Annotated in this window: 48 protein-coding genes and 1 pseudogene (2 of these 49 running past the window's edge); 21 read left to right on the top strand and 28 right to left on the bottom strand. The window is 71.9% G+C overall.

The window, feature by feature from the left end; all coding sequences use genetic code 11:
* The 5 genes from ABZ192_RS17680 to pssA form a co-directional block, all read left to right on the top strand.
* Positions 1 to 233, top strand: partial view of a CoA ester lyase gene (locus tag ABZ192_RS17680; protein WP_274820852.1) — the 3' portion only. Its footprint begins 784 nt before the window's first position; only the last 233 of its 1017 coding nucleotides appear in the window; its start codon lies off the left edge, out of view; the stop codon is at positions 231 to 233.
* 5 nt (positions 234 to 238) lie between these two features.
* On the top strand, positions 239 to 751 hold the full coding sequence (locus tag ABZ192_RS17685) for a MaoC family dehydratase (protein ID WP_086845703.1): 513 nt from the start codon (positions 239 to 241) through the stop codon (positions 749 to 751).
* A 2-nt stretch (positions 752 to 753) separates the two neighbouring features.
* Positions 754 to 1959, top strand: coding sequence for an acyl-CoA dehydrogenase family protein (locus tag ABZ192_RS17690; protein WP_356925391.1), 1206 nt, complete (start codon positions 754 to 756; stop codon positions 1957 to 1959).
* A gap of 170 nt (positions 1960 to 2129) precedes the next feature.
* Complete coding sequence (locus ABZ192_RS17695) at positions 2130 to 2786, top strand: phosphatidylserine decarboxylase (RefSeq protein WP_010038789.1); 657 nt, start codon at positions 2130 to 2132, stop codon at positions 2784 to 2786.
* A gap of 58 nt (positions 2787 to 2844) precedes the next feature.
* Entirely contained in the window at positions 2845 to 3627 is a 783-nt protein-coding gene (gene pssA / locus ABZ192_RS17700) for a CDP-diacylglycerol--serine O-phosphatidyltransferase (protein ID WP_356925499.1), read from the top strand.
* Between the two features lie 77 nt (positions 3628 to 3704).
* Here the strand turns inward: pssA and ABZ192_RS17705 are convergent, their stop codons facing one another.
* Positions 3705 to 4823 carry a glycerate kinase gene (locus tag ABZ192_RS17705; protein WP_356925500.1) on the bottom strand — a complete coding sequence of 373 codons (1119 nt, stop codon included), beginning with the start codon at positions 4821 to 4823 and terminating at the stop codon, positions 3705 to 3707.
* Positions 4824 to 5118: 295 nt separating this feature from the next.
* Between ABZ192_RS17705 and ABZ192_RS17710 the strand changes: the two genes are divergently transcribed.
* The 3 genes from ABZ192_RS17710 to ABZ192_RS17720 all read left to right on the top strand — a co-directional run bounded on the left by ABZ192_RS17710 (position 5119) and on the right by ABZ192_RS17720 (position 7580).
* On the top strand, positions 5119 to 6192 hold the full coding sequence (locus ABZ192_RS17710) for an ADP-ribosylglycohydrolase family protein (RefSeq protein ID WP_356925392.1): 1074 nt from the start codon (positions 5119 to 5121) through the stop codon (positions 6190 to 6192).
* 56 nt (positions 6193 to 6248) lie between these two features.
* Entirely contained in the window at positions 6249 to 6743 is a 495-nt protein-coding gene (locus ABZ192_RS17715; RefSeq protein ID WP_356925393.1) for an NUDIX hydrolase, read from the top strand.
* 81 nt (positions 6744 to 6824) lie between these two features.
* Positions 6825 to 7580 (top strand): Sir2 family NAD-dependent protein deacetylase, encoded by a 756-nt coding sequence (locus ABZ192_RS17720; RefSeq protein WP_356925394.1) that lies wholly within the window; start codon positions 6825 to 6827, stop codon positions 7578 to 7580.
* Here the strand turns inward: ABZ192_RS17720 and ABZ192_RS17725 are convergent.
* The 3 genes from ABZ192_RS17725 to ABZ192_RS17735 are packed head-to-tail and all read right to left on the bottom strand — an operon-like array spanning position 7540 to position 10260.
* On the bottom strand, positions 7540 to 8253 hold the full coding sequence (locus ABZ192_RS17725) for a VOC family protein (protein WP_356925395.1): 714 nt from the start codon (positions 8251 to 8253) through the stop codon (positions 7540 to 7542). The two genes, ABZ192_RS17720 and ABZ192_RS17725, sit on opposite strands and share 41 nt — an antisense overlap.
* 46 nt (positions 8254 to 8299) lie before the next feature.
* Positions 8300 to 8782 (bottom strand): methylated-DNA--[protein]-cysteine S-methyltransferase, encoded by a 483-nt coding sequence (locus ABZ192_RS17730; protein WP_356925396.1) that lies wholly within the window; start codon positions 8780 to 8782, stop codon positions 8300 to 8302.
* An 8-nt stretch (positions 8783 to 8790) separates the two neighbouring features.
* Entirely contained in the window at positions 8791 to 10260 is a 1470-nt protein-coding gene (locus ABZ192_RS17735; protein WP_356925501.1) for a DNA-3-methyladenine glycosylase 2 family protein, read from the bottom strand.
* Between the two features lie 155 nt (positions 10261 to 10415).
* On the opposite strand from ABZ192_RS17735, the gene ABZ192_RS17740 reads away from it, so the two are divergent.
* On the top strand, positions 10416 to 10778 hold the full coding sequence (locus tag ABZ192_RS17740; protein ID WP_086560112.1) for a metalloregulator ArsR/SmtB family transcription factor: 363 nt from the start codon (positions 10416 to 10418) through the stop codon (positions 10776 to 10778).
* A 27-nt stretch (positions 10779 to 10805) separates the two neighbouring features.
* Here ABZ192_RS17740 and ABZ192_RS17745 read toward each other — a convergent pair whose 3' ends face one another.
* Together ABZ192_RS17745 and ABZ192_RS17750 are read right to left on the bottom strand one after the other, a co-directional pair.
* The gene (locus ABZ192_RS17745; RefSeq protein WP_356925397.1) at positions 10806 to 14696 is read right to left on the bottom strand and encodes a glycoside hydrolase family 2 TIM barrel-domain containing protein; all 3891 of its coding nucleotides are present in this window, start codon (positions 14694 to 14696) and stop codon (positions 10806 to 10808) included.
* Between the two features lie 217 nt (positions 14697 to 14913).
* A complete protein-coding gene (locus ABZ192_RS17750) occupies positions 14914 to 15744 on the bottom strand; it encodes an alpha/beta hydrolase (protein WP_356925398.1) in 831 nt (276 codons plus the stop codon).
* A gap of 153 nt (positions 15745 to 15897) precedes the next feature.
* Here ABZ192_RS17750 and ABZ192_RS17755 point away from each other — a divergent pair, with 153 nt between their 5' ends.
* From ABZ192_RS17755 to ABZ192_RS17765, 3 genes are all read left to right on the top strand, one after another.
* Complete coding sequence (locus ABZ192_RS17755; protein ID WP_356925399.1) at positions 15898 to 17943, top strand: SpoIIE family protein phosphatase; 2046 nt, start codon at positions 15898 to 15900, stop codon at positions 17941 to 17943.
* A 235-nt stretch (positions 17944 to 18178) separates the two neighbouring features.
* The gene (locus ABZ192_RS17760) at positions 18179 to 19039 is read left to right on the top strand and encodes an ATP-binding cassette domain-containing protein (RefSeq protein ID WP_356925400.1); all 861 of its coding nucleotides are present in this window, start codon (positions 18179 to 18181) and stop codon (positions 19037 to 19039) included.
* Between the two features lie 65 nt (positions 19040 to 19104).
* On the top strand, positions 19105 to 19836 hold the full coding sequence (locus tag ABZ192_RS17765) for an ATP-binding cassette domain-containing protein (protein WP_356925401.1): 732 nt from the start codon (positions 19105 to 19107) through the stop codon (positions 19834 to 19836).
* 92 nt (positions 19837 to 19928) lie between these two features.
* Here ABZ192_RS17765 and ABZ192_RS17770 read toward each other — a convergent pair whose 3' ends face one another.
* The 3 genes from ABZ192_RS17770 to ABZ192_RS17780 form a co-directional block, all read right to left on the bottom strand.
* Positions 19929 to 20342 (bottom strand): hypothetical protein, encoded by a 414-nt coding sequence (locus ABZ192_RS17770; protein ID WP_356925402.1) that lies wholly within the window; start codon positions 20340 to 20342, stop codon positions 19929 to 19931.
* 154 nt (positions 20343 to 20496) lie between these two features.
* Positions 20497 to 20694, bottom strand: coding sequence for a hypothetical protein (locus ABZ192_RS17775; RefSeq protein ID WP_356925403.1), 198 nt, complete (start codon positions 20692 to 20694; stop codon positions 20497 to 20499).
* 114 nt (positions 20695 to 20808) lie between these two features.
* On the bottom strand, positions 20809 to 23481 hold the full coding sequence (locus tag ABZ192_RS17780) for a LuxR C-terminal-related transcriptional regulator (RefSeq protein ID WP_356925404.1): 2673 nt from the start codon (positions 23479 to 23481) through the stop codon (positions 20809 to 20811).
* A gap of 258 nt (positions 23482 to 23739) precedes the next feature.
* On the opposite strand from ABZ192_RS17780, the gene ABZ192_RS17785 reads away from it, so the two are divergent.
* Positions 23740 to 24573, top strand: coding sequence for a class II glutamine amidotransferase (locus tag ABZ192_RS17785; RefSeq protein ID WP_356925502.1), 834 nt, complete (start codon positions 23740 to 23742; stop codon positions 24571 to 24573).
* Positions 24574 to 24598: 25 nt separating this feature from the next.
* On the opposite strand, the gene ABZ192_RS17790 is transcribed toward ABZ192_RS17785, so the two are convergent.
* The 4 genes from ABZ192_RS17790 to ABZ192_RS17805 form a co-directional block, all read right to left on the bottom strand.
* The gene (locus tag ABZ192_RS17790) at positions 24599 to 25108 is read right to left on the bottom strand and encodes an O-acetyl-ADP-ribose deacetylase (RefSeq protein WP_356925405.1); all 510 of its coding nucleotides are present in this window, start codon (positions 25106 to 25108) and stop codon (positions 24599 to 24601) included.
* Entirely contained in the window at positions 25105 to 26514 is a 1410-nt protein-coding gene (locus tag ABZ192_RS17795; protein ID WP_356925406.1) for an NAD(P)/FAD-dependent oxidoreductase, read from the bottom strand. Before ABZ192_RS17795 ends, ABZ192_RS17790 begins: the two co-directional genes overlap by 4 nt.
* Before the next feature lie 150 nt (positions 26515 to 26664).
* The gene (locus ABZ192_RS17800; protein ID WP_356925407.1) at positions 26665 to 27510 is read right to left on the bottom strand and encodes an inositol monophosphatase family protein; all 846 of its coding nucleotides are present in this window, start codon (positions 27508 to 27510) and stop codon (positions 26665 to 26667) included.
* Positions 27511 to 27654: 144 nt separating this feature from the next.
* A complete protein-coding gene (locus tag ABZ192_RS17805; RefSeq protein ID WP_356925408.1) occupies positions 27655 to 29481 on the bottom strand; it encodes a gamma-glutamyltransferase in 1827 nt (608 codons plus the stop codon).
* A gap of 90 nt (positions 29482 to 29571) precedes the next feature.
* On the opposite strand from ABZ192_RS17805, the gene ABZ192_RS17810 reads away from it, so the two are divergent.
* Together ABZ192_RS17810 and ABZ192_RS17815 are read left to right on the top strand one after the other, a co-directional pair.
* The gene (locus tag ABZ192_RS17810) at positions 29572 to 30249 is read left to right on the top strand and encodes a CPBP family intramembrane glutamic endopeptidase (protein WP_356925409.1); all 678 of its coding nucleotides are present in this window, start codon (positions 29572 to 29574) and stop codon (positions 30247 to 30249) included.
* Between the two features lie 165 nt (positions 30250 to 30414).
* Positions 30415 to 31083, top strand: coding sequence for a hypothetical protein (locus tag ABZ192_RS17815; protein ID WP_356925410.1), 669 nt, complete (start codon positions 30415 to 30417; stop codon positions 31081 to 31083).
* Between the two features lie 32 nt (positions 31084 to 31115).
* On the opposite strand, the gene ABZ192_RS17820 is transcribed toward ABZ192_RS17815, so the two are convergent.
* The 8 genes and pseudogenes from ABZ192_RS17820 to ABZ192_RS17855 all read right to left on the bottom strand — a co-directional run.
* Positions 31116 to 32642, bottom strand: coding sequence for an NCS1 family nucleobase:cation symporter-1 (locus tag ABZ192_RS17820; RefSeq protein ID WP_356925411.1), 1527 nt, complete (start codon positions 32640 to 32642; stop codon positions 31116 to 31118).
* A gap of 135 nt (positions 32643 to 32777) precedes the next feature.
* Positions 32778 to 33800 carry a TIGR03842 family LLM class F420-dependent oxidoreductase gene (locus tag ABZ192_RS17825; RefSeq protein ID WP_356925412.1) on the bottom strand — a complete coding sequence of 341 codons (1023 nt, stop codon included), beginning with the start codon at positions 33798 to 33800 and terminating at the stop codon, positions 32778 to 32780.
* A gap of 11 nt (positions 33801 to 33811) precedes the next feature.
* Positions 33812 to 35215, bottom strand: a complete 1404-nt coding sequence (gene hydA, locus ABZ192_RS17830; RefSeq protein WP_356925413.1) for a dihydropyrimidinase — start codon at positions 35213 to 35215, stop codon at positions 33812 to 33814.
* A gap of 94 nt (positions 35216 to 35309) precedes the next feature.
* Positions 35310 to 36152, bottom strand: coding sequence for a nitrilase-related carbon-nitrogen hydrolase (locus ABZ192_RS17835; protein WP_356925414.1), 843 nt, complete (start codon positions 36150 to 36152; stop codon positions 35310 to 35312).
* 155 nt (positions 36153 to 36307) lie between these two features.
* The gene (locus tag ABZ192_RS17840) at positions 36308 to 37873 is read right to left on the bottom strand and encodes a PucR family transcriptional regulator (protein ID WP_356925415.1); all 1566 of its coding nucleotides are present in this window, start codon (positions 37871 to 37873) and stop codon (positions 36308 to 36310) included.
* A gap of 27 nt (positions 37874 to 37900) precedes the next feature.
* The gene (locus ABZ192_RS17845; RefSeq protein ID WP_356925416.1) at positions 37901 to 39187 is read right to left on the bottom strand and encodes an aspartate aminotransferase family protein; all 1287 of its coding nucleotides are present in this window, start codon (positions 39185 to 39187) and stop codon (positions 37901 to 37903) included.
* Entirely contained in the window at positions 39184 to 40026 is an 843-nt protein-coding gene (locus ABZ192_RS17850; RefSeq protein WP_356925417.1) for a nitrilase-related carbon-nitrogen hydrolase, read from the bottom strand. The genes ABZ192_RS17845 and ABZ192_RS17850 overlap by 4 nt, the downstream gene beginning before the upstream one ends.
* 170 nt (positions 40027 to 40196) lie before the next feature.
* Positions 40197 to 40943: pseudogene (locus ABZ192_RS17855) on the bottom strand (hypothetical protein); the annotation flags it as partial.
* A 1284-nt stretch (positions 40944 to 42227) separates the two neighbouring features.
* On the opposite strand from ABZ192_RS17855, the gene ABZ192_RS17860 reads away from it, so the two are divergent.
* Positions 42228 to 42704, top strand: coding sequence for a hypothetical protein (locus ABZ192_RS17860; protein ID WP_356925418.1), 477 nt, complete (start codon positions 42228 to 42230; stop codon positions 42702 to 42704).
* 73 nt (positions 42705 to 42777) lie between these two features.
* On the opposite strand, the gene ABZ192_RS17865 is transcribed toward ABZ192_RS17860, so the two are convergent.
* A complete protein-coding gene (locus ABZ192_RS17865; RefSeq protein WP_356925419.1) occupies positions 42778 to 43038 on the bottom strand; it encodes a helix-turn-helix transcriptional regulator in 261 nt (86 codons plus the stop codon).
* 24 nt (positions 43039 to 43062) lie between these two features.
* Between ABZ192_RS17865 and map the strand changes: the two genes are divergently transcribed.
* Both map and ABZ192_RS17875 read left to right on the top strand, forming a co-directional pair.
* Positions 43063 to 43830, top strand: coding sequence for a type I methionyl aminopeptidase (gene map, locus ABZ192_RS17870; protein WP_356925420.1), 768 nt, complete (start codon positions 43063 to 43065; stop codon positions 43828 to 43830).
* 223 nt (positions 43831 to 44053) lie between these two features.
* Entirely contained in the window at positions 44054 to 46588 is a 2535-nt protein-coding gene (locus ABZ192_RS17875; protein ID WP_356925421.1) for an ATP-dependent Clp protease ATP-binding subunit, read from the top strand.
* Positions 46589 to 46636: 48 nt separating this feature from the next.
* Here the strand turns inward: ABZ192_RS17875 and ggt are convergent, their stop codons facing one another.
* Positions 46637 to 48436, bottom strand: a complete 1800-nt coding sequence (gene ggt, locus ABZ192_RS17880; protein WP_356925422.1) for a gamma-glutamyltransferase — start codon at positions 48434 to 48436, stop codon at positions 46637 to 46639.
* A gap of 104 nt (positions 48437 to 48540) precedes the next feature.
* Between ggt and ABZ192_RS17885 the strand changes: the two genes are divergently transcribed.
* Entirely contained in the window at positions 48541 to 49296 is a 756-nt protein-coding gene (locus tag ABZ192_RS17885; protein ID WP_356925423.1) for a hypothetical protein, read from the top strand.
* A 116-nt stretch (positions 49297 to 49412) separates the two neighbouring features.
* Complete coding sequence (locus ABZ192_RS17890) at positions 49413 to 50981, top strand: CocE/NonD family hydrolase (RefSeq protein WP_356925424.1); 1569 nt, start codon at positions 49413 to 49415, stop codon at positions 50979 to 50981.
* 223 nt (positions 50982 to 51204) lie between these two features.
* On the opposite strand, the gene ABZ192_RS17895 is transcribed toward ABZ192_RS17890, so the two are convergent.
* Both ABZ192_RS17895 and ABZ192_RS17900 read right to left on the bottom strand, forming a co-directional pair.
* The gene (locus ABZ192_RS17895) at positions 51205 to 51948 is read right to left on the bottom strand and encodes an amino acid ABC transporter ATP-binding protein (protein WP_356925425.1); all 744 of its coding nucleotides are present in this window, start codon (positions 51946 to 51948) and stop codon (positions 51205 to 51207) included.
* 139 nt (positions 51949 to 52087) lie between these two features.
* On the bottom strand, positions 52088 to 52495 hold the full coding sequence (locus ABZ192_RS17900; RefSeq protein ID WP_356925426.1) for a DUF6278 family protein: 408 nt from the start codon (positions 52493 to 52495) through the stop codon (positions 52088 to 52090).
* A 274-nt stretch (positions 52496 to 52769) separates the two neighbouring features.
* Between ABZ192_RS17900 and ABZ192_RS17905 the strand changes: the two genes are divergently transcribed.
* Complete coding sequence (locus tag ABZ192_RS17905) at positions 52770 to 54473, top strand: SGNH/GDSL hydrolase family protein (protein ID WP_356925503.1); 1704 nt, start codon at positions 52770 to 52772, stop codon at positions 54471 to 54473.
* A gap of 30 nt (positions 54474 to 54503) precedes the next feature.
* Here ABZ192_RS17905 and ABZ192_RS17910 read toward each other — a convergent pair whose 3' ends face one another.
* The 3 genes in view from ABZ192_RS17910 to pcaC are tightly spaced (at most 52 nt apart) and all read right to left on the bottom strand, a layout consistent with a single transcriptional unit that may run on beyond the window.
* Positions 54504 to 55283 carry an exodeoxyribonuclease III gene (locus ABZ192_RS17910; RefSeq protein WP_356925427.1) on the bottom strand — a complete coding sequence of 260 codons (780 nt, stop codon included), beginning with the start codon at positions 55281 to 55283 and terminating at the stop codon, positions 54504 to 54506.
* A 52-nt stretch (positions 55284 to 55335) separates the two neighbouring features.
* Entirely contained in the window at positions 55336 to 55971 is a 636-nt protein-coding gene (locus ABZ192_RS17915) for an MBL fold metallo-hydrolase (RefSeq protein WP_356925428.1), read from the bottom strand.
* Between the two features lie 33 nt (positions 55972 to 56004).
* A protein-coding gene (gene pcaC / locus ABZ192_RS17920; RefSeq protein ID WP_356925429.1) for a 4-carboxymuconolactone decarboxylase crosses the window boundary here: on the bottom strand, positions 56005 to 56720 show its 3' portion. It continues 589 nt past the right edge of the window; only the last 716 of its 1305 coding nucleotides appear in the window; its start codon lies off the right edge, out of view; the stop codon is at positions 56005 to 56007.

Consider the following 56720-nt stretch of genomic DNA (forward strand, 5'->3'; position numbering starts at 1 on the left):
TCGAGGCGTCCAACGAGATCTTCTCGCCGTCCCAGGAGGACTACGACCACGCCGAGCTGATCCTGGACGCGTACGACTACTACACGTCCGAGGCGGGCGGCAAGAAGGGCTCGGCGATGCTCGGCGACGAGATGATCGACGAGGCCAGCCGCAAGATGGCCCTGGTCATCGCGGGCAAGGGACGCGCCGCCGGCATGCAGCGCACCAGCAAGTTCGAGATCCCGGAGGCGTGAGCGCGATGCAGTTCGGACGCACCTACGAGGAGTTCGAGGTCGGGGCGACGTACAAGCACTGGCCGGGCAAGACGGTCACGGAGTACGACGACCACCTGTTCTGTCTCCTCACCATGAACCACCACCCGCTCCACATGGACACGAACTATGCGGAGAAGACGACGGACTTCGGCAGGAACGTCGTCGTCGGGAACTACATCTATTCGCTCCTGCTCGGCATGTCCGTGCCGGACATCTCCGGCAAGGCGATCGCCAACCTGGAGATCGAGTCGCTCAAGCACGTGGCGCCGACCTTCCACGGCGACACCATCTACGGCCAGACGACCGTGCTCGACAAGTGGCCGTCGAAGTCCAAGAACGACCGCGGCATCGTCCACGTCGAGACCAAGGGCTACAAGCAGGACGGCACGCTGGTCTGCGTGTTCCGCCGCAAGGTCATGGTGCCGACCGAGACGTACATCAAGGAGCGCGGCGGCGAGCAGCCGGGCCGCCCCGAGCTCAAGGAGCAGGAGAAGTAGCCATGGCGCGACTCGCCCAGACCGCCGGTCTGACGGACATCCAGCAGGAGATCCTGTCCACCGTCCGGGACTTCGTGGACAAGGAGATCATCCCGGTCGCGACCGAGCTGGAGCACCGCGACGAGTACCCGCAGCAGATCGTCGACGGGCTGAAGGAGTTGGGCCTGTTCGGCCTGATGATCCCCGAGGAGTACGGGGGTCTGGGCGAGTCGCTCCTGACGTACGCGCTGTGCGTGGAGGAGATCGCCCGTGGGTGGATGTCGGTGTCCGGCATCATCAACACGCACTTCATCGTGGCGTACATGCTCAAGCAGCACGGCACGCAGGAGCAGAAGGACCACTTCCTGCCGAGGATGGCGGCCGGCGACATCCGCGGCGCCTTCTCGATGTCGGAGCCGGGCCTCGGCTCGGACGTGTCGGCGATCACGTCGAAGGCGGTGAAGGACGGCGACGAGTACGTCCTGAACGGCCAGAAGATGTGGCTGACCAACGGCGGAACGTCGTCTCTGGTGGCCGTTCTGGTGCGAAGTGACGAAGGTCACCCCGAGGGCACCGCGCCCCACAAGTCGATGACGACCTTCCTCGTCGAGAAGGAGCCCGGCTTCGGCGAGGTCCGGCCCGGCCTCACCATCCCCGGCAAGATCGACAAGATGGGGTACAAGGGCGTCGACACCACCGAACTCATCATGGATGGCCTGCGGATTCCTGCCGATCGCGTGCTCGGCGGGGTCACCGGCCGTGGTTTCTACCAGATGATGGACGGCGTCGAGGTCGGCCGCGTGAACGTGGCGGCGCGTGGCTGTGGCGTCGCTCAGCGTGCGTTCGAACTCGGCGTCCAGTACGCGCAGCAGCGTCACACCTTCGGGAAGCCGATCGCCCAGCACCAGGCGATCCAGTTCAAGCTGGCGGAGATGGCTACCAAGGTCGAGGCCGCGCATGCGATGATGGTGAACGCAGCTCGCAAAAAGGACTCCGGGGAACGAAACGACCTTGAAGCCGGTATGGCGAAGTATCTCGCTTCCGAATACTGCAAAGAGGTCGTGGAGGACGCCTTCCGGATCCACGGCGGCTACGGCTTCTCCAAGGAGTACGAGATCGAGCGCCTCTATCGTGAGGCACCGATGCTGCTGATCGGTGAAGGTACCGCCGAGATCCAGAAAATGATCATCGGCAGGCGGCTGCTCGAGGAGTATCGATTCCAGGGCTAGATGTCCGGATACGGGGTGTTTTCTTGGAGAAGAAGATCACACCCCGTCAGCACTCTTCGGCGGCCGACTCGGCTGCCTGGCTTACCCAGTTAGGGCCCCGAGCCGCTACGATCGCCGGAAAGCCGCCGTCCCCCGTCAGAGTGCGGCATCATCCGCTACGAAGGTCATCCATGCCCCACAGCCAAACCTCTGCACCTCGCGACAGCCGGGCCGGCGTACGCCTCGCGCGCGGAGCATCGCCGTGGCTCCTTCCGACCGTCGCCACCGCAGCCCTCAGCCTGGCCCGCGCCCGTCGTTCCGGCGCCGCCAAGGCCGTCGCCGTTCCCGCCACCGCGCTCGCGGCGGGGATGCTGTGGTTCTTCCGCGACCCCGAGCGCGAGATCACCCAGGGCCGGGTCATCTCGCCCGCCGACGGTGTGGTGCAGAGCATCATGCCGTGGAAGGACGGCCGCACTCGCGTCGCGATCTTCATGAGCCCGCTCAACGTCCACGTCAACCGCGCGCCGCTGGCCGGCACGGTGACGTCGGTCGAGCACGTGCCCGGTGGCTTCGTTCCCGCCTTCAACAAGGAGAGCGAGAACAACGAGCGTGTCGTCTGGCACTTCGACACCGAGCTCGGCGACATCGAGATGATCCAGATCGCCGGCGCGGTCGCCCGCCGCATCGTTCCCTACGTGCCCCAGGGCACCAAGGTCGAGCAGGGCGAGCGGATCGGCCTGATCCGCTTCGGCTCGCGGGTCGACCTCTACCTGCCCGAGGGTGTGGAGGTCGCGGTCGAGGTGGGGCAGAAGACCGTGGCTGGGGTGACTCGCATTGACCGTGATTGATCCCGACACCAAGGCCGGCTGGGTCCCGGAGGCCGACGAGGTCGACGAAGAAGAGGAGATGCCCCTCTCTCTTCGCCTGTCGATAGCGGACACCCTGACGCTCGGCAACGCCACGTGCGGCTTCATGGCGGTGTACTTCACCACCACCGGCATCCTGATCCCGGACCTCACCGGCAGCCAGGAGACCGGCATGGCGCGCAACAGCGCGGCCACGGCGGTCATCCTGATGCTGTGCGCGGCGGTCTTCGACCTGTTCGACGGCCTGGTGGCGCGCAAGCTGCGCTCCTCGCCCATGGGCGCCGAGCTGGACAACCTCTCCGACCTGATCAGCTTCGGTCTGGCGCCGGCGTACTTCGTCCTCGTGTACGGCATGGTGGCGGACGGCGCGTACCAGCGGGTGGCGGCGGTCGGGGCGATCGTCGTGCTCTTGGCGGTGGTGCTGCGGCTCGCGAGATTCTCGTGCGTCACGGTGAAGGACGGCACGTTCCAGGGCATGCCGTCACCGTTCGGCGCGCTGACGGTCGTGTCGATCGTGCTGCTGGAGCTGCCGTTCGTGGCGACGCTGCTGGCGATCCTGGGTACGGCGTGGCTCATGGTGAGCCGGGTCGAGTACCCGAAGCCGCGGGGGCGGCTCGCCGTGGCGATGCTGTCGTGGATCGTGGTGGGCATGGGCATGATGGCGGCCTGGGCCTTCGACGCGCCGAGCGGACAGCTGCTGCTGCAGACGGGATGCGCGCTGCAGCTGGTCATGGGGGCGGTGATCCCGCTGTTCGCGACGGCCCGACGGGTGAACAACTTCCGTGACAATCGCCGCGAGGCGCGGGCGGCGCAGCTTCCGTAGCGACCGTACGACGAAGAAGGCCCCGAGCTGAGAGCTCGGGGCCTTCTTCGTGCCTGCGGCGACGGGAGCCGTCCGGGTCAGGTCAGGAAGTCCCGCCCGATCCGCTCCGCGACCCGTTCCAGGATCGGGCCCGCCTCGGCGATGCACTTCGCCACGTCCGGTTCGGCGTCCGTCAGGGGGTAGACCCGGCGGAAACCGGCCCGGCCCAGGACCTCCGGGGGCAGGGCGAGGCGGCCGCAGACCGCGACGACCTCCTTGCCCGCCGCACGGGCCGCCGCGGCGACGCCCGCCGGGGCCTTGCCGTGGAGGGTCTGTTCGTCGAGGGAGCCCTCGCCGGTGATCACCAGACCGGCGCGGTCCAGGGCGGGGGCGAAGCCCAGGACGTCGAGCATGACCTCGATGCCGGGGCGGAAGCGGGCGCCGAGCAGCAGGGCGCCGTAGCCGATGCCGCCCGCCGCGCCCGCGCCCGGCGAGGCGGCGTACGCGGCGGCCTTCGGTCCGGCCGACTCCTCCAGCACCTTCGCGAAGTGCGCGAGGGCGGCGTCCAGGGCCGCCACGTCGTCCGGTGAGGCGCCCTTCTGCGGGCCGTAGACCGCGGGCGCGCCCTTCGGGCCCGTCAGCGGGTTGTCCACGTCGCTCGCGAGGACCAGTTCGATCTCGGTGAGGCGGGGGTCGAGGCCGGACAGGTCGGCGGTGGCCAGCTCGGCGAGGCCGCCGCCGCCCGGGGGTACCGGCTCGCCCTGCCCGTCCAGGAAGCGCGCGCCCAGCGCGGACAGCATCCCGGCGCCGCCGTCCGTGGTGGCGCTGCCGCCGACGCCGAAGACGATCGTGCGGGCGCCCGCGTCCAGCGCGGCCCGCAGCAGTTCGCCGGAGCCGTACGTGGAGGCCGTGAGCGGTGCGAAGACCCCGGCGGGCAGCCGCTGGAGTCCGCTCGCCTCGGCCATCTCCACGACCGCGGTGTGCTCGCGCAGCGCGAACGCCGCCGTCACCTCGTCGCCGAGCGGACCGGCGACCCGCACCTCCCGGCGCTCGAACCCGGCCGCGACCGCCGCGGCCACGGTTCCGTCGCCGCCGTCGGCCACGGGCAGCGCCTCGACCTCGACGTCCGGTACGGCCCGGCGCAGCCCGGCCGTCACCCGCTCGGCGACCTCCACGGCCGTCAGCGACCCCTTGAACTTGTCCGCGGCGACGAGCACCCGCCGCGCCTTCCGGGTATCGCTCACTGCAGCGTCCGCCACTTGCACTCCCTTGCTCTCCGGGCCCTCACGCACGTCAAGGCCAGTCGCGCCGCAGCGACCTTAACCGCAGGACGCCCCCGTCGTCAGCCTGTGCCCATCCCGTGGACCAAGAGGTGCCCTGCTCAGGGGCGCGGGGCTGTGCCATACATGCGGCTGCCGCCGCGCGGGCGCGAGCAGCCACAACGCACCGGCAGCCGCGAACACACCGCAGTCCCCCGCCCCTCGGCGCGCCGAAAACGGGTAGACCATAACCATGCCCTCAGCGCACCCCCGGACAGACCTGACCAACCGCATCCTCGGCGGCTGGCAGGGCCGCATCGCGGGCAACATGCTCGGCAAACCGGTCGAGCAGGGCGAGGTCTGGACCCGCGACCGCATCGACCGCTACCTGCGTCAGGCCGCCGCCCTGCCGCTGACCGACTACCTCCCCGAGCCGATCAGCGAACACGACGGCTTCGAGCTGCGCCCCGAATGGCGCCAGTGCGTGCGCGGCCGCATCCACGGCAGTTGCCGTGACGACGACGTCGACTACGCGATCCTCGGCCTGGACCTGCTGGAGACCCACGGCTTCGGCTTCAGCACCGAGCAGGTCGGCGACCTGTGGCTGCTGCGGCTGCCGTACCTCCAGACGTTCACCGCCGAGCGGGCCGCGTACCGCAACCTCGCCAACGGGCTGAAGCCGCCGCTGACGGCGACGTACGACAACCCGTACCAGGAGTGGATCGGGGCGCTGATCAGGGCCGACATCTACGGCTGGACCTGCCCGGGCCTGCCGCGCCGGGCCGCCTCGCTGGCCCGGCGGGACGCGGTGCTGTCGCACACCGGCAACGGGGTGTACGGGGCGATGTGGGCGGCGGCGCTGATCGCGGCGGCGTTCACGGCGCCCACCGTGCGGCACGCGATCGACGAGGCCCTGGCCCTGATCCCGGCGAGCAGCCGCCTGGCCCGCACGGTGCGCCGGGTGGTCTCCCTGCACGACACCCGGATGTCCTGGGAGGACACGCTCACCACGCTCACCGAGGAGACGGCCGGGATGGGCTGGATCCACACGGTCCCGAACGCCGCCGTGCTCACCGCGGGCCTGCTCTACGGCGACGGCGACTTCACCCGCACCATCGCCCTGACCGTCCGCGGCGGCCTGGACACCGACTCCAACGGGGCGACGGCGGGATCGGTGGCGGGTGTGTTCGGCGGGGCCGCGGCCATTCCGGAGCAGTGGACGGTCCCGCTGGAGGACACGGTCCGCAGCGCGGTGTTCGGCTTCGACGGGGTGCGGATCAGCGAGCTGGCGGAGCGGACGCTGCGGCTGGCGGTGCAACGGGCGTGACCGGGTCGGACCGGCCATCCGCGGCCGAGCCCTCATCGGATGGTTACCCTGCCCCAATGACCTCCTCTTCTGACTTCGCCGCCTATATCGCGTCCCTGCCCCGCGTCCTGGCCGGCGCCGCCGCGCTGTTCCGGGACGGGGAGGGCCGGGTGCTGCTCGTCGAGCCCAACTACCGGGAGGGCTGGACGCTGCCCGGCGGCACGATCGAGTCCGACGACGGCGAGACCCCGCGGCAGGGCGCGCGACGCGAGACGGCGGAGGAGATCGGGCTGGACCGTGAGCTCGGCCGGCTGCTGGCGGTGGACTGGGTGGACGGCACGGGGCGTCCACCCCTGGTGGCGTACCTGTACGACGGCGGGGTGCTCGGCGAGGACGAGTTCAAGGCGATCCGGCTCCAGGAGGAGGAACTGCTGTCCTGGCGGCTGGTCCCGCGCGAGGAGCTGCCCGAGTATCTGCCCGGCGCCCTCGGCCGCCGCGTCCTGGCCGCCCTGGACGTCCTGGCGGGCGGCTCGGGCACGGCGGAACTGGAGAACGGGCACCGGGTGTCCTGACCGGATCCGGCCGTTCACCCACCGGCGTCCTGTTCGATAACCGCTCGCCGCTGTCGTACGGCCCGGCCTACCCTCGGTGCCATGGCCAAGCCCCTCGTCGCGCTCCTCACCGGCGCCGGTATCAGCACGGACTCCGGGATCCCGGACTACCGCGGGCCGAACGGGCTCTGGCGGCGGGACCCGGAGGCCGAGAAGCTCGTCACGTACGAGTACTACATGGCCGACCCGGAGATCCGCCGCCGGTCCTGGCAGATGCGGCGTGAGAGCCGGGCCCTGCAGGCGGAGCCCAACGCGGCGCACCGGGCGGTGGCCGAACTGGAGCGGTCCGGGGTGCCCGTCCGGGTGATCACGCAGAACGTGGACGGGCTGCACCAGCGCGCCGGGATGCCCGACCGCAAGGTCCTCGAACTGCACGGCACGGCCCGGAGTGTCGTCTGCACCGGCTGCCACGCCCGCGGCTCGATGGAGGACGCGCTCGCACGGGTCGAGGCCGGTGAGGACGACCCGCCGTGCCTGGAGTGCGGCGGTGTCCTGAAGTCGGCGACGGTGATGTTCGGCGAGCGGCTCGACCCCGTCGTCCTCGGCGAGGCGGCCGCCATCAGCAAGGCCTGCCAGGTGTTCGTCGCCGTCGGTACGAGCCTCCAGGTCCAGCCCGCGGCCGGCCTCGCCGGTGTCGCCGCCGACCACGGCGCCCGCCTCGTCATCGTCAACGCCGAGCCGACGCCGTACGACTACCGCGCCGACGAGATCGTCCGCGAGCCCATCGGCACGGCGCTGCCCGAGCTGTTGCGCGGTCTCACGGCCGAGTCGCGGCCAGCAGGTCCTCCAGGCGCGTGAGCGTGTCGCCGGCCTGGTCGCGTTCGGCTTCGGTGAGGTCGAGCGCGGCGGCCCGGGCGAGGGCGGCCGCCGCCGTCTCCTCGTCGCCGAGCCGCCCCGCCGTGTCCGCGCGCAGGACGAGGAGCTGGAGCAGTTGTACGGGCGTCGGCGCCTCGTCCGGCAGACGCAGGACCCGGTCGACGACCTTGGCGGCGCCCGCCGCGTCCCCCTTGGAGTCCGCCAGGAGGGACGCGTGGTGCAGGGCCCGCGCGAAGGTCTCCTCGGGGGCCGGCCCGTGGTGCCGCTCCCCGCCCGTGCGCTGCCCGACCCGGATGCAGTTGCCGCCCGGGTCGGTCATGAGGAACTGCCGCACGCCGTACGACATGTCCTTGAGCGGTCCGACCCGCGGCAGGCCCCGGGTGGGAATCCTGCCGTACGCCGCCTTGAGCCCGGCCCGGAACGCCTGGTACAGGCCGTCGACGTCGTCGGTCAGGACGTAGCAGGTGCTGATCGAGCCGGTCGGCTCGTAGTGCTTCATCGCGAAGAACTGCAGCTCGATGCCGCCGTGTTCGACGACCGCGTACGGGTTGGGGCTGCGCTGCTGGTACGTCACCTCGAAGCCGAGGGCGGTGTAGAAGTCGAGGAGGGGCGGGAGGGTCTGGCACGGCAGGATCGGGATCGTCTTCTCCGGCATGAACCCACTCTAGTCAAATTTGACCAACTGGGCGCCTGGGTGATGCCTAAAAGAGCGCGGCACCCCTTTCGAAGTCCAGCAGGCGCTGCTTGCGTTCCAGCCCGCCCCCGTATCCCGTGAGGCCGCCGTTCGCGCCGATCACGCGGTGACAGGGGACGATGATGCCGATGGGGTTGCGGCCGTTGGCGAGGCCGACCGCGCGGGAGGCCGTGGGGGTGCCGAGGGCGTCGGCGAGTTGGCCGTAGGTACGGGTCTCGCCATAGGGGATGCGGCGCAGCTGCTCCCAGACGCGGCACTGGAACGGGGTGCCGGTCAGGCGGAGTTCGACCGTGAACTCCTTGAGTTCGCCCGCGAAGTAGGCCTTCAGTTGTTCCTCCGTCTCGGCGAAGAGGGTGTCGTCGCGCGGGCCGAAGGTCTCCTCCGGGGGGCGGTGGCGCTGGTCGGTCATGTAGAGGCCGCACAGGACGCCGTCGTCGGCGACGAGGGTGAGGGGGCCGTAGGGGCTGTCGGTCACGGTGTGGTGCTTCATGAACGTCCTTATACCGGTAGGAAGTTGATGGGGTGACTGTCGGTCGCCCAGAGGTACTGGACGGCGTAGGCCCGCCAGGGGCGCCAGGCCGCCGCGCGGGCGGTGAGCGCGGCGGGCGTGGAGGGCAGGCCGAGTTCCTCGGCGGCACGGCGGATGCCGAGGTCGGTGGGGAGGAAGGCGTCGGGGTCGCCGAGGGCGCGCATGGCGATGACGTCGGCCGTCCAGGGGCCGAACCCGGGCAGGGCCAGGAGCTGGGCACGGGCCTGCGGCCAGTCGCTCTCCACGCCCAGGTGGAGGTCGCCGTCGGCGAGGCGGCGGACGAGGTCGGTGAAGGTCGTGCGGCGGGTGCGGGGCATCGCCAGGGTCTGCGGGTCGAGCGCCGCGAGGGCCTCGGGGGCCGGGAAGAGGTGGGTGAGGCCGCCCTCGGGGTCGTCGACCGGTTCGCCGTGCGCGGTGACCAGGCGGCCCGCGTGGGTGCGGGCGGCGGCGGTGGAGACCTGCTGGCCGAGCACGGCCCGGACCGCGAACTCCGCCTCGTCCACCGTGCGCGGGACGCGCCGGCCGGGCGCCTTGTCGACCAGCGGCGCCAGGACCGGGTCCGTGCGCAGCTGGTCGTCGATCGCGACCGGGTCGGCGTCCAGGTCGAGCAGGCGGCGGCAGCGGCTGATCGCGACGGTCAGATCGCGCAGGTCGCTGAGGGTGAGGCGGCAGGCGATGTGGTCGGGTGTGGGGGTCAACGACACGATGCCGTGGCCGAAGGGCAGGCGGAGCGTGCGCCGGTAGGAGCCGTCGCGCCACTCCTCCACCCCGGGTACGGCCGTGGCGGCGAGGTGGCCGAAGAGGTTGTCGGGGTTGAGCGGGGTACGGAACGGCAGTCGCAGGGACAGCGCGCCGGGAGTGCTCGCGCCCTGCCGCTTCGGGGCGTGGGCGCGCAGCTCGCTCGGGGAGAGGGCGAAGACCTCACGGACGGTGTCGTTGAAGGTGCGGATCGAGGCGAAGCCGGCGGCGAAGGCGATCTGCGCCATCGGCAGGGCCGTCGTCTCGATGAGCAGCCGGGCCGTCTGGGCGCGCTGGGCGCGGGCGAGCGCGAGCGGGCCCGCGCCCAGTTCGGCGAGCAGCTGGCGCTCGACCTGCCGGGTGCTGTAGCCGAGCCGGGCGGCCAGGCCGGGCACGCCCTCGCGGTCCACGACACCGTCGGCGATCAGCCGCATGGCGCGGGCCACGAGGTCGGCGCGCTGGTTCCACTCCGGGGAGCCGGGGCTGGTGTCGGGCCGGCAGCGCTTGCAGGCCCGGAACCCGGCCTGCTGGCAGGCCGCCGCGCTCGGGTGGAAGACCATGTTCTGCGGCTTGGGCGGCACGACCGGGCAACTGGGACGGCAGTAGATGCCGGTCGTCAGGACGGCCGTGAAGAACCATCCGTCGAACCGGGCGTCCTTGGACTGGACGGCGCGCACGCAGCGCTCGGTGTCGGTGTGCATCCCCATCTGCATGCGTCCAGCATCCGGCACCGGACGGGACCAGGCTGGCGAGAATCCGACATCGACGTGCCCGGACGGCGCCCTGCCCGGACCACCGGAGCCAGTAGGGATGAATATCCATTCATGTGTTCGTGGACGACCGGTACGATGACGTCATGGGTCATGGAGCCGTCATCCCCGCGCAGGACGCCGCCGAGCGCGTACGCCTGGACGCGGACAACGTCGCGAAGGTCGCCACCACGCTCCAGGCCCTGTCCACACCCTCCCGGCTGCTGATCCTCGCGCGCCTGCGGGAAGGCCCGCTGCCGGCCACCGAGTTGGCCGCCGAGGTGGGCATGGAGCAGTCGGCCTGCTCGCACCAGCTGCGGCTGCTGCGCAATCTGGGCCTGGTCGTCGGTGAGCGGCAGGGCCGTTCCGTCGTCTACGCGCTGCACGACCACCATGTCGCCGAGCTGCTCGACCAGGCCGTCTACCACGTGGAGCATCTGCGCCTGGGCCTCAGCGACGCCGCCGACTGAGGCGGCGCCGCTGTCGCACCATTCCGGCTATTCGGTGGCCGTCGGCCTCCTCGACACCGCCATCGCCTCGCTCACGCGCGTCAGGGGACGCAGCCGGTAGGTGTAGGCGTAGTCGCGGTTGGCGAGGAGCTTGAACTCGTCGTGGGTGTGGGCGCCCCAGCTGTTGTCGCCGCCCACGCCCATCTGACGGTGGTTGACCCGGAGGACCACCGCGTCCCTGGGGTCGAGCTGGTAGTCGTGGCGGGCGCCGACCGACAGGTCCTCAGGGGTGACGTGCGAGGCGTTGACCTCCACCAGCGGCTCACCGCAGACGAGCAGTCCGCGTCCGCTGCCGTCGGTCAGCGCGGCCCAGCGGACGTCGGTCTTGTTGCCGTTCTCCTGGGGGCGCAGGTAAGAGGTCCACTGGCCGGAGACGGTGCCGGAGTACAGGCCCACGTCGGTGGCGTTGTTGCGGTCCCACATGTTCTCCTCCGGGCCCCGGCCGTAGTAGTGCAGCCGGTCCAGGCGGCGGGGCAGGAACAGCAGGGTGCCGACCTCGGGGATGTACGGCAGGTTCGACGCCCCCGGGTGCAGGGTGTTGTCGACCTTGATCTCGCCGTTGCCGAAGACCGTGTACGTGGTGCTGTACGTGGACTCCGTGCCGGTGGGCAGCGTGCCGGTGAACGTGACCTCGACGGCCCGGTCGTCCAGGGGCCGGACCCGTACGTCCGCCACCTTCCGCCTGGCTCCCGCGTCGCGCCACGTCTGGTTGCGGGTGTGGTGGCCGTTGCCCCGGTCGTTGTCGGTGGGCGCCCGCCAGAAGTTCGGGACGGGGCCGGAGGTGATGAGCCGGGTGCCGCCCGCCTCGTACGAGGTGATGGTGCCGGTGCTCTTGTCGACGGTGACCGAGAAGCCCTTGCCCTTGACGGTGACGGTCTCGTCCCGGTCGGTGTACCGCAGGGCGGGGACGCTGCGCAGCGGCAGGGGCGTCACGGCCGGGCTGTCCGTGTCGAGGGCGAGCTGCTGCTTGGCCACCTCGAAGCCGGACTTCGCCCACTTGGTGGGCTCCTTGGTGGTGAAGGAGAGCTGGAGGAAGTACTCCGTGCCCGGTTCGGGCTTGGCCGGCAGCCGCACCGGCACCTTGATGTCCTTGCTCGTCAGCGGCGCGATGTTCAGCTGGTCGCGGGTCAGCCGGCCGCGCTGGACGACCTTGCCGTCGGCGATGAGGGACCAACGGCCGTCGAACTCACGGACGTTGGTGAAGAGGTACTCGTTGGTGAGGGTGACGGCGCCGGGGCCGCCGGAGGCCGGGGCGGCGTTGATCGCCTGGTAGATCTGCTTGACCTCGGCGGACTTGCCGGTGAGGCCGCGGTCGGCGGTGATGATGCCGTCACCGGCGAAGGCGCCGTCGTTGGGGTTGTCGCCCCAGTCGCCGCCGTAGGCGTAGAAGGTCTTGTCACGCGGGCGCTTCTCGCTGAAGCCGACGGTGGCGGCGTCGAACCAGAAGCGCACGCCCTCGTCGTCCGGGCCGCGGCTGTCCGAGGCCAGCTCGGCGGCGCTCAGCGCGCGGGCGTACACACGGGCCCGCCGGATGGTGCCGCTGAACTCCCGGGTCGGGTTGTCGATGTCGGTGGCGAGGGACAGGGACGCGGTGTTGTCGGAGGGGCGCCGGGTGGTGGTCCGGGTGCCGCGCACCTGGCCGTCGACGTACAGGGTGAGCGTCCCCGCGTCGGCGTCGAAGACACCGGCGACGTGATGCTCCTTGCCCGTCCAGCCGTCGGGCAGCGCCCAGCTCGCGGTGACCCACTGACCGCCGCCGTGGATGAAGAACTCCAGGTTCTTGTCGGTCTGCTTGAGGGCGTACTGGGTGTCGCCCTTGGCGAGGAGGGGCTGGTGCCCGCCGGTCACGTGCGGGGTGACCCAGGCCTCCAGCGTGAGGGAGCCGGTGAGGTCCAGACCGGGGTCGCGGGGGAAGACCGTGCCGCCGGAGACGCCCTTGGCGCGGTCGAAGGTGCCGGCGGGCGCCATGATCTCGCCGCGCAGCGCGCCCGGGCCGGACTCGGTCAGCAGCTTGCGGGTGGGGGTGGGCCAGCTCAGGGCCTGGTCGACGAAGTCCCAGATCCAGCCACCCTGGAGGACGTCGTAGCGGCGGACGATGTCCCAGTACTTCTTGAAGTTGCCGTTGGAGTTCCCCATCCCGTGCGAGTACTCGATCATCACGTACGGGCGGGTGTCGTTCGTGTCCTTGGCGCGCTGTTCGACCCGCTGCGGGCTGTCGTACATCTCGGAGCGGATGTCGCTGATGCCCGGGCGGTCGTCGCCCTCGTACTGGATGACGCGGGTGGGGTCGTAGGAGCGGATCCAGTCGTACATGGCGTTGAACGTCGTGCCGCCGCCCGCCTCGTTGCCGAGGGACCAGATGACCACCGAGGCGTGGTTCTTGTCGCGGTGGACCATGTTCTGGGCGCGGACCACGCACGCCTCGGTCCACTCGGGGTGGCCGCTGCCGGGGAACCTGTCGCGGATGCCGTGGGTTTCGAGGTTGGTCTCGCCCACGAGGTACAGGCCGTACTCGTCGGCGAGTTCCAGCCACAGCGGGTTGTTGGGGTAGTGCGAGGTGCGGACGCTGTTGATGTTGAGCCGCTTGATGATCTCGATGTCCTCGATCATCTGCGCCCGGGTGAGCGCCGAGCCGGTTTCCGGGTGCATCTCGTGCCGGTTGGTGCCGCGGAAGGAGACCGGCTTGCCGTTGATGCGCATCAGACCGTCCTTGAGCGCGAACTCGCGGAAGCCGACCCGGTGCGAGAGGGTCTCGACGACCTTGCCGGACGGGTCGCGCAGTCGCAGCACGGCGGTGTAGAGGTTCGGGTGCTCGGCCGACCAGAGCTTCGGCGAGGGGACGGCTCTCGACGCCTCGGCGGTGGCCTCGTCGCCGTCCGGGACGTCGACGGGCTGGTTCAGGGGCCGCGACCAGACCGCGTGGCCGCGCGCGTCGTACAGCTGCGTCTCGACCGTGTAGCGGCCCGCGCCCTTGCCGCCGTAGTCGCGGACGTGCGCGGTGACCTTGAGTTCGGCGGAGGTGTAGTCGTCGCCGAGCGGGGTGTCCAGTTTGAAGTCGCGCAGGTGGACGTTCGGGGTGGAGTACAGGTGGACCGAGCGGAAGATGCCGCTCAGCCGGATCATGTCCTGGTCCTCCAGCCACTCCGCGTCCGAGTAGCGGTACACCTCGACGGCGATCTGGTTGGTGCCCGGCTTGAGGTGGCGGGTGATGTCGTACTCGGCGGAGGTGTAGGAGTCCTCGTGGTAGCCCACCAGTTCGCCGTTGATCCACACGTAGTGGGCGGACTTGACACCCTCGAAGTGCAGGAAGGTGCGGCGGCCCGACCAGTTCCGGGGGACGGTGAACGTACGGCGGTACTGGCCGACGGGGTTGTAGCGGGTGGGGGCGGCCGGCGGCTGGGCGTCCTCGCCGCCGCCGTTGGGTCCCCACCAGGGGTAGGTGATGTTGACGTAGATGGGGAAGTCGTAACCGTGCAGCTGCCAGGCGGACGGCACGGGGATGGTGTCCCAGCCGGAGTCGTCGACGTCGGTGCGGTAGAAGTCGGTGTCCCGGTCGTCGGGGCGGTCGGTGTAGGCGAACTTCCACTTGCCGTCGAGGCTCAGCCGGTACGGCGAGCGGGTGCGGTCGCCGTCCAGCGCCTGCTCGACGTCCGCGTACGGCATGAGCGTGGTGTGCGGCGGCTCGGTGCCCACGCGGTACACGGCCAGGCCGTCGTTCCACTCCGGCGGGCCGTCCGCCGCCGGGCGCCGGCCGGCCGCGTGCGCGACGGCGGGCGACGCGGACAGGGCGAGCGCGCCGAGCACGGCGGCGCTCCCTTCGAGCAGGCGGCGACGGCTGACGACGGGCCGGTCGGCGGGGGACGGAAGCGGGTGCGGCATGACCGTGGCCTTCCTCGGTTCGACAGGGTGCTGCACGGACTGAGGGCACGTCCGTTGCGGTCCCCAACTCCCTTGCTGGGTGTTTCTGTTGGGACTCGTGCAACTGACGGTGACGGAGCAACTGCTGAGCAGGCACACCCTAGGACTCGAACACAACCGAAGCAATGACCCCGTCGGACTTTGTGCGGTCCTGATGGTTCTCTCTCGTCAGGTGCCCTCAGCCTCCGAGGAAGGTGAGCACTTCGCTCGTCAGCCGGGCGGGGGCGTCCAGCGGGACGAGGTGGCCGGACTCCGGGACGGGCACCAGCCGCGCGCCCGGAATGAGGGCGGCCAGCTCCTGGCCCTTGGCGAAGGGGATCCAGGTGTCCTCGGTCCCCCAGCAGACCGTCACCGGCAGGTCGAGCGTGGGATACAGCGGCTGGATGTCGTCGGTGTAGCGCTGGTCGGCCTGCGCGATCTGGCGGTAGAAGGCGGCCTGGCCCCGCTCCCCCGTCCAGGGCCGCACGAGCGCGTCCAGCGCGGCGGGCCGCAGGCCGAGGTGGCTCGCGGACGTGACGTACTCGCGCACCAGCGCCTCGTGCAGCGCCGGCGGCAAGAGCGTGAAGACGTGGCTGTGCTCCCCGACCAACCGGAAGAAGGGAGAACCCCAGGGTTCCAGGGCCACCGGGTCGACCAGCGCGAGCCGCCGGTAGCGGGCCCCGTGCAGCAGATGGGCGCGCAGGGCCACGCATCCGCCGAAGTCGTGTGCGACGACGGACGGCTCCTGAAGCCCCCAGTGCGCGAGCAGCTCGGTGAAGATCCGGCCCTGGGCCCCCAGGGAGACGACCTGGTCCGGGTGCATGTCGGACGTGCCGTAGCCCGCCATGTCCCACACGTGCACGAGGTGTCCGCCGGCGGCGAGCGCCGGAGCGATCTCGTGCCACACGTAGGAGGAGAAGGGCGTCCCGTGCAGCAGCACGACCGGCTCGCCGCCGGGCTCTCCGAACCGGTCCCAGCGCACGGTCCCCGACGTGGTGGCCAGGCTCTCCCGCAACGTCCAGTCAGCCAAGATCCCGCTCCCTCTTCCTGTGTGCATCGACCGGCGGTTATTTGTCATTTCGGCGCGACAGTGCCGCTCCTGCGACCGTAATGTGACCTCATCGGACAGCCTGCGCAACGGATCTTGGCCGGACCTTTTGCCGCGCCGGAAGGAGCGGCTCGCATGAACGGGTATGCGCCCTCGGACCGGGACGCCGTCACGGCCGCGCCCGGTGGGCTGCTGGACCTGCTGAAGGTCGCGGCCGTGGTCCTGGACGACGGCGGGCACATCGCCCTGTGGAGCCCCGAGATCGAGCAGTTGCTCGGCTACACCGCCGACGAGGCCCTGCGGCAGCGCGCCGACACACTCCTCGTCGCGCCCGAGGACCGCACCCGGGGCAGGGAGCTGTTCGCCCAGGTCAGAGCGGGGGACCGCTGGGCCGGTGTCTTCCCGCTGCGGCACCGCGACGGCACGGAACGCGCCGTGGAGTTCCGCACGATGCGGCTCCTCGACAGCGAGGGCAGGCCCCACCTGCTGGGACTCGCCACGGACGCGACGACCGTACGGAAGGTGGAGCGGGACCTCGCCCTCTCGCACAGCCTGGTCAACCAGACCCCGCTCGGCATCGCCGTCTTCGACAACGACCTGCGCTGGGTCGGGGTCAACCCCGCGCTGGAGCGGATCAACGGGGTGCCCGAGGAGGCCTTGCTGGGCCGGCGGCTCGGCGAGGTGCTGCCGGGCCTGGACGTCGAGGCGATCGAGGGCCGGATGCGGCACGTCCTCAAGACCGGCAGGCCGCTGCTCGACCAGCAGACCATCGGCCGTACGGCGGCGGACGAACACGACCGTGCCTACTCGGAGTCGTACCACCGTATCGAGGACACCCACGGCCGGGTCCTCGGGCTCGCGATGGCCGTGCTGGACGTGACCGAACGGCAGCAGGCCGCGGCCGAGGTCGCGCAGGCACGCCAGCACCTGTCGGTGATCGCCGAGGCCGGGGTGCGGATCGGCACCACGCTCGACCTTCAGCAGACCGCCCGGGAGCTGGCCGACGTGGTGGTGTCGCACCTCGCGGACCTGGCCGCCGTGGACGTCCTGGAGTCCGTCGTGGCCCGCGGCACCATCGTGCCGGTGACGGGCGGCGCGCCCGCGGAGTTCCGGGCGCTGGCCGTCGCGGCGGGCTACCCGACCGACGCCATCCACGCCGCCGACCCGGTCGGCGAGCTGGCGACCTACGCCTCGTCACGGATCATCACGCAGTGCGTCCGCAGGGCCCGCCCGGTCCTGGTCGAGCGCGTGGATCCGAAGATGATGCGGCGCATCGCCCGGGACGCGCGGGCCGCCCGGACGCTGCACGAGGCCGGCGCGCACTCCTACCTGGCGGTGCCGCTGGTGGCCCGGGGCAAGGTGCTCGGCACCCTCACCCTCTACCGCACGATCGACGAACGCCCGTTCGACGACCGGGACCAGGCGCTGGCCTCGGAACTCGCCGCGCGCGCCGCGATCTGCATCGACAACGCCCGCCTCTACGGCCGGGAACGCGGCACGGCCCTGACGCTCCAGCGCAGTCTGCTCCCGGCCACTCCCGCCGAGCAGGAGGGGCTCGACATCGCCGCCCGCTACCGCCCGGCGCTCAGCGAGGTCGGCGGCGACTGGTACGACGTGCTGCCGCTGGGCCCGGGACGCACCGGGCTCGTGGTGGGCGACGTCATGGGCAAGGGCGTCCAGGCCGCGGCGATCATGGGGCAGCTGAGCACGGCGACGCGGGCCCTGGCCCGGCTGGACCTGCCCCCCGCCGAATTGCTGCGGCACCTCGACGACATCGCCGGCTCGCTCGGCGACGCGATCGCCACGTGCGTGTACGCGGTGTGCGACCTGCGGGCGGGCGTCTGCTCGCTGTCCAGCGCCGGTCATCTGCCGCCGGTACTCGCCGGGGCGGACGGCGGCGCGAAGCTCGTCGACGTGCCCGGCGGGGTGCCGCTGGGGGTGGGCGGCGTGGAGTTCGGCACCGTGGAGCTGGAGTTCGCGCCGGGCTCCCTGCTCGCCCTGTACACCGACGGGCTGGTCGAGAACCGCGGGGAGCCGATCGACACCGGCCTCACCCTGCTGACCCGCCTCCTGGAGAACGCGGGGCCCAGCCTCCAACGGGCCAGCGACGGCCTCCTGGGCGCGTTGAGCCCGGAGCCCGACGACGACGTCGCGCTGCTGCTGGTCCGCGCCCGTTCCTGAGCGCGCTCGGCGGCAACTGTTAGCATGTGTGCGGGAGTTACGTTCTCTACCTGTGATCCGGGCCATCGGCTCCGCCCCTCGCATGCCCTGACGACCACGGGCCGAGGCGCCGGGAGCCACGACGTCGCCCACGGCCCGCCCTGTCCCGGGCCGGCCGTCCGTCGGATCCGAAGGCCCGCTCGCATCCCCGCCCCGACCCGGGGGTGAAGTGTGCCTCCTTTACGAGGAAGAGAACGTGACCACCCTTGTTCTGCCTGCCCGCGACCGGGCCCAGCTGACCTGTACCGGCCTCCGTGTCGCCCGCGGTGGCCGCACCGTGCTGCACGACGTCGAGATGAAGGTGTCCCCCGGTGCGCGCTGGGGCGTCGTCGGCGAGAACGGACGCGGCAAGTCGACCCTGTTGCACGTCCTGGCCGGCCTGCTGACCCCGGACGAGGGGACCGTGCACCGCGTGGGCACCCGCGCCCTGGCCGAGCAGGAGAGGCCGGTCCGAGGACGAACGCACGGTCGGCGACTTCATCGACGAGTACCTGGCCGACGCCCGGGCCGCCCTGCGGGATCTGGACGCCGCCGCTCAAGCCCTCGCGGCGGAACGGCCCGGTGCCGAACAGGCCCATGCCGACGCCCTGGAGGCGGCGCGGACGCTGGACGCCTGGGACGCCGACCGCCGGGTGGACGTGGCCCTGGACGGGCTGGGCGCGGTGCGCGACCGTGCCCGTCCCCTGGCCGCGCTGTCGGCCAGCGCTACCGGATCCGGCTGGCCTGCCTGCTGGGCGCCGAGCACGACTTCCTGCTCCTGGACGAACCCACCAACCACCTGGACCTGGACGGGCTGGAGTACCTCACCGCCAGGCTGCGCGCACACGCCGGCGCTGTCGTGGTGGTCAGCCACGACCGGGCGCTGCTCGCGGACGTGGCCACCACGATCCTCGACCTCGACCCGACCCGCGACGGCCGGCCCGGCGTGTACGGCGGCGGATACGCCGGGTACCGGGAGGGCCGCGAGGCCGAACTGGTGCGCTGGGAGGAGGAGTACGAGCAGCAGCGGACCGAGCACGTCTCCAGCAGGCCCTGTCGGAGGCGCAGAACCGGCTGAGCACCGGCTGGCGACCGCCCAAGGGCACCGGCAAGCACCAGCGCGCCACCCGCGCCGGTGCCCTGGTGCGCTCCGTCCACCGGCGCCAGGACGACCTGGACCGGCACCAGGTGACCGCGCCCGTGCCGCCGCAGCGGTTCTCGATGCCTGGCCTGCCCGCCCGGCCGGGCGTCGTCCTGCTGCGTACGGAGGAGGTGACGGTCGACGGGCGGCTGCACCAGGCGACGAGCCTGTCGGTGACGTCCGGCGGCAGGCTGGCCGTCACCGGCCCGAACGGCGCGGGCAAGTCCACGCTCCTGTCCGTCCTGGCCGGCCGGCTCGACCCGGACACTGGCCGGGTGCACCGGGCCCGCGAGGTGCGGCTGCGTCTGCTCGGGCAGGAGTCGCCGCGTGCCACGCACCGGCGGGCGCATGACGTCTACGAGGCGCACACCGCGCGCCTGGTCACGGCCGGCGTCCTGAAGGAAGGCGAGGTCGTGGGGCTCGGCTCGCCGGGTCTGCTCACCGCGCGCGACGCCGGCAAGCCGGTGGCCGAGCTGTCGACGGGACAGCAGCGGCGCCTCGACCTGGCCCTGGCGCTGGCCGCCCGCCCGCACGTCCTGCTGCTGGACGGGCCCACCAACCACCTGTCCATCGCCCTGGTCGACGAGCTCACCGAAGCGCTGCGCGGCACGGAGGCGGCCGTCGTCCTGGCGACGCACGACCGCCGGATGCGGCGCGACACCGCCGACTGGCCGCACCTCGCGCTGGCGCTGCGCCGCCCGGCGGGCCAGGGGGCGGGTGCGACAGCACTCTGACGGGGCGCCGCGCACGACGCGTCCGACCGGTGCGTCCGGGCAGGCTCAGCCGCCCGCTCGGACGCACCGGGCCGCGTGGCGCGGACCGGATCTCAGATCTCGTCCTTCCGCACGGTGCACAGCGCCCAGACGATGAACCCGGACATCGCGATCATCACGACCGACCAGACCGGGTAGGACGGCAGGGAGAGGAAGTTGGCGATGATCACGAGGCTGGCGATGCCCACGCCGGCGACCCGCGCCCACGTCGACGTCTGGAACAGCCCCATGCTCACGATCACGGCGGCCACGCCGAGGATCAGATGGACCCAGCCCCAGCCGGTGAGGTCGAACTCGAACACGTAGTTGGGCGTCGAGAGGAACACGTCGTCCTCGGCGATCGCCGCGATGCCGCGCAGGATGCCCAGGATCCCGGCGACCATGAGCATGACGGCACCGAAGACCATCAGTCCGACGGCGAAGCCGCGTTGCGCGGTGCGCCCGTGCGTGGGGTGTGTCGCGGTCATCCTGCTGCCTCGTTTCTGTCGGGTCCGGCGGGACCAGCCGCTCAAGGAGTCGTTGCCCGGCAGCCGTCCCGTGCCGCCCCCAGCGTGCCCGCGTGCGGCACGGGGCCGCCTCACCCGCGGCGGGTGATCCGTACGGCCACCGGGTGAGCCCGGCTCACTCCGGCAGCTGACGCATCTCCACGACCCTGAGTCCGAGCGCCTGGAAGCGGGTCAGCAGCCCGTACAGATGGGCCTCGTCGACGACGGGGCCGTACAGGACCGTCTGGCCGGACATCAGCACGTGGTCCAGCTCCGGGAAGACCTTGGCCAGCGTCTCCGACATATGTCCGTCGACACGGATCTCGTAGCGCATGAACTGCTCTCCCGCGGACGGCCTGGAGCGGAGGGGGCACGCCCTTCTCCGGCGATGCTCCGCCCCGGCGCGCCGCACGGCGTCACCCGGCGCAGGTGAACCTCACGGCGGCCGTCACAGCAACCGCCGTTCGCGGGCGCGGCGGACCGCGTCGCCGCGGCGGCCGACCGCGAGCTTGCGGTAGATGCTCTTGAGGTGGGTCTTCACCGTGTTCACGGACACGTGCAGGCCGGCGGCGATCTCCTCCGTCGACCTCATCTCGGCGAGGAGCCGCAGCACGTCACGCTCGCGTGCGCTGAGTTCCTCGACGGCGAGTGCCGGCTGCCGGTCCGGCGCGCCGGGCCCGGGGTCGTGGGGGCGGCCGGGGCGGGGAAGGAGCCAGCCGCCGGCCAGTTCCCGGCACCGGCCGGTGCTCAGCAGGGGGCGGAGCCAGGGACCGGCTTCCAGGAAGGGGCGGCGCAGGTGCCCGCGCCGGCCGTCCAGCAGGGCCCGGGCGACGAGGCGGCGGGCGGTGACGGGATCGCCTGTCTCGTGGGAGGCCTGGGCGCGCACCAGTGTGGCCCGGACGGCCACCGCCGGGCCGGGCCGGTCGTCCTCCGGCAGGCTGTCGATCATGTCGAGTGCCCCCTCGACATGCCCCGCCGCGAGCCGGGCGCGCGCCGCCTCTACCGCGCAGGCCGTCCCGTGGTGCGCCACGCGCTCCACGACCGCCCGGGCCGCTTCGGGATGCCCCCGGGCCAGGTGGGCGGCGGACGCGAGCAGGGCCGCGTGATCCTCCACCCAGGGGGAGCTCACCGCTGCCGGGACGGACGCGTCCGCCGCCGCCAGCGCGGCCCGGGCGTCCCCGCGGGCGAGGAGCAGTCGCCCCCGGGTGAGGGTCCGGCCGGCCTGAGTCACCGGGTCGTCGCCGAGCGGCCGGGAGACGGCCGCCGCGTCCAGGAGCGCCTGGGCGTCGTCGAGTTCGTCGCGGTCGATCAGGACGGCGGCCAGGACCAGCGGGGCGAGGCCGGCCCCCGACTGCGGGGGCAGGCTGTAGCGCTCGGCCTGGCCGGCCGCCGCCAGGGCCTTGTGCTCCGCCGGGCCGGGCCGGCCGTTCAGGTGGTCGATCAGCGCGAGGTGGCCCAGCGCCTCCCACCTGGGCAGCGCCATCGTCGCTCCGCCGGGGTGTGCGGCGACCGCCGACAGGGCGTCGCGGGCGTCGTCGAAACGCCCGGCCCACAGGCGGGCGGAGCCGAGGTGGGTGAGCAGGAGGGCGGTGACTTCCGGGTGGTTCTCCAGGAGGTGGGCGGGAACGTCCTGCCGGAGGCCCCTGGCCTCGTCGGCGGCTCGCTCCGCTCGGTCCGGGGCGCCGGTCATCCGTGCCGCCAGGGCTTCCAGCAGGGCGCGGCCCAGCCGGACGGGCGCCCTGTCGCTGCCGTTCCCGGCCAGGTCGCGCCCGGCCCGGTGCAGGTGGGGCAGGCCGTGGTCGAGGTCGTGGTGGGCCAGCTCGCGGGCGGCACGGACGAGGTCGGGCGCCGGGCCCGTGGCCTCAGGGCTCATCCGCGCGAACAGGGCGGACAGGTCCTCGGCGTGCAGGCCGGTGAACAGCTGCCCGATCGCGAGGTCGTCGACCACGGCATCGGCGGTGAACTCCCAGTCGTCCGCCGCGGCGCCCTGGACGAGCGCCTCGTGCAGGGCCCCGGACCGCCGCAGCCACCGCGCGGCACGGCCCCGCAACTGCTGCTCCAGTCCGGGGAAGCGTTCCCGCAGGTGGGCGCGGAGGATCTCGGCGAACAGCGGGTGCAGGCCGTACCACGAGTGGCCGAGGTACTGGACGAAGGCGTTCTCCCGGTGCAGCGCGGCCAGGACCTGCTCGGCGTCGGTGCGCAGCGTCAGCGCGTTCACCAGGTCGGGGCAGCAGCGGTCCAGGACGCTGATGCGCAGCAGCAGGTCCTGGGTGCCGGGCGGCTGCCGGTCGAGCACCTCGGCCAGCAGGAAGTCGGCCACCGCGCTGTGGTCGGCCTCGAACTGCTTCACGTACAGGTGGGGGTCCGCGACCTGCCGGGCGGCCAGGGCGCACAGTCTGAGGCCGGCGGCCCATCCCTGGGTGCGGTCGACCAGGGCTCTCACGGCGCTGGGGTTCAGGTGCAGGCCGTGCCGCGACAGCAGGTCCGCGGCCTCCTCGGCGGTGAACGCCAGCTCCGCGTCGCGGATCTCCGTCATCTCGCCCGCGGCCCGGTAGCGGTGGAGCGGCAGCAGGGGTTCCGTGCGGGTGACGAGGACCAGGCGCAGGCCGTGCCCGGCGTGGTGCAGGACGAACTGCAGCTGCTCCGCGATCTCGGGTGAGGTCACCCGGTCGAACTCGTCGAGCACGACGACGGTGGTGTGGTCGCGGCTCTCGAGGTCGGCGGCGAGGCGGGTGAGCGTCCGCCGGTCCACCCGGCCGGCCTCCGCCGGGCAGCCGACCTGGCCCGCCACGGGTACGCCGGCGGCGCGCAGTGCCTCCAGCACATAGGCCCAGAAGATCCCGGGAGCCTGGTCGCCGGGGTCGGCCGTGAGCCAGACGACCGGTTCGCGCAGACCTGCGGCCCAGTCGGCGACCAGGAGGGTCTTTCCCGCACCGGCCGGCCCGTTGACCATCGTCAGGGGGGTCATGAGGGCCTGGTCGAGGTGTCCGGTCAGGCGGCTCCGGCGCAGGAAGCCGGCGGGCCGCTTCGGCAGGGCGAACCGGGTGCGCAGCAGCGGGTCGCCCGTGGGGTCGACGCCCGTGGACGCCGGCTCCGCACCAGTCTCCGAGGTCGCGGCCATGGGGCTCCCACTGCCTGCCGTGCGCCGGATCATGAGCAGCACTCGTTTCCCCAGGATCTCAGTGTTCACTCCCCCACGCACACCGGCCCGGGCCCTGCCGCTCCCCCGGCAACCACCCGTGGCGGGCGATGCGGCCGTCACCTGTGGCGGGGTTGTCTGGGACCACGCGCCGCGGCCCCCGGCGCGCGGGACGCATCCGCACCGACACCTGCGGAGCCGCACGAGAGGGCCGAGGCGGCTCGGATGGAGGTGGCGACCATGTGCCGCTGGCTGGCCTACTCGGGCACTCCCGTGCTGCTGGACGACGTCCTGTACCGGCCGCAGCACTCGCTGATCGACCAGAGCCTGCACGCGCGGATGGGTGTCGAGACCACCAACGGCGACGGCTTCGGCGTCGGCTGGTACGCGTGGCACCTGCGCACCCCCGCCGTCATCCGCGACACCGGCCCGGCCTGGAGCAACCGCAATCTCCGCGAGATCGCCGACCACGTCCGCTCGCCGCTGTTCTTCGCCCACGTCCGCGCCTCCACCGGGACGGCCGTGCAGCAGACCAACTGTCACCCCTTCCGGCACGGGCACTGGATGTGGATGCACAACGGGGCGATCACCGGGTTCAGCGAATTGCGCCGCGACCTCATGCTCGCCGTGGATCCGGAGCTGTTCCCGTCGCTGGAGGGCACGACGGACTCCGAGGTGATGTTCCACGTGGCCCTCACCCTGGGGCTGGACGGCGATCCGCCGGGCGCGGTGGCCCGCATGGTCGGGCTCGTCGAGCGGCTCGGGCACGAGCACGGGGTGGCCCAGCCGCTCCAGATGACGGTCGCGGTGACCGACGGCGAACGGCTGTGGTTCTTCCGGTACTCCAGCTCGGGAGACTCGCGGTCGCTGTACTACAGCAGCCAGGTCGAGGACGTGCGGGCCCTCCACCCCGACCTCGCGTTCCTGAAGCACATCTCCGAGGGGACCCGGCTGGTCGTCTCGGAGCCGCTCGGTGATCTGCCCGGCGTCTGGAACGCCGTACCGGAGAGCAGCTACGGCGTGGTGCAGCCGGGCCGGGACTTGCTGCAGCACTTCGAGCCCGAGCCGGTCTGAGACGGCCGGGCCCGACCGGGTCGCGTCAGCGGACCCGGCCGGCGAACACTTCGTACGCCTGCTCGTCGAAGAGCACGAACCTGACCTCCTCGACCGCCGTGTCCGCTGCCCGTACGGTCTCCACCGCGATGCGCGCGCCGTCGTCCATCGGCCAGCCGTAGACGCCCGTGGAGATGGCCGGGAACGCGACCGTGCGGGCGCCGAGCTCGTCGGCGACGCGGAGGGACTCGCGGTAGCAGGAGGCGAGGAGGGCGGAGCGGTCCTCGGTGGCGCTGTGGACGGGGCCGACCGTGTGGATCACCCAGCGGGCGTCCAGGTTTCCGGCCGTGGTGGCGACCGCCTGGCCGGTGGGCAGGCCCTTGCCGTAGTGGGAGGCGCGCAGCTTCCGGCATTCCTCCAGGATGGCCGGGCCGCCGCGCCGGTGGATCGCTCCGTCGACCCCTCCCCCGCCCAGCAGCGAGGAGTTGGCCGCGTTGACGATGGCGTCGACGCTCTCGCGGGTGATGTCGCCCTGGACCAGTTCGATGGTGGTCATGTCTGCCTCAGTCGCTTCCAGACGGCCTTCGCCGCGTTGTGCCCCGACATGCCGTGCACGCCGGGGCCCGGCGGGGTCGCCGACGAGCAGATGAAGACGGCCGGGTGCGGCGTGCGGTAAGGGAACAGGGTCGGTTTGGGGCGCAGCAGGATCTGCAGACCGGAGACCGCGCCGGAGGCGATGTCGCCGCCGACGTAGTTGGCGTTGCGGGCGGCGAGTTCGGGCGGGCCCGCCGTCGCGCGGGCCAGGACGCGGTCGCGGAACCCCGGGGCGAACCGCTCCAGTTGGCGTTCGATGGCGTCGGTGAGGTCGCCGGTCCAGCCGTGCGGGACGTGCCCGTAGGCCCAGAAGACGTGCTTGCCCGCCGGGGCCCGGGTGGGGTCGACGACGCTCGGCTGGACCGTGATCAGGAACGGCTTGTCGGGGGCCCGGCCCTCCCGGGACGCCGCGCGCAGGGCCGCGCCGATCTCCGCGCGGTTCGCGCCGATCTGCACCGTGCCGGCGACGCGGGCCTCTTTCGCGGTCCAGGGCACGGGGCCGTCCAGCGCGTAGTCGATCTTGAAGACGCCCGGTCCGTAGCGGAAGTCCGCGTAGTGGTTGCCGAAGCCGGCGATGCGGGCCAGGGCGGTGGGTGAGGTGTCGAAGACGTAGGCGCGGGCCGGCGGCAGGTCGTCGAGGCGCTTGACCTCGTAGTCGGTGTGGACGCTGCCGCCGAGGTCGCGCAGGTAGGCGGCGAGGGCGTCGGAGATGGCCTGGGAGCCGCCGCGGGCGACGGGCCAGCCGCGGGCGTGCGCCGCCAGGGCGAAGACCAGGCCGATGGCGCTGGTGGCGAAGCCGCCGAGCGGCGCCATGACATGCGCGACGAGCCCCGCGAACAGCGTCCTGGCGGGTTCGTCGCGGAAGCGGCGCGTCAGCAGGGTCGACGGGGGCAGGCCGACCAGGCCGAAGCGGGCGAGGGTGACCGGGTCGCGGGGCAGCGCGGTCAGCGGCAGAGACATGAAGTCGCGGGCCAGCACGTCCCACTTGGGCAGGAAGGGCTCGATCAGCCTGCGGTACGTCCCGGCGTCACGCGGCCCGAAAGAGGCGGCCGTCTCGCCCACCGACCGGGCCAGCACGGCCGCCGAACCGTCCGGGAAGGGGTGCGCCATGGGGAACTCGGCGTGCAGCCACTCCAGGCCGTAGCGCTGGAGCGGCAGGGCGCGGAACGCGGGTGAGTTGATGGCGAGCGGGTGCGCCCCGGAGCACGGGTCGTGCCGGAAGCCCGGCAGGGTGAGCTCCTCTGTGCGGGCACCGCCGCCCACGGTGCCCCGGGCCTCGAACACGGCGACGGAGAATCCGCGGCGGGCCAGCTCCACGGCCGCGGTCAGTCCGTTCGGCCCCGCACCCACTACGACGGCATCGAGCATCGACGGCACCTTCGGACCCCTTCGTCAGCCGACGGCCACTGAGGATCAGGATAGGCCCGGGGACTGACAGTCACCGGCCGCGGGGGGAATCGCGCGGAAACGGCACCCGGAGCGCCCCTTGGGCGACGGGGCGCGCACGGTCCGTGACATTCAGTCTCCGCTCGCCAGCAGTGCCGCCACCCGGCGGGCCGTGGCCGCGTCGCGGGCCGCGGTGAAGGGGAGTTCGTTGCCCCCCGTGATGCGGAACGGCTCGCCCGAGCGGGTCAGGTGGGCGCCGCCCGCCTCCTCGACCAGGAGCAGACCGGCCGCGTGATCCCACGCGGCCTCCCAGGAGAAGGCCACCGCGTCGGACTCGCCCCGCGCGATGGCGAGGTACTCCAGTCCGGCCGAGCCGCACGCGCGCGGTGCCACGCCCTCGGTGCGCAGGCCGAGCAGGGCGCGCTTCTGCTCGTCCGTCGTGTAGTCCGGGTGGGAGGTGGCCACGCGGAGGTCCCGGCCGGGCTCGGGCACACCGGCGAACAGCCGGTCTCCCGCGAGGTAGGCGCCCTTGCCCCGCTGGGCGGTGGCGAGCTGGTCGCGGGCGGCGGCGTAGGTCCAGGAGGCGAGCAGGGTGCCGCCGTGGGCCAGCGCGACCAGGGTGCAGAAGGCCGGTTCGCCGCGCACGAACTGCCGGGTCCCGTCGACCGGGTCGACGATCCAGACGGGGGCGTCTCCGCGAATGGCCTCGTAGGACGCCGGGTTGGCGTGGACCGCCTCCTCGCCGACCACGACCGAGCCGGGCAGCAGGGCGCTCAGTGCCTCGGTCAGATACAGCTCGGCCTTGCGGTCGGCGTCCGTGACCAGGTCGTGCGGGCCGGCCTTCTGGTCGACCTCGTGTGCGGCGAGGCGGCGCCAGCGCGGCATGATCTCGGCGGCGGCCGCGCTGCGGATCGCCTCCTCGACGTCGGAAGCGTGCCGGGCGAGAAACTCTTCGATGGTTTCGGTGCTGTCGATCACCCCTCCATCACAACACGCGGCACTGACAATCCCCACCCGCCCGGTGCACTCCGGGTGGCGTCACGATGAACAGCGACGGGGCCGCGCGGGCTCCACGGCCAGGGGACTCAGCGGGTCCCGACGGCGCTCAGCGGGCGGCGACGATCACCGCCCGACCGCGTACCCCTGCATGCCGCGCGGGTTCGCCGCCGCCGACAGGACGCCCGTCTCCGGGTCCCGCGCGACCGCGCAGAGCCGGCCCTCCGACCAGGGGCCGCCCACGGTCACCTGGTGGCCGCGCCGCCGCAGCTCCTCGACGACGGCCGGGTCCGTGCGCGACTCCACGGTGACGCTCCCCGGGCGCATGCCGCGCGGGTAGAAGGAGCCCGGGAAGCTGTCGTTGTGCCAGTTCGGGGCGTCGATCGCGCCCTGGAGGTCCAGGCCGCCGCGCACCTCGGCGCGCAGCGCGACCGCCAGGAAGAAGTGCAGCTGCCACTGGTCCTGCTGGTCCCCGCCCGGTGTGCCGAACGCCATGACGGGCACGCCCTCGCGCAGGGCGATCGAGGGCGTCAGCGTGGTGCGGGGGCGGCGGCCCGGGGTGAGGGAGTTGGGCAGGCCCTCCTCCAGCCACGTCATCTGAAGCCGGGTGCCGAGCGGGAAGCCGAGTTCGGGCACTACGGGGTTGGACTGGAGCCAGCCGCCGCTGGGCGTGGCCGAGACCATGTTGCCCCAGCGGTCGACGACGTCGAGGTGGCAGGTATCGCCGCGGGTGGTGCCGTCGTCGCCGACCTCCGGCTCGCCGGGCACGGGGGACGTGGGGCTCTTGGCGACCGTCGGTTCACCGACGCCCAGGGCGTCGAAGCCCTCCAGGGCGGTGGCCGCCACGCGCGCGTGCGCGCACAGCCGCGGGGTGCGTCCGCCGGGGCTGCCGGGCCGCAGGTCGAGACCGGCCCGCTCGCCGACGAGAGCGCGGCGGTCGGTGTTGTACGCGTCGGACAGCAGGTCGTCGAGCGGCACGTCGGCGGCGTCCCCGTACCAGGCCTCCCGGTCGGCCATGGCGAGTTTGCAGTTCTCCACCAGCAGGTGGACGTAGTCGGCGGAGCCGTGACGGGGCAGCTCCGGCGGGAGCAGGGCGAGCTGCTGGAGGAGGACCGGGCCCTGGCTCCAGGGGCCCGGCTTGTACACCGTCCAGCCGTTCCAGTCGTACGACACCGGTGTCTCGTAGGTCGCGGACCAGCCGGCGAGGTCGGCGGCCGTGAGGGTGCCGGTGTGGCGTTCGCCGCTGGTGTCCATGGTGGGCCGCCCGGCCTGCCGTACCAGGGCCTCGGCTATGAAGCCGCAGCGCCACACCTCCCGCGCGGCCTCGATGCGTGACTCCCGGTCCCCCGCCCCCGCGGTCTCGGCGAGCAGCCGCTTCCAGGTGGCGGCGAGCGCGGGGTTGGTGAAGGGCTCGCCGGGGCGCGGGGCCCTGCCGCCGGGCAGGTAGACGTCCGCCGACGAGGTCCATTCCGTCTCGAACAGCTCGCGTACGGTCTCGACGGTCTCGCCGACGCGTTCCACGGGCGGGTGCCCGTGCTCGGCGTATCCGATGGCGTACTTCAGGACCTCGGCGAGGGACTTGGTGCCGTGGTCGCGCAGCAGCAGCATCCAGGCGTCGAACGCGCCCGGCACGGCGGCGGCGAGCGGCCCGGTGCCGGGGACGAGGTCCAGGCCGAGGCCCCGGTAGTACGCGACCGTCGCCCCGGCCGGTGCGACACCCTGCCCGCACAGCACCCGCACCTCGCCGCCGGCCGGCGCGAGCAGGATCGGCACCTCGCCCGCCGGGCCGTTGAGGTGCGGCTCGACGACATGCAGCACGAACGCGCCCGCCACGGCCGCGTCGTAGGCGTTGCCGCCGTCCTCCAGGACGGCCATGGCCGACTGCGAGGCGAGCCAGTGCGTGGAGGACACCATGCCGAAAGTGCCCTGGAGGGTGGGGCGGGTCGTGAACATAGGGCCTCTCATCTCGTTTCACCTCATTGGCGGTGATCTCCCTTCCCTACCCCGGACTGACGGACCGGATGGCGGGATGCTGGTGACACCATGCGGATGTTCTGTGTCCTCGCCCTCCTGGTGGCCGCGAACCTGCTCAACAATTGGCTCGCTCCCGGCGCCTACGTACCCACCTGCGTGGCCGCGGCCGCCGCGCTGCTGCTGATCGCCCGGTGGGACGGTCTCACCCGCGCCGATCTCGGGCTCGACCCGGCTGCCCTGCACCGGGGACTGCGGTGGTCAGCGGTGCTGGTGGGAGCGGTTCTCGCCGTTTTCCTGGTCGGACTCGCTCTGCCGGCCACCAGGGAGGCGTTCGAGGACCAACGCGCCGCCGGCCTGACCGTGGGGGAACTGCTGTGGCGCGTGCTGATCCGGGTACCGGTCGGCACCGTGCTGCTGGAGGAGATCGCCTTTCGCGGCGTCCTGTGGGCCATGGTGCGGCGTCGGCACGGTACTGCCTGGGCCACTGCGGTGTCGTCAGTACTGTTCGGACTCTGGCATGTGCTTCCCTCGCGCGGGCTGAGCCGGGCCAACGCGGCCGCGGCGGTCCTCGGCACGGGACCGGCGGGCACCGTGCTGTCCGTCGCGGCCGCCGTGGTCGCCACGACCGCGGCCGGGGTCGTCCTGTGCGAGCTGCGGCGCCGGTCCGGAAGTCTGCTGGCCCCCGCGTCGCTGCACTGGGCCCTCAACGGCTTCGGCTACGTGATGGCCTGGGCCGTACCTCGGTGAGGGACACGCGACAAACCGCCCGGTGACCGCCGAACCGCCCGAAACCCCGACCGTCGACAGTGAGTCACCGTCACCGTGCAGGCACGGAGCGAGTTCGCACTTCCGCGTCACAGGCAGTCATGTGAAACTGTCGTCCCGTCCGCCGTCCCCCACGAGAAGGGCGCCGTGCGTTCCCTACCTCTGCCCCTGGCCCTGACCGCACGCCTGTCGCCGGTGGCCGTGCTCGCCGCGGCGGGCTGGGCGCTGTCGTCCGGTCCGCTCGCCGCGCCGCAGGCCGCCGAGCACAAGCCGGCCGACGAGAAGACCGAGACCCAGTCCGCGTCCGCCCCGTCGACGTCGACGGTGTCGAAGACCTACTCGGCCGCGCCGGCGCCGTGCGAGAGCGTCGCCAAGAAGACGGTCGAGTCGCTGGTGCCGGGCGCCAAGACGGCCGGGAAGGAGATCCCGTCCACGGACTCGGAGTTGCGCCGCACCTGCTCCTGGAACGCCCTCAAGGGGTACGACTACCGCTGGCTCGACGTGTCCTTCGAGGTGATGGAGTCGGACGAGGCGGCGGAGAAGGCCTACAAGGGCCGCACCGAGGAGAGCAGCGGTGGAGGCGCCGTCCCCGGTCTCGGTGACAGCGCGTACTCCATCGTCAACCTCACCACCGAGGACAAGCAACAGACCCGTGAGGGCCAGGTGTTCGTCCGCGCGTCGAACGCGCTGGTGGTCATCACGTACAACGGCAGCGACTTCGAGTCGAAGAAGGCGCCGAGCACGGACACGATCAACAAGGGCGCGATCAAGGCCGCGAAGGAAGCGGTTGCCGCGCTGGAGGGCGGCAAGGGCTGACCGCCCTCCAGCGTCCGCGTCCCCCTCAGCGCTCAGACCATGGTCCGGTCCCGGCCCCGTGCCGCCATCAGCAGCAGGTACAGCAGCATCGACGTGCCCAGGCCCACCGCCCAGCCGTAGTCGGCCAGATCGGCCAGTGCCGGGATGGGGCGGCCGTCGATCAGCGGCTTGAAGCTGGCGCCGCCGACGGCGAGGACGCCGCCGACCGCGAAGGCGACGACGGCCCGCCAGTTCCAGCCGCCCTCGTACCAGTAGCGGCCACCCGTGCGGTACAGGTCGGCGAGGTCGAGCCGGGCGCGGCGCAGGATCCAGTAGTCGGCGATGAGGATGCCCGCGACGGTGCCGAGCAGGCCGCCGACCAGGCCGAGCCAGGTGAAGATGTAGCCCTGCGGGTCGGAGTACAGCTTCCACGGGAAGATCAGTACGCCGAGGACACAGGTGGCGAGGGCTCCGGCGCGGAAACTGATCTTCCGGGGCGCGATGTTGGAGAAGTCGAACGCGGGTGAGACCAGGTTGGCCGCGACGTTGACGGACAGCGTGGCCACCAGGACGGTGACGAGGGCGAACAGCAGGCCCACCGTGTTGTCGGTCTTGGCCGCGAGCTGTACCGGGTCCCAGATCGCCTCGCCGTAGACCGCCTGCGAGCCCGAGGTGACCATCACGGAGAGGAACGCGAACAGCGTCATCGTCGTCGGCAGACCGAGGGCCTGACCCCAGGTCTGCGCCTTCTGGCTCTTGCCGTAGCGGGTGAAGTCGGGGATGTTCAGCGACAGCGTGGACCAGAAACCGATCATGCCCATGAGCGCGGGAGCGAACAGCTTCCAGAAGTCCGGGCCCCAGCCGAGCTTCGACGGCTGGTCGAACAGCGGGCCGAAGCCGCCCGCCTTGTCGCTCATCCACCACAGCATCACGAACGCGCCGACGAGCACGAAGGGCGCCGCCCAGTTCTCGAAGCGGCGGATGGTCTCCATGCCCCGGTAGATGATGACGACCTGGAGCGCCCAGAAGATCGCGAAGGACAGCCACATGGTCCAGGCGTAGCCGCCGACCTTCGCCGCGTCCGTCCAGCCGCTGCCGACGAGTTTGCCGGCCAGGAAGTAGATGGCCTCGCCGCCGATCCAGGTCTGGATGCCGAACCAGCCGCAGGCCACCAGCGCCCGTACGACGGCGGGCAGGTTGGCCCCGCGGATGCCGAAGGAGGCCCGGGCGAAGACCGGGAAGGGTATGCCGTACTTGGGTCCGGCGTGCCCGGTGAGCAGCATCGGTATCAGCACGATCACATTGGCCAGGGCGATGGTGAGCACCGCCTGCTTCCAGTCCATGCCGACGGCTATGAGGCCGGAGGCCAGGGTCCAGGAGGCCGTGTTGTGGGCCATGCCGACCCACAGCGCGGAGAAGTTGTACGTGGTCCAGGTGCGCTTGGCGACGGGGACCGGCAGCAGGTCCTCGTTGGCGTAGGGACCGGTCGGTGCGGGGGCGCCCGGGGCGATCTCCACCCGGCCGTCGGCGAGGGTGACTTGGGTGGTCGGCGGTGGGGCCGTGGGAACGGTGTCGGTCATGGGCCAGGCCAATCGTGGAGGTGGGACGGGAAAGGCCATGCGGGTGACGCCGATGGGGGGTGCGCTCGGGAGCGCCCTGGGCCCCCTTCCCGGGCCGGCGGGAAGGGGGAGATCAAGGGAGTGGTGCGGCGGTGATCAGCCGTTGACGGCCGGGATGACCCGCGATCCGTAGGTGTCGATCACGGCTTCCTGCGCGTCGTGCATGTCGTAGACGGCGAACTGGTCGACGCCGAGGGCGCGCAGCGCGGTCAGCTTCTCGACGTGCTTGTCGACCGGGCCGATCAGGCAGAACCGGTCGACGATCTCGTCCGGGACGAATTGGGTGTCGGGGTTGTCGGCGCGGCCGTGGTGGGAGTAGTCGTAGCCCTCCCGCGCCTTGATGTAGTCGGTGAGTTCGTCGGGGACGGCGGCGGAGTGCTCGCCGTACTTGGACACCAGGTCCGCCACGTGGTTGCCGACCATGCCGCCGAACCACCGGCACTGGTCGCGCGCGTGCGCGAGCGCCTCGGGCGAGTCGTCCTCGGTGACGTAGGCCGGGGCGGCCACGCAGACGGTCACCTCGGACGGGTCCCGGCCGGCGGCGACGGCCGCGTCCTTCACGGCCTTGACCATGTACTCGGTCAGATACAGGTCGGCCAGCTGGAGGATGAACCCGTCGGCCTCCTCGCCGGCCATCTTCAGGGCCTTGGGGCCGTACGCGGCCATCCACACGGGGAGTTCGGCGCCCGGCCCGATCCACGGGAACCGGACGACCGTACCGCCGCCGAGGTCGGCCTCCTGGCCGCTGCCGAGGGCCCGGATGACCTTCATGGCCTCGCTGATCCGGGCCAGCGTGTTGGGCTTGCGGCCGGCCACGCGCATCGCGGAGTCGCCGCGGCCGATGCCGCAGACCGTGCGGTTGCCGTACATGTCGTTGAGGGTGGCGAAGGTGGAGGCGGTGACCTCCCAGGTGCGGGTGCCCGGGTTGGTCACCATCGGCCCGACCTTCAGTTTCGTGGTGTTGGCCAGGATCTGGCTGTAGATCACGAACGGTTCCTGCCACAGCACGGCGGAGTCGAAGGTCCAGCCGTGCGAGAATCCGTTGCGTTCCGCGCGTTTCATCAGGCTGATCACCCGCGAGGCCGGCGGGTCCGTCTGCAGGACGAGTCCGAAGTCCATCGGCACCACTCCTAGTTGAGGTACTGACAGGTGGATCGCGGGGTGAAGACGCCGTGCCCGGCGTGGCCGGTGTACTCCCGCTCGGTGATGACGGGCACGCCGCGCGAGAGGACCGTTTCGACCCGTCCGGTGACGCGTTTGCCCTCGTACGCCGAGTAGTCGACGTTCATGTGATGCGTGTCGGCCGACATGACCTGCTCGGCGTGCGGGTCGTAGATGACGACGTCGGCGTCGGCGCCCGGCGCGATGGTGCCCTTCTTCGGGTAGAGGCCGAACATCCGGGCGGGGGTGGCGCAGGCGATCTCGATCCAGCGGCGGCGGGAGATGTGCCCGTCGAGGACGGCCTGGTGGAGCAGGTCCATACGGTTCTCGACACCCGGGAGACCGTTGGGGATCTTGGAGAAGTCGCCGCGGCCGAGTTCCTTCTGGCCGACGAAGCAGAAGGGGCAGTGGTCGGTGGAGACGACCTGGAGGTCGTTGGTGCGCAGACCCCGCCACAGCGCGGCCTGGTGCTCCTTCGGCCTGAGCGGAGTGGAGCACACGTACTTCGCGCCTTCGAAATCCGGCTCGGCGAGGTTGTCGGTGGACAGGAACAGGTACTGCGGGCAGGTCTCGCCGAAGACGGGCAGTCCCTCGTCGCGGGCCCGGGCCAGTTCGGCGACCGCCTCCGTCGCCGAGACGTGCACGACGTAGAGGGGTGCGCCCGCGACCTGCGCCAGCCTGATGGCGCGGTGGGTGGCTTCCGCCTCCAGCAGGGCCTTGCGGACCTCGCCGTGGTAGCGGGGGTCGGTCTCGCCGCGGGCCAGCGCCTGTTCCACCAGGACGTCGATCGCGATGCCGTTCTCGGCGTGCATCATGATCAGTCCGCCGTTCTCGGCGGAGCGCTGCATGGCGCGCAGGATCTGGCCGTCGTCGGAGTAGAACACCCCCGGGTAGGCCATGAACTGCTTGAAGGAGGTGACGCCCTCCTCGATGAGCAGGTCCATCTCCTTGAGTGTCTCCTGGTTCACATCGGAGACGATCATGTGGAAGCCGTAGTCGACGGCGCAGTTGCCCTCCGCCTTGGCGTGCCAGGCGTCGAGGCCCTCGCGCAGGCTGTGCCCGACGCTCTGCACGGCGAAGTCGATGATCGTGGTCGTGCCGCCCCAGGCGGCGGCGCGGGTGCCGGTCTCGAAGGTGTCGGAGGCGAAGGTGCCGCCGAAGGGCAGCTCCATGTGGGTGTGGGCGTCGACGCCGCCGGGGATGACGTACTTTCCGGTGGCGTCGATCGTCCGGTCTGCGGTGAAGGCCTCGGCGGCGGGGGTGCCGGAGGCTGCGAGGGCGGCGATGCGGCCGTCCTCGATCAGGACGTCGGCGTGGATCTCGTCGGATGCGGTGATGACGAGGCCGCCGCGGATGACGGTTCGGGTGCTCATGCTCTGTCGCTCCTCGCCGATTGGACGTGCAGGTTGACTGTGGCTGGTCGCGCGCACGCGGCGGTAGCCGCATATCGAATACAGCCCCGCGCCCCTAGAGGTCCGTCAGCGGACCGTACGTTGCAGGTGCGCGGTCCCTGTAGAACTGCCAGCGGTCGCGGACCTCTCGGAGTTTGGCCATGTCCAGGTCGCGGACGACCAGTTCGGGCTCCTTGTCGCTGGCCACCTCGCCGACGAACTGGGCCTCCGGGTCGACGAAGTAGGACGTCCCGTAGAAGTCGTTGTCGCCGTACTCCTCGACGCCGACCCGGTTGATCGCGCCCACGAAGTACTCGTTGGCGACGGCCGCCGCCGGCTGTTCCAGCTGCCAGAGGTAGCCGGACAGGCCGCGCGAGGTGGCCGAGGGATTGAAGACGATCTCGGCGCCCGCGAGGCCGAGCGCGCGCCAGCCCTCGGGGAAGTGCCGGTCGTAGCAGATGTAGACGCCGACCTTGCCGACGGCGGTCTCGAAGACGGGCCAGCCGCCGTTGCCCGGGCGGAAGTAGAACTTCTCCCAGAAACCCTGGACCTGCGGGATGTGGGTCTTGCGGTACTTGCCGAGGTAGGAACCGTCCGCGTCGATCACGGCGGCGGTGTTGTAGAGGACGCCGGGCTGTTCCTCCTCGTACATCGGCAGGACCAGGACGATGCCCAGTTCCCTGGCGAGGGCCTGGAAGCGGCGGACGATCGGGCCCTCGGGGATCTGCTCGGCGTACTCGTAGAAGGCCGGGTCCTGGACCTGGCAGAAGTACGGTCCGTAGAACAGCTCCTGGAAGCACAGGACTTGAGCGCCCTGCGCGGCGGCGTCGCGGGCCGCCTGCTCGTGGACCTGGATCATCGACTCCTTGTCGCCCGTCCAGGCGGTCTGGAAGACGGCGGCACGGATCACTCGGCTCATCGGGACCTCCGGTCGCTCGGTGTGCCGTGAGCCTAGGAAGCCGGGACGCGCTCTTTGAGTTGCACCGTGTCACGTCTGGGGGCGTGCGGCGTGTCACCGTGTCACTCTGCCGTGAGCCCATGTTTCACCGCCGTTTTCCCAGGTGGTCGGGTGTTTCACTGCTGTTGCGCGTCGTGCGCGAGGAGTGCGATGTGCACCGAGGCGGCCTGCTCGAAGTCGTCGAGGTCCACCCCGAGGCGGACCTGTATCGATTCCAGGCGGCGGTACAGGGCGGGCCGCGAGACGTGGTGGAGCTGGGCGGTCCGGGACTTGTTGCGGCCGGTGGCGAGGTAGGTGCGCAGGACCGACAGCAGGTCCTCCTCGGTCTCGCACAGCAGCCCGTCCAGCTCCCGCTCCGCGAAGGACTGCACGTGCGGGTCGTCGCGCAGCAGGCGGATCAGGCCCCGCAGGTGGACGTCCCGCAGGCGGACGACCGGCGGGAGGTCCAGGGCGGCGACGGAGTCGGTGACGGCGTCCGCCACGTGCCGGGCCTCGCGCAGCCCGGCGGGGACGTCGTCCCAGGCGGTCCGGGGATCGGCCGCGGCGACGACCGTGCGGGCCGGTCCGGACTCGGTGCGCAGCCGGGTCGCGAAGTGCGCGGCGAGGGCGTCCGCGTCCTGGTCGCGGGGGAGGCTGAGGAGCACGGCGGTGGCTCCGTCGGCCAGTTCGGCGACCAGCCCGGGCAGGCCCAGCAGCCGCAGCAGCCGGTCGAGCCGGGGGGTGTCGCCGTCGCGGACGACCAGCGGCACGAACGTCCGCCGGTTGACCGGCAGCCCGGCCGCGCGCGCCCGGGGCAGGAGTTGCCGTGCCGGTACGACGCCGCTGACCAGGTCGGTGAGCAGGCTCTGCGCGGACTGCTCCTCCCAGGAGCAGGCGGCAGCGCCGCCGAGCATGCGGTGCAGGACGAGGGCCTCGGCGGCGCGGTCGGCCAGGAGCCGTCCGGTGGCGGTGTCGCCCCGGTAGCCGCACAGCACGATCCGGCCCCAGCGCTCCCCGCGTCCGCCCAGCTCGGCGCGGATCCAGCCGTCGCCCTCGGTGCCTCCGGCCTGCCGGGCGATGCGCTCCCAGTCGCGCAGCACGTCGTCCACCGCGGGCCGCTCCCCCGCCGTGCCGAGGACGCGGTGGGCGAGGTTGGTGACGACGACCGGGCAGGCGCTGTGCCGGGCGACCTCGTCGAGCAGGCGTTGCAGCGGGGCGCCCGCGGTGATCAGGGCGGTGAGTTCGGTGCGGACGGCCTCGGAGAGGCTGACGGCGGCGAACTTGCGCCGTACGAGCCGTGACTGGACCTCCTCGGTCAGCTCGGCGAAGGGGAAGGGCCGGTGCAGGACGACCATCGGCAGCCCGCACCGCTCGGCCGCCCGGCGCATCACGGCCGGTGCGGCGGGGAAGGCGCGGCCGAGTCCGAGGACGACGGCGGAGGCGTCCGCGCGGTGCAGCGACCGGACGTACTCGGCCTGTTTCTCCTCGTCGCCGGCGAGCAGCACCCCGGTGGTGAGGACCATCTCGCCGCCGCTGAGCATCACGCCGACGTCGGCGGCCTCGGCGACGTGCACCCAGCGCACCGCCCGGTCGAGATGGGTCGCGCCGGCCACCACCTCGGGCTCCCCGGCGAGCACCCGCTCCAGGGTGAGGACCTGCCGGACCGACAGCGCGGGTTCCAGGGAATCCAAGGTGATGGTCATGGTGCCGTTCCCTTGTTCAGTTCACTGCTACTGGATGCTCCTCAGAGCGTTCTCGAGGATCGCGGCGCCTTCCTCGGCCTCCGCGACGTTGAGGGACAGCGGCGGGGCGACGCGCAGGGCGCTGGTGTTGTGGCCGCCGCCCTTGCCGATCAGCAGGCCGCCCTCGCGGGCCGCCTCCAGGACGGCCGCCGCGGCCTGCGGGTCGGCCTCGTCGGTCCCCGGCTTGGTGATCTCGATGCCGATCATCAGTCCGCGTCCGCGCACCTCGCGTACGGCCGGCACGTGCGCCGCGGCGGACCGCAGCCGCTCGATGAGCAGGCCGCCGACGCGCCGGGCGTTGCCCTGGAGGTCGTGTTCCAGCAGGTAGTTGAGGTTGGCGAGGCCGGCCGCCATGGTGATCTGGGTGCCGCCGAACGTGGAGATGCTGTTGGAGTCGAGGCAGTTCATGATCTCGGAGCGGGCGACGACACCGCCGATGGACATGCCGTTGCCGATGCCCTTGGCGAAGGTCATGATGTCCGGCGGCCCGTTGCGCCCGTGGGCCTGCCAGCCCCAGAAGTGCTCGCCGGTGCGGCCCCAGCCGGTCTGCACCTCGTCGGCGATCCACAGGATGCCGCGCTCGTGCAGCACCTCGCGGAAGGCGGCGTACAGCCCGTCCGGGGGTGCGGTGAAACCGCCGACGCCCTGGACGGGTTCGGCGATCAGCGCGGCCGGGGGGCGGGTGTGGCCGAGCAGGTCCTTCAGGTCGTCGACGCAGGCCGCGATGAAGTCGTCGTCGCCGAGGGAGGCGAACGGGCCGCGGGTGCGTACGCCGCCGTGGACGTAGAGCGTCTGGAGCGGGGACAGGGAGGTCGGGGACCAGCCGCTGTTGCCGGTGATGCCGACGGAGCTGAAGGAGCGGCCGTGGTAGCTGTTGCGCATCGCCAGGATCGTGTTGCTGCGCCGGTACGTGGTGGCGAGCAGCAGGGCGGTGTCGTTGGCCTCGGTGCCGGAGGTGGTGAAGAAGACGCGGGCGTCGGGGATGCCGCTGAGCTGGGCCACGCGCTCGGCGAGTTCGACCATCGGCCGGTTGAGGTACAGGGTCGAGGAGTGGACGATCCGCCCGGCCTGCTCGCTCACCGCCTTGGTCACCTCGGGCAGGGCGTGCGCGGTCATCGTGGTGAGGATGCCCCCGAAGAAGTCGAGGTACCGGTTGCCGTGGGCGTCCCAGACGTGGCGGCCCTCGCCGTGGGTGATCTCCAGGGGCTCCTCGTAGTAGAGGGCGAGCCAGTCGGGGAGCACGGCCCGGTGGCGGCCCAGCAGGTCGTTGGTCACGGCTGCACCAGTCCTTCGTAGGCGTCGGGGCGGCGGTCGCGGTAGAAGGCCCACGTCTGCCGCACTTCTTCGATGAGGTCGAGGTCCAGGTCGCGGATCACGAGCTCCTCCTGGCTGTCGCTGGCGACGTCGCCCACGAACTGCCCGCGAGGGTCGACGAAGTAGCTCGTCCCGTAGAAGTCGTTGTCGCCGTACTCCTCCTGTCCGACGCGGTTGATCGCGGCGATGTAGTACCCGTTGGCGACGGCGGCCGCGGGCTGCTCCAGCCGCCACAGGTGGGACGACAGACTGCGGTGGGTGGCGGAGGGGTTGTAGACGAGCTGGGCCCCGTACAGGCCGAGTTGCCGCCAGCCCTCCGGGAAGTGGCGGTCGTAGCAGATGTAGACACCGACCTTGCCGGCCGCCGTGTCGAAGACGGGCCAGCCGAGGTTGCCGGGCTTGAAGTAGAACTTCTCACGGAAGCCCTTGAGCTGCGGGATGTGGTGCTTGCGGTACTTGCCGAGATAGGTGCCGTCGGCGTCGATCACGGCCGCGGTGTTGTAGTAGAAGCCGGGCTGCTCCGCCTCGAACACCGGCGCGACGATCACCATGCCGGTCTCGCGCGCGAGGGCCCGCATGCGCCGCACGGTCGGCCCGTCGGGCACGGGCTCGGCCCAGCGGTAGTGCTCCGGCTCCTCGACCTGACAGAAGTAGGGGCTGTTGAAGACTTCCTGGAAACCGATGATCTTCGCGCCCCGGCGGGCCGCCTCGCGGGCGTGCTCCTCGTGTTTCGCCACCATGGACTCGGTGTCGCCGGTCCAGGTGGCCTGGACCAGGGCGGCACGTACGACGTTGGCCATGAGCTGCTCCTTCGACGCGACGTCAGCGCCTCTACGCCCGTAGAAGCGGGCCGTAGAGCCACGAACGTAAGCCTCCGGCCCGGGCTTGCCAAGACCATCGTCGCCAACCCGCGGTGCCGGGCGCCATTCGCACTCCTGTGGGTGAGTCGCCGGGAGCACGGCATGCCCGGTCAGGCAGGGAATCCGGCGACGCGCAGGGCGTGCACGAGGTCCCGGCGGCGCTCGTCCGACACGCCCCGGGCGGCCTCCAGCAGGAGCGGTACGAGGGTCTGCGGACCGGGCTCGGCGCTGCGGGCCGCCTCCTCGGGGGTGCGGGCCCCGACGTACGCGTCGAGCAGGACGCGAACCTCGCGGTGACGCCCCTCGGCGACGAGTCCGAGGACGGCCTCTCCGATCTCGCCCGGGGGCCGGCCGACTCCCTGCCGCAGGATCTGCTGCCCGTCGCCCGCGCGGCCTGCCGCGGCCAGCGCGTCCGCCGCGGCGACCAGCCGCCCGGCGGGGAGCGAGCCGGCCTCCCAGAGCAGCGTCTGCCAGTCCGCACCGAGCCCGGCCCGCTCCAGCTCCTGCGCGAGCAGTGGGAACCGGGCCGGGGCCCAGGACGCGGCCTCGACCAGCAGAGCGTGCGCCTCGCCGCTGCGGCCCTCCTTGCGCAGCCGCGCGAGGGCCTCGACGGCTTGCACGACGTCCGTCCGCTCCGCCGCCCCGACGGCCGCCGCGACCCGCGGTTCCGACCGCTCCTCCCCCGCCTCTTCGGCGGCCCCGGCGAACCGTGCACCACGCGGCTTACGACGGCCGGTCACGGGGGCGGGTCCAGGAAGCAGCGGCACGGCAGCGGGCGGCACGGCGACGGGTGCGGCGTCCTCCTCGGCCATCCCGGCGAAACGGGCACTGCCGCGGCGGCGTTTGCGTTGCTTGGGTGTGAGGGGTTCGGCTGTGCCAGGAGGTTCGGCCGTGGCCGGTTGTCCGACGCCGGCTGGTGGTTCGGGCGTGGAGGGGGGTTGGTGGGCGGCTGCGGGTTCGGAGGCGAACGGGGCCGGGGCGACGAAGACGCCGGGCGTGCCGTCGACTGGGGCTTCCCGGGAGGCGGCCCAGCCCGCCTGACGCTCGCGGTCACGGCCACCGCCCGCGCCCTCCCGCGAGGTGACCCTGTCCCCCGGATACTCGGCGCCATGCCCACCACCCCCACGAACCGGGGCCGCGAACGCGCCAAAGGCGCCGTCAGACACCGCCTCCCGGGAGGCCGCCCAACCTGCCTGATACTCCCCGTCACGGGCATCAGCCGCAGCCTCCCGCGGGGCAGCCGCGCCGCCCGGATGCCCGGCGTCGCGCCCATCACCCCCGCGGCCCGGAGCGGCGAATACGCCGGGGGTGCCGCCAGATGCGGCTTCCCGCGAGGCGGCACGCCCAGCCGCGAACTCGCCGCCCTCCCGGGCATCGGCCCGGCCCTGCGGATCCGAGAAGGCGCCGGAGGCACCGCCGGATCCTGCCTCCCGGGAGCCGGCACGCCCAGCCGCGAACTCGCCGTCCTGGGTGTAAGGCCGCCCGGCCGGGGCCGCCCCGGCGTCCGCATGGCGAGGGTCGTCATGGCCGGCCGCACCCCTCGCCCCTGGCGCCGGGGCCTCGGGGTGCCAGGGCGTGTCAGGCGTGGCCGGGCCATACGGGCGGCCAGGGGCCGATCGCATACGGCGGCTGTCCGGTGCCGGGCCGGCAGGCGTGTACCCGTCGGCCCTCACGGGCCGACCACCGTCCGCCGCGGCACCGGCGCCTGCCCACCGGGCTGATCCTGCTCGCGAAGCCCCGTCTCCGGCCGCACCTGGGTCCACACCCCTGCCCGACCCTTCTCCCGAAGCCCCGTCCGGCGCCACTCCGGGGCCCGCGCCCCTGCCCGACCCTGCTCGCAGAGCCCCGTCCGCCGCCCCACCAGAGCCCGCCCACCCGGCCGATCCTGCTCGCGAGCCCCCGTCCGCCGCCCCGGCGCCTCCGTCGTTCGGCCTGTGGTGCCACGTGCCCGACCAGGCACCGTCGTCGTCGGGTCCGACCGACGTCGGGCCCGTGCCACGGGACGCGCCCGCGTGAGCCCCCGGCGTGCCACCCACCCGACCGTCACCCCACAACTCGCGGGACACGCCCTCGCGGCGATCCAAGTCGGCCATCCGGGCCCTAAGTTCCGCGCAGCGCGCCGTCGCGCGTCGGTGGTCGTCGTGGGCCCAGGCGAAGTCGAGGCGGAAGGCATCGGCCTCTTCACGGGTCACGGCGGTGGCGAGGAGGCGGGTCAGTTCCGCCCGGCGTTCGGCGGCGTACTTCTGCTCGCGGAGCATGACGTCGAGCCGGTCCCGGAGGGCGTCACGGCCACCGGGCCGGGCATCGTACGCGGCGAGTGCGGCGGCGTGCAGGGACCGGGCGCGTTCCGTCTCCGGGCCCGCGCCCCCCGGGCCGTACTGCCCGGCGAGGTCCTGCAACAGCGCCTCGAGCACGTCCCACGGCGGCATCTCACGCCCGTCGAGACAGGCCCGCATACCCTCGGGGTCACGCTGCCAGAACACCGCGCACCAGCCCCCGGACGGGTCCAGGCGTGCCAGCAGACCCTCCAGGTAATGCGCGAACTCCCGTACTTCACTTGGGAGTCGGTCCGCCGCCATCGCTCAACTCCCGCCCGACCGGAGCACTCCGCCCAGTAGGCAACACCAGTCGTGTTACAGCCGTGCTACGGGGAGTTTTCACACGCGGCGCAGGAGTCTCAGCACCGCGTCGTCAGACCGGCACCAGCACGCACCGCCCGGCCAGTTCGTCCATCGACAGCCCGAGCGCGCCGGCCAGCGCGGCCACGGTGAAGAAGGCCGGGGTCGGAGCCCGACCGGTCTCGATCTTGCGGAGCGTCTCCGGGGAGATGCCCGCGTTCGCCGCGACCTCCGCCATGCTCCGGTCGCCACGCGCCTCACGCAGCAGCCGGCCGAGCCGTTCGCCGCGTTCGCGCTCTTCGGGGGTGAGAGGGGTGCGCACCATGGCACCCATTCTAATACCGGTATAGTAATTGGCATGGTTGAGCTGAAGACCGATGTGTCGATCGATGCGATGTACGAGGCGGGCCAGGTCGTGGCCCGCGCCCTGACGGCCGCCCAGAAGGCCGCTGACGTGGGCGTCTCCCTGCTGGAGCTGGACGAGGTGGCGCATGACGTCCTGCGGGAGGCGGGAGCGACCTCACCCTTCCTCGGCTACCGGCCGACCTTCGCGCCGACCCCCTTCCCCGCCGTCCTCTGCGTCTCGGTCAACGACGCGATCGTGCACGGCATCCCGACCCGGTACCGGCTGCGCGACGGCGACCTGGTCTCCATCGACTTCGGCGCGGAACTGGGCGGCTGGGTCGGCGACTCGGCCCTCAGCTTCGTCGTGGGCACCCCGCGCGAGGCCGACCTGCGCCTGATCGAGACCGCCGAGCGGGCCCTCGAAGCCGGCATCGAGGCCGCCGTCGTCGGCAACCGCATCGGCGACATCGCCCACGCGATCGGCACCGTCTGCCGCGCCGCGGGCTACGGCATCCCCGAGGGTTTCGGCGGCCACGGCATCGGCCGCCGGATGCACGAGGACCCCGGAGTGCCGAACGAGGGCAGGCCGGGGCGTGGGATGCGCCTGAGGCACGGCATGGCCCTGGCGATCGAACCCATGGTCATCGCGGGCGGCATCGACACCTTCCACCCGGCCCCCGACGGCTGGACCCTGATGACGGACGACGGCTCCCGCGCGGCCCACGCGGAGCACACGGTGGCGATCACGGACGCGGGGCCGAGGATCCTGACCGCACGCTGAGATCATCCTGACCTCACGCTGAGACCGTCCTGACCTCACGCTGAGATCTGCCGGTATTACCCGGTTACGCCCCGAAGGTGCTCCTTGTCCGCGATCGTGCGAAGGTGTTCTACGAGCGCGCCCCAGGTGTAACGGGCTGCCACCCGGGTTACCCGACCCCGGCACGTCGACCAGCGAGGGCGTCCCCCGCCCGCGCGCCGGGGACGCCGGGAACGGAAGGCCCATGAGCAGCGGCTTCAGCAGCCCGGAGGGCTACGGCTCGGATCCCTTCGGAGAATTCCTCGCACGCTTCTTCGGCGGACCGCGTCCCGGTCCCCGGCAGATCGACATCGGCCGACTGCTCAGTCAGCCGGCCCGGGAACTCGTCCGCGGCGCCGCCCAGTACGCCGCCGAGCACGGCAGCCGGGATCTCGACACGGAACACCTGCTGCGGGCGGCGCTCGCCACCGAACCCACCCGGACCCTGCTCACCAAGGCGGGCGCGAACCCCGACTCCCTGGCGTCGCAGATCGACGAGCGGTCGGGCCCGGCCCAGCACACCCCGGACGACGCACCGCCGCCGACCGCGCTCTCCCTCACCCCGGCCGCCAAGCGCGCCCTGCTGGACGCGCACGACATGGCCCGGGCCCGCGGCTACGGCTACATCGGGCCGGAGCACGTGCTCAGCGCCCTGGCCTCGAACCCCGACTCGGCCGCCGGGCACATCCTGAACGCCGCCCGCTTCGCCCCCTCGGAACCCCCCGAGGCACCGGAGGCCCCCCAGGCCGAGCGGCCGCGCCCGACGAACACGCCGACCCTCGACAAGTACGGCCGCGACCTCACCGAGCTGGCCCGGCAGGGCCGTATCGACCCGGTGATCGGCCGGGACCAGGAGATCGAGCAGACCGTCGAGGTCCTCTCCCGCCGCGGCAAGAACAACCCGGTGCTGATCGGTGACGCGGGCGTCGGCAAGACCGCCATCGTGGAGGGACTGGCGCAGCGCATCTCCGAGGGGGACGTGCCCGACGTGCTGACCGGCCGCCGGGTGGTCGCGCTGGACCTGACGGGCGTGGTCGCGGGCACCCGCTACCGGGGTGACTTCGAGGAGCGGATGAACAACATCGTCGGCGAGATCCGCGCCCACTCCGACCAGTTGATCATCTTCATCGACGAGCTGCACACGGTCGTGGGCGCCGGTGCCGGCGGCGGCGACGGCAGCTCCATGGACGCCGGCAACATCCTCAAGCCGGCCCTCGCCCGCGGCGAGCTGCACATCGTGGGCGCCACCACGCTGGAGGAGTACCGCCGGATCGAGAAGGACGCGGCGCTGGCCCGCCGCTTCCAGCCGATCATGGTGCCGGAACCGACCGCGGCGGACGCGATCGAGATCCTGCGCGGTCTCCAGGACCGCTACGAGGCCCACCACCAGGTCCGCTACACCGACGAGGCCCTGGTCGCCGCCGTCGAGCTGTCCGACCGCTACCTCACCGACCGCCGGCTGCCGGACAAGGCGATCGACCTGATCGACCAGGCCGGTGCCCGGGTCCGGCTGCGCGCCCGCACCAAGGGCACCGACGTCCGGGCCATGGAGCGGGAGCTGGAGCAGCTGACCCGGGACAAGGACCAGGCGGTCGCGGACGAGAGTTACGAGCAGGCCACCCAGTTGCGCGACCGGATCATGGACCTGAAGCTGCGGATCACCCAGGCCGGCGGCGAGGGGGAGATCGACGAGGGCCAGGACCTGGTCGTCGGTGCCGAGGCCATCGCCGAGGTGGTGTCCCGGCAGACCGGCATCCCGGTCAGCAGCCTCACCCAGGAGGAGAAGGACCGCCTGCTGCACCTGGAGGAACATCTGCACGAGCGGGTGGTCGGCCAGGACGAGGCCGTGCGGGTCGTCTCGGACGCGGTGCTGCGCTCCCGCGCCGGGCTCGCCAGCCCCGACCGGCCGATCGGCAGCTTCCTGTTCCTCGGCCCGACCGGCGTCGGCAAGACCGAGCTGGCCCGGGCTCTCGCCGAGGCCCTGTTCGGCAGCGAGGACCGCATGGTCCGCCTCGACATGAGCGAGTACCAGGAGCGGCACACCGTCAGCCGCCTGGTCGGCGCCCCGCCCGGCTACGTCGGCCACGAGGAGGCCGGCCAGCTCACCGAGGTCGTCCGCCGCCACCCCTACTCACTGCTGCTGCTCGACGAGGTGGAGAAGGCCCACCCGGACGTCTTCAACATCCTGCTCCAGGTCCTCGACGACGGCCGCCTCACCGACTCCCAGGGCCGCACCGTCGACTTCACCAACACCGTCATCGTGATGACCAGCAACCTCGGCTCCGAGGTGATCACCCGCCGCGGCGCCTCCGTGGGCTTCGCGTCGGGCGGCGCGGACGCGGACGAGGAGGCCCGGCGCGAACAGATCCTGCGCCCCCTGCGGGAGCACTTCCGCCCCGAGTTCCTCAACCGCATCGACGAGATCGTCGTCTTCCGCCAGCTCAGCACGGAACAGCTCCGCCGGATCACCAACCTCCTGCTGGACCGCACCAGGTCCCTCGTGCAGAGCAAGGGCATCTCCGTGACCTTCACCGACCGTGCGGTGGAATGGCTGGCCGAGCACGGCTACCAGCCGGAGTACGGCGCCCGCCCGCTGCGCCGCACGATCCAGCGCGAGGTGGACAACGAGCTGTCACGACTGCTGCTGGACGGCAGGGTCGCAGAGGGCGGCCAGGTGACGGTGGACGTGGAGGACGGCCACTTGAGTTTCCAGACGCAGGCGAGTGCAACGCCCTCATAGGGGCGCGGGGAACTGCGCGACCAGCCCCCACGCACCGTCAGACGGCACTCAACCCACAGGCCGCACCACCATCGCCGACCCCCCACCCCGCCGCACGGTCTCAGCGGCTGCCAGCCACTTCCCACCGGGCAACCGCTGAACCCCCGTGGCCGCCCCGATCTCCGGGTTGGCCTTGAAGGAGTGCCCGATCGCTTCGAGCTGCTTGCGCACACCACTGTCGAGACCGGGTTCCAGCTCGGTCTGCGCAGCATTCCGCTGACTGGCCCGGGGCGCGGCGATCGCGTCGACGAGCGGCAACCCCCGGTCGAGGAACCCGGTGAGCGTCTGCAGCACGGTCGTGATGATGGTCGCCCCACCGGGCGACCCCAGCGCCACCACGGGCCTGTCATGCCGGTCGAGCACGATCGTCGGCGACATCGACGACCGCGGCCGCTTCCCCGGCCCCGGCAGGTTCGGGTCGTGCACGGCGGGATTCGCCGGGGTGAAGGAGAAGTCCGTCAGCTCGTTGTTGAGGATGAACCCCCGCCCCGGCACGGTGATCCCGCTGCCGCCCGTCTGCTCGATGGTGAGGGTGTAGGCGACGACGTTCCCCCACTTGTCGGCCACCGTCAGATGCGTCGTGCTGTCGCCCTCGTACGTCGTCGGAGCGGCCTTACCACCGGAGCCGCACGCCTTCGGGTCGCGCGGATCACCCGGCGCCACAGGACTGGTGAGCACCGCGTCGTCCTTGATCAGGCACGCACGCGAGTCGGCGAACCGCTGCGACAGCAGCTCCTTCGTCGGTACGTCTTCGAAGGCCGGGTCACCGACCCACCTCCCCCGGTCCGCGAAGGCGATCCGGCTGGCCTCGATGTAGCGGTGCAGGTACTGGGCCTGGCTCGCCTTCGACAGGTCGGTCCGCTCCAGGATGTTGAGCGCCTCGCCGACCGTCGTGCCGCCGGAGGAGGACGGCGCCATCGAGTAGATGCCGAGGCCGCGGTACGAGGACTTGGTGGGTGCCTGGAGCTTGGGGCGGTACGCGGTCAGGTCCCGCTCGGAGAGGTCGCCGGGGCGGGCGTTCCAGCCCGAGGCGGGGTCCACGGGCGGCTTGTTGACCGTGTCGACGACGTCCCGGCCGATGTCCCCGCGGTAGAGCGCGCCGACGCCCTTGCGGGCCAGCTCCGCGTAGGTGCGGGCGAGGTCGGGGTTCTTGAAGGTGGAGCCGACGACGGGGAGCCGTCCGCCGGGCAGGAACAGCTCGGCGGTGTCGGGGAAGTAGCGGAAGCGGGTCTCGTTGGACGCCGTCTGCGCACGGAAGGTCTCGTCGACCGTGAAACCGTCACGGGCGAGCCGCTCGGCCGGCTTCAGGACGCTCGCGAGCCGCTTGCTGCCCCACCGGTCGAGCGCCGTCTGCCAGGTGGCGGGCGTGCCCGGGGTGCCGACGCTCAGGCCGCTGCTGACGGCCTGGGAGAAGGGGACGGGCTTGCCGTTCTCGACGAACAGGTTCTTGTCGGCGGTCAGCGGGGCGGTCTCGCGGCCGTCGATGGTGCGGACCGTACGGGACTTGGCGTCGTAGTAGACGAAGTAGCCGCCTCCGCCGACGCCGGCCGAGTAGGGCTCGGTGACACCGAGCGCGGCGGCGGTGGCGACGGCCGCGTCGACGGCGTTGCCGCCCTGGCGCAGCACCTCGAGCCCGGCCGCGGAGGCGTCCCGGTCGACGCTGGAGACGGCACCGCCGTAGCCGACGGCCAGGGGTGTTTTCTCACCGCCGGTGGGCTGCGCGGTGGGCGGCGCCGCCCCTCCCACCGACACCACCACGGCGGCAGAAACCGCCAGGACCGTCAGATTCCGTGTGACAGGGCGACGCATCCGCACCTCCAGTCAAAGGCCGTCCGCGCAGCTTAATTCATCGCCATGGCCGCGTCAGGAATGCCTCGAACACGGGTGCGTCGGGCCCGCTACCATGCGCGCCCATGAATGACGACGTGCGCAACATCGTCCTGGGCGTGGTCGCGGCGGGTATCAGCGCCGCGCTCGGCTGGGTGGCCCGCACCTTCCTGTGGAAGCGCAAGCTCCGCCGGAAGCAGGCCTTCTTCGGACTGCCCGACAACTCGGAATCGCTGCTGGTGGTGAACCGGGGCGCCGCGGGGCCCGAGTTCGCCGTGATGCGCTACGACGTGTTCGCGCTGCTCGAACTCGCCGCGCTGATCAAGGACTGCAACGCCCACGCCCAGATCCTGCCGCACGACACGGCACGTCAGGGCTTCGGTGAGCGCACCGAGTTCTGCGTGGGCGGCCCGGCGTCCAACCGCCGTATGGCGGCGCACCTGTCCTCCCTGCTGCCCGGGGTGCGCGTGAACGTCGACGCCGAACCGAGCCCGGAACGGGGCTCGTTCCTGGTCGGCTCCGAGCGCTACCGGGTGGAGAACGGCAAGGAGGAATACGCGCTGCTCGCCCGGCTCACCGCGGAGCGGAGCCAGCACCCCCGTCCCGTCTTCCTCTTCTGCGGCCAGACGTCGATCACCAACCAGGCCACCACCCGCTACCTCGCCCGCCACCACGAGCGGTTGTCGCGCAAGTACGGCAACAACTCGTTCGTACTGCTGCTGAAGGTGATCAATTCGCAGGCGTACGGGCCGGATGTCGTCGAGATGGTGGAGGACGTGACGCGCGCGGCCCAGACGCCGCTGCCCGCCCAGACTCCACGCAACAGCCACCGCGCCTCCTGAAGTCCTCCACTTCTCAACAATCGTTACTGGCACGTAACTTACCGACGGGTTACCACTGGTAAGGGGGCGAGGTTACCGTCTGGTCACTTTGCACTGACACGAGTGAGGAGTGACCCGTGGGACTCCACCGCAAGGCCCTGCGCACCACCGCCGTAGGCGCCGTCTCGGCGACCCTGGTCGCCGGCACCGCCCTCGGACTCGCCCCCACCGCACAGGCGGCGCCGAACCCGGTCCGGTTCGTCGACATCGCGGGCGACGGCGGCACCGTCCTCAAGGCCAACGTCGTCACCCCGGCGGGCGCCGACGGCACGCGCCGCTACCCGCTGCTCGTCATGCCCACGAGCTGGGGTCTGCCCCAGGTCGAGTATCTGGCCCAGGCCCAGAAGCTCGCCGACTCCGGGTACGTCGTCGTCACCTACAACGTGCGCGGCTTCTGGCAGTCGGGCGGCGAGATAGAAGTCGCGGGCCCGCCCGACGTGGCCGACGCCTCGAAGGTCATCGACTGGGCGCTCGCCCACACCCCTTCGGACGCCGGGCACATCGGCATGGCGGGCGTCTCCTACGGCGCCGGCATCAGCCTGCTCACCGCCGCACACGACAAGCGCGTCAAGGCGGTCGCCTCGCTGAGCGGCTGGGCCGACCTGATCGACTCGATCTACTCCGGGCGCACCCAGCACGTCCAGGCAGCCGCCCTGCTGGACGGCGCGAGCGTGGTGACGGGCCGGCAGAGCGCCGAACTCCGGCAGACCTTCGACGACTTCTACGCCTCCAACCTGGCGAAGGAGCCGGAACTCGTCGCCTGGGGGAAGAAACGTTCCGCTGCGACCTACGTCGACCAGATCAACAAGAACGGCGCGGCGATCATGCTCGCCAACGCCTGGGGCGACACGGTCTTCCCGCCCAACCAGTACGCCGACTTCTACGAGAAGCTGACCGGCCCCAAGCGGCTGGAGATGCGGCCCGGGGACCACGCCACCGCCGAGCTGACCGGCCTGTTCGGGCTGCCCAACGACGTGTGGCAGGACACCGAGCGCTGGTTCGACCACTATCTGCGGGGCGAGGACAACGGCATCGACCGGGAGCAGCCCGTCCAGCTCAAGTCCCGCTCCGCGGGCGGCTACGAGGGCTACCCCGACTGGAAGTCGGTCGCCGCCACGAACCGGAAGATCGACCTCGCGGGCACGACCACGATCCGCACGAACGTCAACTCGGGCGCCGACGGCGGAGTCGTCTTTCTGTCCAGCATCCTCGACCAGGTGGCCCAGCTGCCCCCGATGGCCTCGATTCCCCTGCTCCCCCGCCGCTGGGCCGCCGTGTGGCAGTCGGAGAAGTACGCCACGGCCCAACAGGTGCGCGGGACGGCGATGTTGCACACGACCGTCACCCCGACCAAGGAGAGCGGCACCCTCGTCGCCTACCTGTACGACGTGGGGCCGCTCGGCCTCGGCAAGCTGGTCACCCACGCGCCGTACACCTTCCACGGGCGCACCCCCGGAAAGCCGTTCGGCGTCGACCTGGAGCTGTACTCCACGGCCTACGACGTCCCGGCCGGGCATCGCCTCGCCCTGGTCGTCGACACGGTCGACCCGCTCTACATCGAGCACAACCCGTCCGGCGCGCAGCTGACCTTCTCCTCGCCGGCGAACGACCCGTCGTACGTGTCGGTTCCGCTGCGCGAGCAGTGATCTCCGGCTGCCGCCGGACGGGCCTGGCCGATGTGAACCGCCGCCCCCGTGGCCCACAGGGCCGTGGGGGCCGCACCCGGTGGGAATGGCCCGCAGGCCGGGCGGGCGGTCTGCTCATCCCGGGCGGGATCGGCGGAATTCGGCGAAGTCCCCCTCTCCGACAGGGATGAAGGGCACATCGTAGTCGAGGTCCGATGCGATGAGCCGTCCGGTGCCCGCCCGTTCAGTGCTTGAGGATCTTGGAGAGGAAGTCCTTGGCGCGGTCGCTGGTGGGGTTGGTGAAGAACTCGTCGGGGGTGCGGTCCTCGACGATCCGGCCGTCGGCCATGAAGACGACACGGTTGGCGGCCGAGCGGGCGAAGCCCATCTCGTGCGTGACGACGATCATGGTCATGCCCTCGCGGGCCAGTTGCTTCATGACCTCGAGCACCTCGTTGATCATCTCCGGGTCGAGGGCCGAGGTCGGCTCGTCGAAGAGCATCGCCTTGGGCTCCATGGCCAGGGCGCGGGCGATGGCCACGCGCTGCTGCTGGCCGCCGGAGAGCTGCGCCGGGTACTTGTCCGCCTGGTCGGCGACACCGACCCGGTCGAGCAGTTCACGGGAGCGCTTGTCGGCGTCCTCCTTCTTGCGCCCGCGGACCTTGACCTGCCCCAGGGAGAGGTTCTGCAGGACGGTCTTGTGGGCGAAGAGATTGAACGCCTGGAAGACCATGCCGACGTCGGCGCGCAGCCGTGCGAGAGGCTTGCCCTCCTCCGGCAGCGGCTGCCCGTCGAGGATGATCTGTCCGGATTCGATGGTCTCCAGGCGGTTGATCGCCCGGCACAGTGTCGACTTTCCCGACCCGGAGGGGCCGATGACGACGACCACCTCCCCCCTGCCGACGGTGAGGTTGATGTCCTGGAGGACATGCAGCTCCCCGAAGTGCTTGTTGACGTCACGCAGCTCGATCAGCGGATCGACGGCCATGCTCAGCCCTACTCACTCTCAGCTGTGTGGTGGTTGCCGCAACGTATCCAGGCAAGATCGGACTTGTCGGGCGACACGCACTTTTCGATCATTAGCCGTATTTACGGCGAACTTTGGGCCAAAGGTGCGGCCATGGTGCTCACGACTCCGCGACTTCCGCGTACAGCTGGGACAGCTCGGGCACCCCGTTCGCGGCCCACTCGTGACCGGAGTCCACGACGTCGAACTCCCGGCCGGAGACTAGCCGCACGACCGGCTGCCCGTCGGGCCGGATCTCCCAGGCGGCTCCCGGTACGGTGCGCACGATGACGGTGCCCAGGTAGAGCCCGGCGTCGTTGCCGAGCCAGGTCAGGGTCTCCTCGTCGTCCCGCCAGAGTGGCACGAGCTGGTCCAGCGCCTCCAGCGAGGCCGCCGAGTCGTCCAGCCGGACACCCACCCGGGACGCCTGGGAGCGGAGCAGTTCACACTCGGCGAGGAGTTCCGCGATGCCCGCCGGATCGGGAACCCCGAGCTTCCGGCGCCGGTTGCCCAGGAAAGGGATGTTCATACGTCCAGCGTGTCATTCGTACGGCCATACGCACCACAGGCGCGCGGGCCCGCCCTTTCTGACGAGTTCACGCCGAGTTCGTCCACGGCTCGTTGACGGGTCCCTGAAGTCTCCCTAGTTTCACCAGGCGTCGTGCGTCTCGGTCTTCGTCGTGTCTTCTGTTCCGTCCGTGCGTTTCGTCTTGGTGCGTTCGTGTGTCGATGAGCGGGAGGAGTCGGCCGTGCGCCGAAGTGTCCGGGGGATCCTGGTCGTCCTGGCCCTGTGCGTGTCCCTGATGCCGGCGGTCTCGGCGCGGGCCGAGGAGCGGCGGACCGCGCCGGTGCCGCTTGAGCGGCTGTTCGACAACATCGCCGTCAGCGACGACGGCCGGCCCGCGCAGGCCGACTTCGACGGCGCCGGTGCCTCCCTGTCGGCGCGGGACCTCGCGGCCGCGGGCTGGACGCCCGGCCGCGGCCTCACCGTCCAGGGGGCCCGGCTGACCTGGCCGCGGCGGCAACCCGGCGAGCCGGACAACGTCCGCGCCGCCGGCCAGGACGTACGGATCACCGGGCGCGGGGACGCCCTCGCCTTCCTGGTGGCGGGCACCGCCGGCACCGAGACGGGCGGCCCGGGCGTGATCACGTACGCGAACGGCACGCGCTCCGGGTACCGGCTGACCGCGCCCGACTGGCGCACCGGGCCGCTCGCCACCAAGGCAGTGGCCCTGCCGCACATCAACACGCCCGGCGGGCAACTCGCCGAGCGGGCCCGCCTGTACGTCGTGACGGTGCCGCTGGTCCCGGGCCGCCCGGTCGCCTCGGTCCGGCTGCCGCACGCGGCCGGGCTGCATGTCTTCGCGGTGTCGGTACGGACCGCGACGCGGGGCTGGACGGGCAGCTGGGCGACGTCCACCGGCGGCTACACCGCCGTGGGGCCCTGGACGGACCGGACGCTGCGGCTGGTTGTGCACACGTCGGCGGGCGGGCCCCGGGTGCGAGTGCGGTTCGACAACACCTTCGCGGCGGCGCCGGTCCGGATCGGCAGCGCGACCCTCGCCGTGCAGGCGTCGGGCGCGGCGCCGCGCGAGGCGCCGGTGCCGCTGTCCTTCGGGGGCGCGGGAAGTGTGGAGATCCCGGCCGGGGCCCAGGCCTACAGCGATCCCCTGGGTTTCGCCGTCCCCGCGGACACCAACCTGCTGGTGAGCTTCCACCTGCCCGGCACGGTGGCGGCGGCGCCCGTGCACCGGCTCGCACAGCAGCGGTCCTACGTCAGCGAACCCGGCGACCACGCGGCGGACGGCTCGGCGGGGGCGTACACCTCCCAGATCACCAGCCGGCCGCTGCTCGCCGGGGTCGACGTGAGCGGCGGGCCCGGGTCCGTGGTGCTGCTCGGGGACTCGATCACCGACGGCGACAAGTCCACGGTGGACGCGAACCGGCGCTGGCCGGACGTGCTGGCCGGCCGGCTGCTGAAGCAGACGACGGTCCCGCGCTACGGAGTGCTGAACCAGGGCATCTCGGGCAACCGCGTGGTCACCGACCGGTACCCCGGCGACGGGGTGTCCACGGACGCGGCCGGGGTGAGTGCCCTGCACCGGTTCGACCGGGACGTCATCGCCCAGCCGTCGGTGCGGACGGCGGTCGTTTTCGAGGGCGTCAACGACCTGCGGTGGGACACCTCGGCGGAGCAGGTGATCGCGGGTCTGCGGGAGCTGGCGGCCCGCGGGCACGCCCGGGGCGTCAGGATGCTCGCGGCGACGATCCTGCCGTGCGAGGGCGAGGCGCGCTGCACGGCCGCCGTGGACGCCGAGCGGGTCGCGGTGAACGCGTGGATCCGGGACGGCGGTGCCTTCGACGGCGTGCTCGACTTCGACGCGGTGGTCCGGGACCCGGGGCGGCCGTCCCGGATCCTGCCCGTGTACGACAGCGGGGACCATCTGCACCCGGGCGACGCGGGACTGGCGGCCCTGGCGGACTCGGTCGACCTGCGGTTGCTCTAGGACATCGTCGCGGGCCCTGCTGCGAAGTCCTCAGACCTCGAGGTCCACCACGACCGGCGCGTGGTCCGACGCGCCCTTGCCCTTGCGCTCCTCGCGGTCCACGTACGCGTCCTTGACCGCCTTCGTGAACGGCTGGTTGGCGTACACCAGGTCGATGCGCATGCCGCGGTTCTTCGGGAAGCAGAGCTGGCGGTAGTCCCAGTACGTGAACGGGTGCTCGTACTTCAGGGGCCGCGGGACCACGTCGGACAGGCCCGCCTCGCGCAGGGAGGCGAGGGCGGCGCGCTCGGCCGGGGTGACGTGGGTGGAGCCCTCGAAGGCCGCGCGGTCGTAGACGTCGTCGTCCGTCGGCGCCACGTTGTAGTCGCCCATCACCGCGAAGGGGCGGCTGCCGGACGCGTCTCCGGCGACGGCGGCCTTGAGGGCCTCGAACCACTGGAGCTTGTAGGCGTAGTGGGGGTGGTCCACCTCACGGCCGTTCGGCACGTAAACCGACCAGACGCGGAGCGAGCCGCACGTCGCCGAGATGGCGCGGGGCTCGACCGAGCCGTCGAACCCGGGGTCGCCGGGCAGGCCCTTGACGACGTCCTCGATGCCGACGCGGGAGAGCACCGCCACGCCGTTCCACCGGCCGGTCGCGTGGACCGCCGACTCGTAGCCCAGCTCGCGCAGCTGCTCCGCCGGGAACTGGTCCTCGGCGACCTTGGCCTCCTGGAGGCACAGCACGTCCGTGCCGCTGCTCTCCAGCCAGGCCAGGAGCCTCGGCAGGCGGGCGGTGATCGAGTTCACGTTCCAGGTCGCGATGCGCATGTCCCACAACCTACCCGGCGGGTCTGACAACGCGGCCCGGTCCCCTTCGGCCTCAGACCTCGGCGGAGTCCCCCGGTGCCAGCCGCAGGTGCTCCGAGCCGCCGAGCTGCCCGATCTGGCGATCGTAGATCGGGCGGGCCAGGTCGGTGAGCAGGGCGTCGTGGATGTCGTAGGCGCGCTGCGGCTTGACCTCGCGGACGTAGTCGATGACCTCCGAGATCTTGCTCCAGGGGGCCATCACCGGGAGCATCAGCGTCTCGACCCGGTGTCCGGGGACGGTGAGGGCGTCGCCGGGGTGGAAGAGCTTGCCGCCGTCGACGAGGTAGCCGACATTGGTGATCCGCGGGATGTCCGGGTGGATCACCGCGTGGAACTCGCCGTGGACCTGGACGTCGAAGCCGGCGGCGGTGAAGGTGTCGCCGTGGCCGACGGTGTGCACGCGGCCGGGGAACGCCGAGGAGATCTTCTCCGCGACGGACTTCAGGGTCCAGATCCGCGCGGCCGGGTTGTTCTCCATCGCGGCGCGCAGCCGGAACTCGTCGAAGTGGTCGGGGTGCTCGTGGGTGACGAGGATCGCGTCCGCGCCGAGTGCGGCGTCCTCCTCGCTGAACCCGCCGGGGTCGAGAACGAGGGTCTGACCGTCCTTTTCGAGGCGGACGCAGGAGTGCGACTTCTTCGTGAGCTTCATGATTCCATCCTGCCTCCGTGCTCCCCCGCGGGCTCACTCCCGGGGCGTGGTCTCCTCGCGGATCACCTGCTGGGCGACCTTGAAGGCGCTGTTCGCCGCCGGTACGCCGCAGTAGACGGCCGCCTGGAGGAGGACCTCCTTGATCTCGCCCGGGGTGAGGCCGTTGCGCAGGGCGGCGCGGGTGTGGAAGGCCAGCTCGTCCAGGTGGCCGCCGGCGACCAGGGCGGTGAGGGTGACACAGCTGCGGGTGCGCCGGTCGAGGCCGGGGCGGTCCCAGACCTCGCCCCAGGCGTAGCGGGTGATGAACTCCTGGAAGTCGCCGGAGAACTCGTCGGCCTGTGCCAGCGCCCGGTCGACGTGGGCGTCGCCCAGCACCTCGCGGCGGACCTTGAGCCCGGCGTCGTAGGGGTCGGGCCGGCCTTGGGGCTGCGGCGGCACGACCGGGGCGATCTCGGCGACGGGCCCGGTCTGGAGGGGCTGCGCGGGGGCGGCGGACAGGACCGGCTTGACGGCGGCCGCGGGCAGGGCGGTCTGACCGGTGGAGGTCTCGAAGGCGGGCTGCCAGGCGGTGGAGAAGTGCCGCACCAGCAGGTCGGTGACGGCCGCGGGCTGCTCCACCGGCACGAGGTGGGAGGCGCCGGGGACGACGGCGAGGCGGGCGTCCGGGATGCCGGCGACCAGGGTGCGGGCCTCAGCGGGGCCGGTGACCTGGTCGTCCGATCCGACCAGGACGAGCGTCGGCACGCCGA

The organism is Streptomyces sp. NPDC006235, assembly GCF_040613735.1.
Lineage (GTDB): Bacteria > Actinomycetota > Actinomycetes > Streptomycetales > Streptomycetaceae > Streptomyces.

Coding starts and splice junctions, on each gene's coding strand:
- ABZ192_RS17685 (WP_086845703.1), top strand. CDS start 239: ATGCAGTTCGGACGCACCTACGAGGAGTTCGAGGTCGGGGCGACGTAC.
- ABZ192_RS17690 (WP_356925391.1), top strand. CDS start 754: ATGGCGCGACTCGCCCAGACCGCCGGTCTGACGGACATCCAGCAGGAG.
- ABZ192_RS17695 (WP_010038789.1), top strand. CDS start 2,130: ATGCCCCACAGCCAAACCTCTGCACCTCGCGACAGCCGGGCCGGCGTA.
- pssA (WP_356925499.1), top strand. CDS start 2,845: ATGCCCCTCTCTCTTCGCCTGTCGATAGCGGACACCCTGACGCTCGGC.
- ABZ192_RS17710 (WP_356925392.1), top strand. CDS start 5,119: ATGCCCTCAGCGCACCCCCGGACAGACCTGACCAACCGCATCCTCGGC.
- ABZ192_RS17715 (WP_356925393.1), top strand. CDS start 6,249: ATGACCTCCTCTTCTGACTTCGCCGCCTATATCGCGTCCCTGCCCCGC.
- ABZ192_RS17720 (WP_356925394.1), top strand. CDS start 6,825: ATGGCCAAGCCCCTCGTCGCGCTCCTCACCGGCGCCGGTATCAGCACG.
- ABZ192_RS17725 (WP_356925395.1), bottom strand. CDS start 8,253: ATGCCGGAGAAGACGATCCCGATCCTGCCGTGCCAGACCCTCCCGCCC.
- ABZ192_RS17730 (WP_356925396.1), bottom strand. CDS start 8,782: ATGAAGCACCACACCGTGACCGACAGCCCCTACGGCCCCCTCACCCTC.
- ABZ192_RS17735 (WP_356925501.1), bottom strand. CDS start 10,260: ATGCACACCGACACCGAGCGCTGCGTGCGCGCCGTCCAGTCCAAGGAC.
- ABZ192_RS17740 (WP_086560112.1), top strand. CDS start 10,416: ATGGGTCATGGAGCCGTCATCCCCGCGCAGGACGCCGCCGAGCGCGTA.
- ABZ192_RS17745 (WP_356925397.1), bottom strand. CDS start 14,696: ATGCCGCACCCGCTTCCGTCCCCCGCCGACCGGCCCGTCGTCAGCCGT.
- ABZ192_RS17755 (WP_356925399.1), top strand. CDS start 15,898: ATGAACGGGTATGCGCCCTCGGACCGGGACGCCGTCACGGCCGCGCCC.
- ABZ192_RS17770 (WP_356925402.1), bottom strand. CDS start 20,342: ATGACCGCGACACACCCCACGCACGGGCGCACCGCGCAACGCGGCTTC.
- ABZ192_RS17775 (WP_356925403.1), bottom strand. CDS start 20,694: ATGCGCTACGAGATCCGTGTCGACGGACATATGTCGGAGACGCTGGCC.
- ABZ192_RS17780 (WP_356925404.1), bottom strand. CDS start 23,481: ATGGCCGCGACCTCGGAGACTGGTGCGGAGCCGGCGTCCACGGGCGTC.
- ABZ192_RS17785 (WP_356925502.1), top strand. CDS start 23,740: ATGTGCCGCTGGCTGGCCTACTCGGGCACTCCCGTGCTGCTGGACGAC.
- ABZ192_RS17790 (WP_356925405.1), bottom strand. CDS start 25,108: ATGACCACCATCGAACTGGTCCAGGGCGACATCACCCGCGAGAGCGTC.
- ABZ192_RS17795 (WP_356925406.1), bottom strand. CDS start 26,514: ATGCTCGATGCCGTCGTAGTGGGTGCGGGGCCGAACGGACTGACCGCG.
- ABZ192_RS17805 (WP_356925408.1), bottom strand. CDS start 29,481: ATGTTCACGACCCGCCCCACCCTCCAGGGCACTTTCGGCATGGTGTCC.
- ABZ192_RS17810 (WP_356925409.1), top strand. CDS start 29,572: ATGCGGATGTTCTGTGTCCTCGCCCTCCTGGTGGCCGCGAACCTGCTC.
- ABZ192_RS17820 (WP_356925411.1), bottom strand. CDS start 32,642: ATGACCGACACCGTTCCCACGGCCCCACCGCCGACCACCCAAGTCACC.
- ABZ192_RS17825 (WP_356925412.1), bottom strand. CDS start 33,800: ATGGACTTCGGACTCGTCCTGCAGACGGACCCGCCGGCCTCGCGGGTG.
- hydA (WP_356925413.1), bottom strand. CDS start 35,215: ATGAGCACCCGAACCGTCATCCGCGGCGGCCTCGTCATCACCGCATCC.
- ABZ192_RS17835 (WP_356925414.1), bottom strand. CDS start 36,152: ATGAGCCGAGTGATCCGTGCCGCCGTCTTCCAGACCGCCTGGACGGGC.
- ABZ192_RS17840 (WP_356925415.1), bottom strand. CDS start 37,873: ATGACCATCACCTTGGATTCCCTGGAACCCGCGCTGTCGGTCCGGCAG.
- ABZ192_RS17850 (WP_356925417.1), bottom strand. CDS start 40,026: ATGGCCAACGTCGTACGTGCCGCCCTGGTCCAGGCCACCTGGACCGGC.
- ABZ192_RS17865 (WP_356925419.1), bottom strand. CDS start 43,038: ATGGGTGCCATGGTGCGCACCCCTCTCACCCCCGAAGAGCGCGAACGC.
- map (WP_356925420.1), top strand. CDS start 43,063: ATGGTTGAGCTGAAGACCGATGTGTCGATCGATGCGATGTACGAGGCG.
- ABZ192_RS17875 (WP_356925421.1), top strand. CDS start 44,054: ATGAGCAGCGGCTTCAGCAGCCCGGAGGGCTACGGCTCGGATCCCTTC.
- ggt (WP_356925422.1), bottom strand. CDS start 48,436: ATGCGTCGCCCTGTCACACGGAATCTGACGGTCCTGGCGGTTTCTGCC.
- ABZ192_RS17885 (WP_356925423.1), top strand. CDS start 48,541: ATGAATGACGACGTGCGCAACATCGTCCTGGGCGTGGTCGCGGCGGGT.
- ABZ192_RS17895 (WP_356925425.1), bottom strand. CDS start 51,948: ATGGCCGTCGATCCGCTGATCGAGCTGCGTGACGTCAACAAGCACTTC.
- ABZ192_RS17900 (WP_356925426.1), bottom strand. CDS start 52,495: ATGAACATCCCTTTCCTGGGCAACCGGCGCCGGAAGCTCGGGGTTCCC.
- ABZ192_RS17905 (WP_356925503.1), top strand. CDS start 52,770: ATGCCGGCGGTCTCGGCGCGGGCCGAGGAGCGGCGGACCGCGCCGGTG.
- ABZ192_RS17910 (WP_356925427.1), bottom strand. CDS start 55,283: ATGCGCATCGCGACCTGGAACGTGAACTCGATCACCGCCCGCCTGCCG.
- ABZ192_RS17915 (WP_356925428.1), bottom strand. CDS start 55,971: ATGAAGCTCACGAAGAAGTCGCACTCCTGCGTCCGCCTCGAAAAGGAC.